At 28.8% G+C, this 57,671-nt stretch carries 53 protein-coding genes and 2 pseudogenes (2 of these 55 only partly in view); 3 read left to right on the top strand and 52 right to left on the bottom strand.

Going from position 1 to position 57,671, the window contains the following annotated elements:
- Window positions 1–2,184 carry the 5' portion of an ABC transporter permease gene (locus AAHM92_RS01330; RefSeq protein WP_500222718.1) on the bottom strand. It extends 1,926 nt beyond the left edge of the window, so only the first 2,184 of its 4,110 coding nucleotides appear in the window; it begins with the start codon at window positions 2,182–2,184; the stop codon falls past the left edge of the window.
- A 149-nt stretch (window positions 2,185–2,333) separates the two neighbouring features.
- On the bottom strand, window positions 2,334–3,041 hold the full coding sequence (locus AAHM92_RS01325; protein WP_500222716.1) for a hypothetical protein: 708 nt from the start codon (window positions 3,039–3,041) through the stop codon (window positions 2,334–2,336).
- Window positions 3,042–3,408: 367 nt separating this feature from the next.
- Here AAHM92_RS01325 and AAHM92_RS01320 point away from each other — a divergent pair, with 367 nt between their 5' ends.
- Window positions 3,409–4,794 carry a uracil-xanthine permease family protein gene (locus AAHM92_RS01320; RefSeq protein WP_500222714.1) on the top strand — a complete coding sequence of 462 codons (1,386 nt, stop codon included), beginning with the start codon at window positions 3,409–3,411 and terminating at the stop codon, window positions 4,792–4,794.
- A gap of 72 nt (window positions 4,795–4,866) precedes the next feature.
- Here the strand turns inward: AAHM92_RS01320 and AAHM92_RS01315 are convergent, their stop codons facing one another.
- The 20 genes and pseudogenes from AAHM92_RS01315 to AAHM92_RS01220 all read right to left on the bottom strand — a co-directional run bounded on the left by AAHM92_RS01315 (window position 4,867) and on the right by AAHM92_RS01220 (window position 23,891).
- The gene (locus AAHM92_RS01315; RefSeq protein ID WP_023789039.1) at window positions 4,867–5,388 is read right to left on the bottom strand and encodes a ferritin-like domain-containing protein; all 522 of its coding nucleotides are present in this window, start codon (window positions 5,386–5,388) and stop codon (window positions 4,867–4,869) included.
- Between the two features lie 56 nt (window positions 5,389–5,444).
- On the bottom strand, window positions 5,445–6,221 hold the full coding sequence (locus AAHM92_RS01310; RefSeq protein WP_500222712.1) for a M20/M25/M40 family metallo-hydrolase: 777 nt from the start codon (window positions 6,219–6,221) through the stop codon (window positions 5,445–5,447).
- Between the two features lie 5 nt (window positions 6,222–6,226).
- Window positions 6,227–6,793 carry a M20/M25/M40 family metallo-hydrolase gene (locus AAHM92_RS01305; protein WP_500222711.1) on the bottom strand — a complete coding sequence of 189 codons (567 nt, stop codon included), beginning with the start codon at window positions 6,791–6,793 and terminating at the stop codon, window positions 6,227–6,229.
- Between the two features lie 50 nt (window positions 6,794–6,843).
- A pseudogene (locus AAHM92_RS01300) lies at window positions 6,844–7,008 on the bottom strand (DnaJ domain-containing protein); the annotation flags it as partial.
- Between the two features lie 699 nt (window positions 7,009–7,707).
- Window positions 7,708–7,998 (bottom strand): 50S ribosomal protein L27, encoded by a 291-nt coding sequence (gene rpmA / locus AAHM92_RS01295; protein ID WP_023789036.1) that lies wholly within the window; start codon window positions 7,996–7,998, stop codon window positions 7,708–7,710.
- Between the two features lies 1 nt (window position 7,999).
- Complete coding sequence (locus AAHM92_RS01290; protein ID WP_500222708.1) at window positions 8,000–8,311, bottom strand: ribosomal-processing cysteine protease Prp; 312 nt, start codon at window positions 8,309–8,311, stop codon at window positions 8,000–8,002.
- 259 nt (window positions 8,312–8,570) lie between these two features.
- Window positions 8,571–8,867, bottom strand: a pseudogene (gene rplU / locus AAHM92_RS01285) (50S ribosomal protein L21); the annotation flags it as partial.
- Window positions 8,868–9,015: 148 nt separating this feature from the next.
- Window positions 9,016–11,178 carry a heavy metal translocating P-type ATPase gene (locus AAHM92_RS01280; RefSeq protein WP_500222706.1) on the bottom strand — a complete coding sequence of 721 codons (2,163 nt, stop codon included), beginning with the start codon at window positions 11,176–11,178 and terminating at the stop codon, window positions 9,016–9,018.
- Between the two features lie 3 nt (window positions 11,179–11,181).
- Window positions 11,182–11,382, bottom strand: coding sequence for a cation transporter (locus AAHM92_RS01275; protein ID WP_500222704.1), 201 nt, complete (start codon window positions 11,380–11,382; stop codon window positions 11,182–11,184).
- Window positions 11,383–11,391: 9 nt separating this feature from the next.
- Entirely contained in the window at window positions 11,392–11,664 is a 273-nt protein-coding gene (locus AAHM92_RS01270) for a metal-sensitive transcriptional regulator (RefSeq protein ID WP_500222702.1), read from the bottom strand.
- A gap of 69 nt (window positions 11,665–11,733) precedes the next feature.
- The gene (locus tag AAHM92_RS01265) at window positions 11,734–12,021 is read right to left on the bottom strand and encodes a hypothetical protein (protein ID WP_023789030.1); all 288 of its coding nucleotides are present in this window, start codon (window positions 12,019–12,021) and stop codon (window positions 11,734–11,736) included.
- Between the two features lie 43 nt (window positions 12,022–12,064).
- Window positions 12,065–12,958: a 16S rRNA (cytidine(1402)-2'-O)-methyltransferase gene (gene rsmI / locus AAHM92_RS01260; RefSeq protein ID WP_500222701.1), complete on the bottom strand. Its 894-nt coding sequence runs from the start codon at window positions 12,956–12,958 to the stop codon at window positions 12,065–12,067.
- 36 nt (window positions 12,959–12,994) lie between these two features.
- The gene (gene greA / locus AAHM92_RS01255; protein ID WP_023789028.1) at window positions 12,995–13,468 is read right to left on the bottom strand and encodes a transcription elongation factor GreA; all 474 of its coding nucleotides are present in this window, start codon (window positions 13,466–13,468) and stop codon (window positions 12,995–12,997) included.
- Between the two features lie 37 nt (window positions 13,469–13,505).
- Window positions 13,506–14,981 carry an MATE family efflux transporter gene (locus AAHM92_RS01250; RefSeq protein WP_500222700.1) on the bottom strand — a complete coding sequence of 492 codons (1,476 nt, stop codon included), beginning with the start codon at window positions 14,979–14,981 and terminating at the stop codon, window positions 13,506–13,508.
- Window positions 14,971–16,749: an excinuclease ABC subunit UvrC gene (gene uvrC / locus AAHM92_RS01245; protein ID WP_500222698.1), complete on the bottom strand. Its 1,779-nt coding sequence runs from the start codon at window positions 16,747–16,749 to the stop codon at window positions 14,971–14,973. Before uvrC ends, AAHM92_RS01250 begins: the two co-directional genes overlap by 11 nt.
- Before the next feature lie 63 nt (window positions 16,750–16,812).
- Window positions 16,813–19,770: a DNA translocase FtsK gene (locus AAHM92_RS01240; protein WP_500222697.1), complete on the bottom strand. Its 2,958-nt coding sequence runs from the start codon at window positions 19,768–19,770 to the stop codon at window positions 16,813–16,815.
- A gap of 169 nt (window positions 19,771–19,939) precedes the next feature.
- A complete protein-coding gene (locus AAHM92_RS01235) occupies window positions 19,940–20,434 on the bottom strand; it encodes a hypothetical protein (RefSeq protein ID WP_500222696.1) in 495 nt (164 codons plus the stop codon).
- An 88-nt stretch (window positions 20,435–20,522) separates the two neighbouring features.
- Complete coding sequence (locus tag AAHM92_RS01230; protein ID WP_500222695.1) at window positions 20,523–22,298, bottom strand: ribonuclease J; 1,776 nt, start codon at window positions 22,296–22,298, stop codon at window positions 20,523–20,525.
- A 512-nt stretch (window positions 22,299–22,810) separates the two neighbouring features.
- Window positions 22,811–23,563, bottom strand: coding sequence for a hypothetical protein (locus AAHM92_RS01225; RefSeq protein ID WP_500222693.1), 753 nt, complete (start codon window positions 23,561–23,563; stop codon window positions 22,811–22,813).
- A 49-nt stretch (window positions 23,564–23,612) separates the two neighbouring features.
- The gene (locus AAHM92_RS01220; protein ID WP_500222692.1) at window positions 23,613–23,891 is read right to left on the bottom strand and encodes a hypothetical protein; all 279 of its coding nucleotides are present in this window, start codon (window positions 23,889–23,891) and stop codon (window positions 23,613–23,615) included.
- Window positions 23,892–24,159: 268 nt separating this feature from the next.
- Between AAHM92_RS01220 and AAHM92_RS01215 the strand changes: the two genes are divergently transcribed.
- Window positions 24,160–24,459 (top strand): rhodanese-like domain-containing protein, encoded by a 300-nt coding sequence (locus AAHM92_RS01215; RefSeq protein ID WP_023789020.1) that lies wholly within the window; start codon window positions 24,160–24,162, stop codon window positions 24,457–24,459.
- Window positions 24,460–24,503: 44 nt separating this feature from the next.
- Here AAHM92_RS01215 and AAHM92_RS01210 read toward each other — a convergent pair whose 3' ends face one another.
- Window positions 24,504–24,866 carry a hypothetical protein gene (locus AAHM92_RS01210; protein WP_500222690.1) on the bottom strand — a complete coding sequence of 121 codons (363 nt, stop codon included), beginning with the start codon at window positions 24,864–24,866 and terminating at the stop codon, window positions 24,504–24,506.
- Window positions 24,866–25,669: an NAD(+)/NADH kinase gene (locus AAHM92_RS01205; protein ID WP_023789018.1), complete on the bottom strand. Its 804-nt coding sequence runs from the start codon at window positions 25,667–25,669 to the stop codon at window positions 24,866–24,868. Before AAHM92_RS01205 ends, AAHM92_RS01210 begins: the two co-directional genes overlap by 1 nt.
- A 92-nt stretch (window positions 25,670–25,761) precedes the next feature.
- Here AAHM92_RS01205 and trpS point away from each other — a divergent pair, with 92 nt between their 5' ends.
- The gene (gene trpS, locus AAHM92_RS01200; protein WP_500222688.1) at window positions 25,762–26,775 is read left to right on the top strand and encodes a tryptophan--tRNA ligase; all 1,014 of its coding nucleotides are present in this window, start codon (window positions 25,762–25,764) and stop codon (window positions 26,773–26,775) included.
- Between the two features lie 316 nt (window positions 26,776–27,091).
- Here the strand turns inward: trpS and AAHM92_RS01195 are convergent, their stop codons facing one another.
- The 28 genes from AAHM92_RS01195 to AAHM92_RS01060 all read right to left on the bottom strand — a co-directional run.
- Window positions 27,092–27,346: a hypothetical protein gene (locus AAHM92_RS01195; RefSeq protein ID WP_500222687.1), complete on the bottom strand. Its 255-nt coding sequence runs from the start codon at window positions 27,344–27,346 to the stop codon at window positions 27,092–27,094.
- Window positions 27,347–27,393: 47 nt separating this feature from the next.
- Window positions 27,394–27,738 (bottom strand): hypothetical protein, encoded by a 345-nt coding sequence (locus AAHM92_RS01190; protein ID WP_500222686.1) that lies wholly within the window; start codon window positions 27,736–27,738, stop codon window positions 27,394–27,396.
- A 54-nt stretch (window positions 27,739–27,792) separates the two neighbouring features.
- Window positions 27,793–28,158, bottom strand: coding sequence for a 50S ribosomal protein L20 (rplT, locus tag AAHM92_RS01185; protein ID WP_023789013.1), 366 nt, complete (start codon window positions 28,156–28,158; stop codon window positions 27,793–27,795).
- Between the two features lie 17 nt (window positions 28,159–28,175).
- Window positions 28,176–28,370 carry a 50S ribosomal protein L35 gene (gene rpmI / locus AAHM92_RS01180; protein WP_023789012.1) on the bottom strand — a complete coding sequence of 65 codons (195 nt, stop codon included), beginning with the start codon at window positions 28,368–28,370 and terminating at the stop codon, window positions 28,176–28,178.
- A 19-nt stretch (window positions 28,371–28,389) separates the two neighbouring features.
- A complete protein-coding gene (gene infC, locus AAHM92_RS01175; RefSeq protein ID WP_023789011.1) occupies window positions 28,390–28,920 on the bottom strand; it encodes a translation initiation factor IF-3 in 531 nt (176 codons plus the stop codon).
- Window positions 28,921–29,336: 416 nt separating this feature from the next.
- Entirely contained in the window at window positions 29,337–30,998 is a 1,662-nt protein-coding gene (gene argS / locus AAHM92_RS01170; RefSeq protein WP_500222684.1) for an arginine--tRNA ligase, read from the bottom strand.
- A 160-nt stretch (window positions 30,999–31,158) separates the two neighbouring features.
- On the bottom strand, window positions 31,159–32,088 hold the full coding sequence (arcC, locus tag AAHM92_RS01165) for a carbamate kinase (protein WP_500222682.1): 930 nt from the start codon (window positions 32,086–32,088) through the stop codon (window positions 31,159–31,161).
- A gap of 10 nt (window positions 32,089–32,098) precedes the next feature.
- Complete coding sequence (locus AAHM92_RS01160) at window positions 32,099–33,592, bottom strand: YfcC family protein (RefSeq protein ID WP_500222681.1); 1,494 nt, start codon at window positions 33,590–33,592, stop codon at window positions 32,099–32,101.
- Between the two features lie 44 nt (window positions 33,593–33,636).
- Window positions 33,637–34,632: an ornithine carbamoyltransferase gene (argF, locus tag AAHM92_RS01155; RefSeq protein ID WP_500223103.1), complete on the bottom strand. Its 996-nt coding sequence runs from the start codon at window positions 34,630–34,632 to the stop codon at window positions 33,637–33,639.
- 10 nt (window positions 34,633–34,642) lie between these two features.
- The gene (locus tag AAHM92_RS01150; RefSeq protein WP_500222679.1) at window positions 34,643–35,821 is read right to left on the bottom strand and encodes an arginine deiminase; all 1,179 of its coding nucleotides are present in this window, start codon (window positions 35,819–35,821) and stop codon (window positions 34,643–34,645) included.
- Window positions 35,822–35,951: 130 nt separating this feature from the next.
- Window positions 35,952–36,449, bottom strand: a complete 498-nt coding sequence (locus AAHM92_RS01145) for a phage minor capsid protein (protein ID WP_500222678.1) — start codon at window positions 36,447–36,449, stop codon at window positions 35,952–35,954.
- Window positions 36,450–36,628: 179 nt separating this feature from the next.
- Complete coding sequence (locus tag AAHM92_RS01140; protein ID WP_500222677.1) at window positions 36,629–36,838, bottom strand: hypothetical protein; 210 nt, start codon at window positions 36,836–36,838, stop codon at window positions 36,629–36,631.
- Between the two features lie 49 nt (window positions 36,839–36,887).
- A complete protein-coding gene (locus AAHM92_RS01135; RefSeq protein ID WP_500222675.1) occupies window positions 36,888–38,666 on the bottom strand; it encodes a PTS transporter subunit EIIC in 1,779 nt (592 codons plus the stop codon).
- Between the two features lie 104 nt (window positions 38,667–38,770).
- Entirely contained in the window at window positions 38,771–39,040 is a 270-nt protein-coding gene (locus AAHM92_RS01130) for a hypothetical protein (RefSeq protein WP_500222674.1), read from the bottom strand.
- A complete protein-coding gene (locus tag AAHM92_RS01125) occupies window positions 39,040–40,146 on the bottom strand; it encodes a DUF871 domain-containing protein (RefSeq protein ID WP_500222673.1) in 1,107 nt (368 codons plus the stop codon). Before AAHM92_RS01125 ends, AAHM92_RS01130 begins: the two co-directional genes overlap by 1 nt.
- 65 nt (window positions 40,147–40,211) lie before the next feature.
- On the bottom strand, window positions 40,212–40,511 hold the full coding sequence (locus AAHM92_RS01120) for a PTS sugar transporter subunit IIB (RefSeq protein WP_500222671.1): 300 nt from the start codon (window positions 40,509–40,511) through the stop codon (window positions 40,212–40,214).
- A 22-nt stretch (window positions 40,512–40,533) separates the two neighbouring features.
- Window positions 40,534–42,723, bottom strand: coding sequence for a PTS sugar transporter subunit IIC (locus AAHM92_RS01115; protein WP_500222670.1), 2,190 nt, complete (start codon window positions 42,721–42,723; stop codon window positions 40,534–40,536).
- 24 nt (window positions 42,724–42,747) lie between these two features.
- A complete protein-coding gene (locus AAHM92_RS01110) occupies window positions 42,748–43,647 on the bottom strand; it encodes a hypothetical protein (RefSeq protein ID WP_500222669.1) in 900 nt (299 codons plus the stop codon).
- 220 nt (window positions 43,648–43,867) lie between these two features.
- On the bottom strand, window positions 43,868–45,439 hold the full coding sequence (locus AAHM92_RS01105; RefSeq protein WP_500222668.1) for a YfcC family protein: 1,572 nt from the start codon (window positions 45,437–45,439) through the stop codon (window positions 43,868–43,870).
- Window positions 45,440–45,805: 366 nt separating this feature from the next.
- Complete coding sequence (locus tag AAHM92_RS01100) at window positions 45,806–46,855, bottom strand: formate/nitrite transporter family protein (protein ID WP_500222666.1); 1,050 nt, start codon at window positions 46,853–46,855, stop codon at window positions 45,806–45,808.
- On the bottom strand, window positions 46,848–48,797 hold the full coding sequence (gene thrS, locus AAHM92_RS01095) for a threonine--tRNA ligase (protein ID WP_023788981.1): 1,950 nt from the start codon (window positions 48,795–48,797) through the stop codon (window positions 46,848–46,850). The genes AAHM92_RS01100 and thrS overlap by 8 nt, the downstream gene beginning before the upstream one ends.
- 932 nt (window positions 48,798–49,729) lie before the next feature.
- Window positions 49,730–50,278, bottom strand: coding sequence for a nucleoside 2-deoxyribosyltransferase (locus tag AAHM92_RS01090; protein WP_023788976.1), 549 nt, complete (start codon window positions 50,276–50,278; stop codon window positions 49,730–49,732).
- A 1,313-nt stretch (window positions 50,279–51,591) separates the two neighbouring features.
- Window positions 51,592–51,768: a hypothetical protein gene (locus tag AAHM92_RS01085; RefSeq protein ID WP_023788975.1), complete on the bottom strand. Its 177-nt coding sequence runs from the start codon at window positions 51,766–51,768 to the stop codon at window positions 51,592–51,594.
- A 162-nt stretch (window positions 51,769–51,930) separates the two neighbouring features.
- Window positions 51,931–53,436, bottom strand: a complete 1,506-nt coding sequence (glpK, locus tag AAHM92_RS01080) for a glycerol kinase GlpK (RefSeq protein WP_500222665.1) — start codon at window positions 53,434–53,436, stop codon at window positions 51,931–51,933.
- Between the two features lie 30 nt (window positions 53,437–53,466).
- Complete coding sequence (glpO, locus tag AAHM92_RS01075) at window positions 53,467–54,621, bottom strand: type 2 glycerol-3-phosphate oxidase (protein ID WP_500222663.1); 1,155 nt, start codon at window positions 54,619–54,621, stop codon at window positions 53,467–53,469.
- Between the two features lie 25 nt (window positions 54,622–54,646).
- Window positions 54,647–55,384 carry an MIP/aquaporin family protein gene (locus tag AAHM92_RS01070; RefSeq protein WP_023788972.1) on the bottom strand — a complete coding sequence of 246 codons (738 nt, stop codon included), beginning with the start codon at window positions 55,382–55,384 and terminating at the stop codon, window positions 54,647–54,649.
- Window positions 55,385–55,538: 154 nt separating this feature from the next.
- Window positions 55,539–56,975 carry a pyruvate kinase gene (gene pyk / locus AAHM92_RS01065; RefSeq protein WP_500222661.1) on the bottom strand — a complete coding sequence of 479 codons (1,437 nt, stop codon included), beginning with the start codon at window positions 56,973–56,975 and terminating at the stop codon, window positions 55,539–55,541.
- A 126-nt stretch (window positions 56,976–57,101) separates the two neighbouring features.
- On the bottom strand, window positions 57,102–57,671 hold the 3' portion of the coding sequence (locus AAHM92_RS01060; RefSeq protein ID WP_500222660.1) for a PTS transporter subunit EIIC. Its footprint extends 1,368 nt past the window's final position; the window shows 570 of its 1,938 coding nt (coding positions 1,369–1,938); its start codon lies off the right edge, out of view; the stop codon is at window positions 57,102–57,104.

The following is a 57,671-nucleotide window of genomic DNA, read 5'->3' as shown; positions in this document are numbered from 1 at the left end:
TGGATTTTTAATGAACTCAAATAATTGTTTCTTTTCTGTAAAATTGTCTAACCCAAAATAAGAGTAGTCATTTCAAACACCTGATATCACACTTGTATAAGCTGTATTTTTGTTCACTCCACTTGGAACCTCTAATTTTAAATTTTGATTTGTTAAAAACTTTTTATTTAAGTTTTTATAAAGTAAATCTGTTAGAGTTCCAACATCTTCTTTTGGACTGTAAACATCTGCACTAATTGTATTATTTAAGTACATATTGTATAACTTTTCAGAATCATCGGTTGGTAAAACACTATCACTACCGGGATTATAAGTTTTGTAAAATGATGTTGGTATATTATAGCTTGGTGAATAGTACTCAACCTTATTGTCATATTTATTATCAATATATGAAGATTTTAAATAATTATTAAGTATGCTTGGAGAAACCACACCAATAGTTACTAAAAACGAAGCAATAAGCATTACTGAAATAATTGAAACAAATTTTGAAATAGATGAAGAAAGAATAGCACCTTTAAATCTTGAGTCAAACTTTTTAGATTTTGTTAAGAATTTCTTCAATTTAATTTTAAATTTATTAGTTGTAGATATATTTTCATAATTAATCATTTGCAAAGTTGAGTATTTACTCAATATTATTCAGTAAGTTAACAGCGTAATTGACAATAGTAAGAAAAATAATCCAAATACCAAGGCTGCAAGACCCACTATTGAGGGGTCAATACCAGCAAACTGTATGGTAAAGTAATTAGAAAAAATATTTTTTACTAATACTTGAAATGGTAGACCAATAAAATATCCTAAAATTCCACCAATTAGAGATATGAAGAAAGGATATAAACAGTTTGATATAATTAAACTTCTTGGTGTGTAACCTAGTGAAATTAAAACTCCATTTTGACTGAATGATTTTTCAATTTCATTTTTTAACATAATTACTAAAATTACAATACCAATTAAGATTATAGCTGCAGCTGTTGTGTACATTACTAAACTAAAATACTTTAAAATCTCTCCGAACATAGATGTTCTTCAATGCATAGAGTAATCTTTATCGTTTATACTGTAAACGATTTTATTTGAGTTTTGTAAAGAACTACTAAAATATGAGTCTAGTCCAACGGATTTAGATTCTACTCGATCTGTCAAATAAGAGTTCAAAATTTTAGATAAATCATTAACACTGGTTTCCTGATTATTAAATTTAATTGAGTAATAAGTTTCTTTATCTTGTTTTGAGACTACCTTAATTGTTTCTTTTGATTGCAATTCAGTACTTGAGTAATTTATTTTGAAATTGTTAATATCAGGGATTACTTCACTTAACTTTTTAATTACCCTCTCGTTAAAAATATTAACAGCATAACTTTTGTTTCATCCAAAGGCTTTTGGATTAACGTATGCTAACCCTTCATTTTTAGCATTCGGTAGTGGAGATGTGTTATCAATTATTGGTGTTGCAAAGTCTGCGCTTGAACCAAATCCCACTACTTGAAATCAATTCATATTAAAATAATCAGAGTTTTTAATTCATTCATTAATATCTTGATTTTTGTAGTCATCAGTATTGACTTTTTTAGTTTTACTATCTTTAACTAAAATTGATGAACCAAATGAGTCCTCGTCGAATCTAACTATATCATTTATTTTTATGTTGTTAGATTGAGCAAAAGATTCAGATAAATATACTCATCTAGTAGTAAGGTCATATAAAGATTTTTCATAACTTTTTCAAGTATCTAATTTCATACCTTCTGTTACTACAAATTTATCAACACTTCTAGCTGTATCTAATCCTATTATTTTTAAAGTTTTTTCGTTATTAAGAGTGATTTTTCTAGATTCCACTCTATCAAAATCAAAACTTAATCCTCTTTTCTCTAAGCTATTTTTCAAGTATGAAAAAATAGCTTCATTTCTTACTTCTTCATTTGCAATTTCTCTAAAAGCATCATCTTCTGTATACTTGTATCCAATATTATCTAAATCCACAATTGCATCATGTAAATTGCTCTTTAACGAAAACTGAGCGTTACTGTTTTTCAATCTATTTACAGTTGAATTTGTTGAAGTGAAAACAAAAACAGATAAAAATATTAATAAAATAACCATTATTAGTTGCAATTGATTTTTTATTAAATTTTTAAATGTGTTTTTGAAAAAAAGTTTTTGTCTTTTCATACATACCTCTTATCTATAATTAAAATATACACAAAAGATGCTATTACCTAAAGAAAGTTCTCACTCGTTTTTTAGGTTCGTGCAGTGTATATTTGTTTTTTTTCTAGTTGAGTTTAGAAAAATAGCAGTTTTTAATTAAACTACTTAAATTATATTTGGTGTGTATTTCTTGGTGGATCTATATTCTTTTTATATTTATTTAAAAACAATGACTTCATTTCTTTTATTTTAATCATTATGTCCTTATTTTTGTTAACCATATATGTAGAAATTATATGGTCAAAGTCTTTTTCGTAAACTGATCAATTAAAATAAAGCATTGAAAAAAACATTGTTTCAATGTTCAATGTTGAAAAGTTATATACAAATTCTATATTATGATTTAGAATTTGTAATCTTTTTATTATATTTATATAAGATACAAAAAGACAAAAAACAATTATGTTCATAATTATAATAAGTGATAGTAATGAAATATAAAAGTATAAAAATCTTATTTCAGTAGTAACAATAATATTTGCGAAATTATCATATAGTGAAATAATTATAAAAGGAGCAATCAAAAATGTTAATTGTATCAAATCTAATATTAACTCTTTTTTAAACTTTAATTCTTTTCATTGAGATGGCTCATAAATCTTTAACTCTATCTTTGATAATAGCTTTATAAATTCGAATATAATTAAAAACAAAATTATAACCAAAAAAAGTGTTTGTAGTAACAAGCTCACATTTCTATTTAGGTATTTTAAATAAACTAATCCGCTAGAGTCCCCAGTAGTAATTAAAACTAAATGCAATATTACTAGACTAATAAATACTCTAAAAAGTACATTTTTCTTTTTTAAATTGTTCATAGTGTTAATCACTTCCTTGTATTTTATTTATTAAATATATTTATATAAAATAGGTAAACTTTTACTCTAAGTTATTCTAATTTTATAACATAATCGTTATATATATCAAGAAAGTTATCTTTTAGAAGTCATAAAAGTTTATTAGTTTATTTTTTTGAAAAAAAAGTGAAATTCTTTTACTATTGTGTATAATAACTTTTAAGAAAAGTTTCGAGGTTATTATGTTTTTAAAGAAATTTGTTGTTTATAAAGGAATCAAATCTAATAAATCAAAGAGATCTTTTCAAATTGTATTTTATTTTTAAATATTGCCAGTCATTTATATATGACTGGTTTTTTTATGAATAAATAGATGTAGGAGGAAAAAATGGAGAATAAAACAGATGATTTAATACTTCAACCCCATCAAAAACCAAAAAACATTGGACAATGGTTAGTATTAAGTTTACAACATGTATTCGCAATGTTTGGCGCTACAGTATTAGTACCAATTATTATAAACGGGTTAGCAAATGAAACAGTTATCAATATATCTATGGCCCTTTTTTGTTCAGGGTTTGGTACATTAATTTATATTGCATTAACGATGGCTAAAGTACCTATTTATTTAGGGAGTAGTTTAGCATATATGACGGTTATCGGATTAGGATGAAAGGATTGGCATAATGCAGTTTTTATCGCTGTATTTGCAGTTGGACTAGTATATATATTAGTTGGTTTCATCATTCATTGAACGGGCATTAAATGAATTAAGAAAGCCTTCTCACCAGTGGTTATTGGTCCTATTATTTGTATAATTGGGCTTAGTGCAGTCAAAAGTGCATTAAGTGATATTGGTTTTATATGAGATTCAACTAAGCAATATCCACAATGATTATCAATTTTGATAGGAATTATAGTATTTTTAACAGCAGCGATGTTCATGTTAAAAGCAAAATCATTTTTAAGAGTTATACCTATATTGATTGCTTTAGTCATAGGTTATGTATTTACAGTGATATTACACTATTCATTATCAGGTTATGGTTATAAATTATTAGATACTGATTTAATAACTAATGTGTCTTCTTGAGAATGGTATCCAAGCTTTAAAGGCATTTGAAATGTGGACGGTTCGAAGATAGGACCTGCATTAGTTGCTATTGTACCTATCTCATTAGTAACTATGGTAGAACACCTTGGTGATCATATAAACATTGGTAATATGACAAATAAAAACTACATTGAAAATCCTGGTATTAGTAAAACATTGATGGCTGATGGAGTAGCAATGGGATTATCTGGATTGATTGGTGGACCACCGAATGCAACGTATGCTGAGAATACGAGTGTTGTTGGTATAACAAGGGTCGCTAGTGTATGGGTTACAGGTCTTGCAGCTTGTATGGCAATAAGCATGAGTTTCATAGCACCAATAAATCAAATAATAATTATGATTCCAAAGCCAGTGCTTGGGGGGATAAGCTTAATGCTCTTTGGAATGATAAGTTCAAATGGTATAAAAATTATGATAGATGAAAAAGTAGATTTCAAAAATGCCAAAAATATAATCATTTCATCAGTAGTTCTTGCTACGGGTATCGGAATGAGTATTACTGGTTCTACCATAAAGATTGCAAGTTCTTTTGAAATAACCGGCTTATTCTTGGCAACATTTTTAGGATTAATGTTAAACCTTTTCCTACCAGACCAAGATAATTTAGGTTTCAAAAGTTTGTTCAAAAGAAAAGACAAAAATAAAAAAATAACATAAAACTTTCAACAAGAAAGTTATGTTATTTGATTATTATATCTATACTGTAAGTACTTTGATACTTGCAGTTTTTTAATTATGCGGCGCAAAAGGATCGACAACAGACAATGTATCTGGGTTTTCTCTTTTTTTCATTTGTTTATCAACAGAATAATGATTACCATTAGACATTTTCAATCAGTCGATTATATCTGAAATTTCAGAAATCTCTTCACAGAAATCAATTGAGAATCACTCGTAAAATTTCACAGATGTGTAATCTTTTTCTGATTTAGCATTTTCTGTGTAATCATCAGTCATGTGCGAGAACATTTCTCGCATTGACTTATAATAATTTAAAATATCAATTATGTTATCAAATTCTTTAACCTCAACATTTATCGAAGAAACTTTGAACTTTTCTCCTCTATCTAGTAGATAATTCATAATTCTTCTTTGGTGAAGAAATTCATCTTGCGCTTGAACTTGAAAGAAATGTGTAAATCCAGGGTAACCCAATTTATCACAAGAGTTACTCAAGTTATAACAAGTCAATTGCATTTTCGCATGTTCATTTATATAATTTTGTAAATTTTCAGTAATTGATTTATTCATATTTTTTTTCCTCCTTTGTGTTAATGATATAACAAAAAAAAGGAAAATCTATTCCTTTAAAATTTTGTTAACTTAGCAATTGATTTTGCATATATTTCCATCATTTTTTTTAAGTCATCTATCTTAACATATTCATTGTAAGCGTGCATTGTTGATTCCTCTAAATCAAACTCTGCTCCAAAAGCTATCATATTTGGCATTGACTTTGCAAAAGTTCCTCCACCGATAGCTATTGGTTTTGATTCTAAATCACCAGTAACTTCTTGATAAACCGACATAATTTTTTTAACTACGTCACTTTCCTTAGAAAAATAAACACTGTTTTCAACAGCAACCACTTTTAAGTCTATATTTAGTGGTTTTAAAAAATCTCTTAATTTTTCATTTACATCTCTATGCGGATTACGTGTACACGGCACCCTAAAGTTAATTGTAAATCTAAAATCTTCTTTTGTAACTTCTATGATTCCATTACATACAGTAAGTGAACCTGTTTCATCTGAGATATCTCCAAATAGTTTTTCCATATTATAGTCTAAATGAAAATAGTCACTTACAAATTGTGCTAATGGATGCTTCAATCCTACTTCATTAATTGCTTTTAAAAGTCAAGATGAAGCTGCCACTCCTTTATGCGGTAGACTACCATGTGATGATACTCCTTTTACAAAAAGCTTATTTTCATCTATATAAGTTTCGATGCTATTTTGTTTTAAATAATTGTTAATTTCCTCTAATTTAGGTCCTTTATATGTTACTAAGTCATTTATCGCATTATAAACTTCTCCACCACTTATCTCAAAGTCTGAACTAAACTTTCCTAATAAATCCACATCGCTTATCCATTTTCCGCATAAACCACTGGAAAATGTCCATCAGGAACATAACCTAAATCACAAAGTTTTTCATTTTTTACATATGCTTCCATACATTCTCAATTAGTTTCTTCACTTGTACCAAATATAAATCGTACGGTGTAGTCTGGTTTAAATCCATTATCGATTAAATACTTAAAGGCAAAAATATTTACCATTGTTGGTCCTTTGTCATCAAATGAACCTCTACCATACAATTTACCATCTTTTTCAATTGGTTCGAATGGAGGAGTATTTCATTCTGAAATATTACCAGCTGGGACTACGTCCAAATGACAAATAATACCGAATAATTTGTCAGAGTCTCCATAATCTGCATAACCATATCTATAATCGGGAGCTATAAATGTTTTAAATCCAAATTCTTTACATAAATTTATACAATGTTCCAGAACGTTACGTATATCTTGGTCTACTGGGCTTCCTTTTTCTAAATTTTTACGATAAGATGGCATAGCAACCACTTTTTTTATTTCATCCAATGCTTTTGGGAAATAATTATCTAATAAGTCTTTTTTATCCACTTTCATTTTTAATACCTCCTTTTTTATTATATGCTTGTTATTTAAATATTGCGGTGTTTTTTGATTATGTCGTATGCATTGTTGATTTGAGCCATAAGTTCTTTAGCTTCGATCGTTTTATTTTTATCTGGGTGATACTTTCTTGCTAAGCTACGATATGCCTTTTTTATAGATTCGTTTGATGTTTCTTTCGTTACACCCAATAATTTGTAACACCTTAAAAGATTTTCTTCATCTACTCTATTTTTATTATCATAAGTCTCATTTCAACTATTACTTTGATGGTTAATTTTTTCTATTATTGGTACTTCATCAATGATTATTTTTGTTAATTTATCCAATTCATTAGAGAAGGTTTGAAAACTTTTATCAACTATATTTTTGAAAAAATCATCAATAAATTTGACTGAGCTTAAGTGAGTTGTATCCATTATTCTTTTTATAAATGTATTATTGAAAATTTGAAAGCTTTGTTCACTGAATTTACGATATAACTTTATCACCGGTAAATTTTTATTTTTAGTTTCTTTTGAAATTTGTTCTAAATATTCGAACAATTCTCTTTCTTTTGAAGCTCAAAAAATATAAAAACTGTTTTGAGTTTTTGATAAAAACTCAACTAAGTTATTATCATTTATGTTCTTTCTAGTTTCTAAAAAGTCACTTTTAAATGGGAAAATATTAAAATTTTCATAAAAGTTGTGGTTATTTAAAAAAATTTTTTTATCTGTGTCGTTTGAAAACTTCATTTTGAAATTTGCAAGTTCCTTCTCGACCTTTTTTAAGTTATTATTCTTGATTAAATAAATAAAAACAAATAAACCTAAAGCACAGAAGGCTAATAATAGTGTGATAGAAATTGTAATCAATGTGTTCATTTTAACCTCTTTTAAAAAAAGACTCCTTTGTAGAGTCTTTTTTTATTTTATTTCTTGTGGAACTACTACAGCACGTGTTTTGTTTTTCCCAAATCTTTGATATTTAACTATACCTGAGACTAGAGCGAATAAAGTATCATCCCCGCCTCTACCAACGTTATTTCCTGGATGGATCTTAGTTCCTCTTTGTCTAAATATAATTGAGCCAGCATTTGCAAATTGCCCATCAGCTTTTTTAGCTCCTAAACGTTTTGATTCTGAATCTCTTCCGTTTCTTGTTGATCCTACTCCCTTTTTAGAAGCAAAATATTGTAAACCTAATAAAAAACGCATTTTAAAGCACCTCCTTTATCTTTATATTTTTTGGATATTGAATTTGAATCGTTTCTAATTGTATTTTTAAAAAATCTACAAACTCTTGTAATAATTTATCGCTCTCTAGGATGATGATAGAAATTTTATTTTCTTCTACTATTATCTCGACATTTTTACCACATTTTTTATCAAACGCATTCAAACTTCCATTAACTATTGCTGTTATACCAGCACAAACTAAATCTTTTCCGTATTTATCTGAGTTAGCATGACCACTAATGATTATTTTAAAGAAGCTATTATTTTCTTTATAAAACTCAGCAACTATCATACTATTCCTCGTTTTTAGTTTTTGTTTCAGCAGATTTTGTTTTTGTTGTTGAAGTTGCTGCTTTAGGTGTTGATGTTTTTGTTGTTGAAGCTGCTGCTTTAGGTGTTGATGTTTTTGTTGTTGAAGCTGCTACTTTAGTTGTTGATGTTTTTGTTGTTGCAGCTGTTTTAGCTGTTGAAGCTACGGCCTTAGTTGATGATGCTTTTTCAGTTGTATTAGTACTTGGTTTTGCTTCAACAGATTTTGAAACTTTACCCCCAACAGATATATCATCAATTTTAACTTTTGTAAATGGTTGTCTATGACCATAAACTTTGTTAACATTTTTCTTTGGGTGATATCTTACAACTCTAAGTTTTTTACCTTTTCCTTGTTTAACTATAGTACCCATTACAATAACATCTTTTACTAATGGTGTTCCTATTGCAGTATCTGTAGCCAACACTTCGTTAAAAGTAATTTTTTGTCCTTCCTCTACCGAAACCTTTTCAATGTAGATTTCGTCACCGGGTTGAACCTTTATTTGTTTACCACCTGTTTTAATAATTGCGAACATATATATTCCTCCAGTCTAGACTCGCCTTGTATGTGAGTTTTACCTTCTTATAACATACAAAAGAGCGGTTGAAACTAGCAACCTAAATTATTTTATACTTTTTTTAAATGAATTACTAACTTTTCTTTAAATTTAATAACAACTATTTTTACGAGAGTTTTTTTGTATTAAAATAAAGTGAATTTATAACCACCGACAAAGAAGATAACATCATAGTAGCAGCTGCTATTTGAGGCAATAAAAGACCAAAAGCAGCAAGAGGTAGACTTAAAATATTATAAATAAAAGCTCAAAATAAGTTGGTTTTTATTTTAAAGTGTGTTTTTTTAGCTATTTTGATTGCCTTAATTATTAGTAAAATGTCTTCACTTGTTATTATGATATCACTAACTTCTAAAGCAATGTCTAGCGAACTGGATAGAGTAATACCTATATCAGCTTTTTTTAATGCTAAAGCATCATTCACTCCATCTCCAACCATTACTACAGTGTTTTTTTCTTGTTTTAAACTCTCTATAATCTTTTCTTTTTCAAGAACTGTTTTTTTACTGTGAAATTCTTTAATATTAGTCATATTTGCAATATATTCAACCGGTTTTGCATCATCTCCTGATAATAAAATTGTTTTTATTTTAAGTTTGTTAAGTTTTTCAATTAACGTACTTGAGTTTTCTCTTAGAGTATCACTTAATTCTAAATATCCACAATATACTTCATCAATAACTAAATTCAATATCGAGAAGTATTTATTATCTGACTTATTATAAGGTTTTTCTTTATCTAATAGTCAATTGTTTGATCCTACTTTTATTTTATGTTCATTGACTATTCCACTTAAACCCTTTGATGTATGGGTTGTAAAATTTTCTACAGGAAAAGTCTTGTAATTAGGTAGCTCATTTATTAATGCTTTAGCAATAGGATGTGAAGATTTCATTTCTAGGGATTTTAATAAGCTCAACATATAGTCTTTATCAAAAGTGTCATTTTTGATATTAATTGAGTTGATTTTAATATTTCCATGAGTTAAAGTACCTGTTTTGTCAAATACAAAAACATTTGCTTTTGCCAATTTTTCAATAACATCGCCGTTTTTGAACAAAATATTATTTTGTGCTGCTTTACTAGATCCGACTATAATAGCTATTGGCGATGCAAGTCCAAGTGCACAAGGACAAGCAATAATCAAAGTGGTAATTGCATTTAAAATGGCTCTCTCTGAAACATATTTATCATATAGAACTCAGCCAAGAAACGTTACAATGGCTAACATTATCAAGAAAGGTACGAAATATGCCGTAATTTTATCAACAAGCTTTTGGATAGCAATGTCATTAGATTGAGCATTCTTTAATAAATCTACTATTCTATTTATCATAAAATCTTCTTGTTTTTTTTCAAATAGTATTTCAATATAGCCCTCTACCAAAGTGGTGCCAGCAAAAATATTATAATTATTTGCTATATGAATGGGTTTAGATTCACCAGTTATAATAGAATTATCGGCTCACCCTTCGCCATTGATTACTTTTCCATCAATTGGAACTAACATACCATTTTTTACAATAACTATATCATTTAATATTAAATCACTTAAAGAACATTCAATTATTTCATTATCCTTTTTTTTCAAAACTTTTTGTGGGACCAACTTTGAAATCAAATCCATAGAGCTTTTTGCTTTATTCTTAGCAAGACTTTCTAATAATTTTCCCAGTAAAATTAATGTAATTATTGTTCCAGCAGTTTCGAAGAATAAATGATCTCCATGAATATATGTTCAATTATTTTTAATTGATTTATATATGCTCAATGCAATCGCTAAAGTTGTGCTTAATACTACTAAAATATTCATATTTAGTTTTTTATTGATAATCGAATAATATGATGAAATAAAGAATGTATAACCAATAAAAAACTCTATTATTATAATTGTAATAAGCTGATAAATTGGATTATTTAATATAGCAGTTAAAGTACTCTCATACTTAAATAAACCTAAAAACATTCCTAATAATAAAGGAAAGGTTAAAGTGGCAGCCAAAATGAATCTTATCAAATAGGACTTTGCTTCCCTATCTCATAGTTTTGTTTCAAAACTTCCAGTTTTTTCTTCAGCTTTATAACCTAGTTTTTTAACTAAATCTATTATGTGCTCGCTATTGATTTCCTCATCACACTCAACGATTAAAGATTTAAGTGGTAATGATACTTTTACTTTTTTAATGCCTTGACTTTTAGAAAGAGAGTTATTGATTGTTTTTGCACAATTAGTACAACTCATACCTTCGAGGGAGAATTCTCTTTTCATAAATTACATATAACCTATCTTCTTTAAAATTAGTTTTATATCACTTGAGCTTATTTTAGACTCATCATAATTAATGGTAGCTACTTTTGTTTCTGGAACGACATGGGTAATAACAAAGTCTTTCTCTTTTTTTACTAATTTTTTTATTTTCTTTACACAACCCTCACATTTTATATTTGTTAATGTAACTTGAATTTCTTTCATATATTCCTCTTATCTTGAAATCTTATCAATTAAATTTTTTATTTCCTCAATATATTTTTCATTATTTTTATCACTTTTTACACAACCATCAATGTGATCTGTGATTAATTTTTTTGAAACAGAGTGTAAAGAGGCTCTAACAGCATTAACTTGGTTGATTATATCAATGCAGTACTTATCCTTTTCAATTTGATTAATAAGACCTGTTACTTGTCCGTTAATAATTTTTAATTGTTTAATTAAATCTGACTTTAATTTTTCTTCTCTATTAGTCTTTGCCATATCTCTCTCCTATACCCCTAGGGGTGTAATTATATTAACATATTTTAAAAAAAGGTCCAAGACCTTTTTTTAAAATAGTGGAAGGGTGTGGTCGACAACTTGATTTTTGTGTTCCAAACTCAGCTTATTCGAAGATGTATTATCCAATTTTATTGTATTTTTTCCAATTTTCATATCTAACTTATCATAGTCATTCGCATGATTAAATAAAAATACTGTTGAAACAATATCGGAATACATATCTTCAACGAACGAGGTTACTGAACTGATTATTGAAGCGATTCCTCCAAATAAAGATCCAGATACTCCAGCACCACCTCTAATTTGATGTTTTTCATGAATAGTTAATTCTCTCATATTTACCTCCAAATATATTTTCGTAAAGATATAAGAATAATTACTATTTTTTATGAAAATCATTATACAAATCTGTTTTATTTAGTTTATATTTTTTTGATACTGACTTAATAGCTTCTTTTTTTGATATTCCTTGTTCAACTAATTTTATTATTTCACCTCGAAAGTCAGTTTCTTTTGAAGTAATTGAGCTTAATGAGGCATTTTTGTCAATGACAATTACAAATTCTCCTTTACATATGAAATCATTTGAGTTCATATAATTGGATACTTCATCAATGGTACCTAAAATAACTTCTTCATTAAGCTTAGTTATTTCTCTTACAACAGCGATTTTAGTGTCACCGTTCAGTATTTGGTTTAAAAAATTAATTGTTGAAATTATACGGTGTACAGACTCATATATTGTAATCACCGCTTTATAATTCTTGTCATTTAAAAAAGTTATTAAGTCAACTATTTTACTTTCTTGCGCCTTACTTTTTTTATCTAAAAAACCTAAAAAAATATTTTCATAAAAGTTAAAACTTGACATTATCGCGGCATGAATATAAGCAGGACCTACATTAACAGCTGTGACATTAAAGTTTAAAGTTTCATCAATTTTAAGAGCATTAATTATTTGGGTTCCAGGATCAGAAATACCTGGTACCCCTGCATCACTTATAATTGCAATATTTTTTTGCAAAATTAAGTCATTTTTAATTTCTTCTAGTTTTTCATGTTCGTTAAATTTATGAAGTGCTTTTAAAGGTTTGATTATCTTTAAACTTTTTAGTAATTTTTGACTATCTCTTGTGTCCTCACAATAAATGATGTCTACTTTTTTAAGTACTTCTATCGATCTCTGAGAAATGTCACTTAAATTTCCTATTGGGGTACCTACCATAAATAACGTTGGTCAACTATTCTTATATGTTTTTTGAATACTTAACATATTATTCTCCCATTTAAAAAAACCTAATGTATAGGTTTAAGAAATTTCTTCAATTGTTATTTTGTATGGTTCTTTTAATTCACGGATTTCCATTGTATCTCCAACTGATCTACCGATCATCGCTTTAGCTAATGGAGATTCATTTGAAATTTTATGTTCAAAAGGATCTGCCTCAATCGCACCTACGATTTTAACAGTTGATATTTTTTTTGTTTTTGTATTCATAAAAGTTACTTTGCTTCCAATTTTAACTTCAAATGTTTTTTTATCTGAACTTTCAATGATTTTAGCCTTTGAAAGCATAGCTTCAACTTCTTTAATACGAGCTTCAACTTCTGCTTGTCTATTTCTTGCCGCATCATAATCTGCATTTTCAGAAAGATCTCCTTGAGCACGTGCTTCAACTAGTTCTTCGATTACTTGTGGTCTTACTACATTAATCAAATGAGTTAATTCTTCTTTAAGTTCCTTAAGACCTTCCTCAGTTAATATAATATCTTTATCTGTCATATTAGTCCCCTTTGTTAACTATGATATTATACATTTTTTAATCAATAATATGTATATAATTTTGTCATTTTCCTTTTAATCATCTTATTATGTAAATTATAGACCTTGTTAGAGGGTCTATAATTATTCCTAAATAAACAAATATTAATCCAAATCCACCAACAGCATTAAAAGCATAGACGATGGTAAATGGTATAGCAACCATACCAATACCCATAGTTATAAATGATATTATTATTGGATATCATAAATCACCAGCACTTCACAAAGCTCTTAATAAAGTCATATTTACAGTATCAACTAAAAGTTTTACAGAGAATATTAAAAGTAATGTAATTCCTCAAGGTCAAATATATTCGGTTGGTGTATTTAGTAGTTTCAACATCGGCCACGATAGACAAATCATCACAATATTAGATATTATTGTGGCATAAATAGCTGCCTTTCAACAATTTATACCAGTTTCATAAGCTCCTTGTCGATCATTTGCACCAATTTTTCTAGCTACAAACACTGATGTAACCGTTCCCATAGCTTGTATAAAAGCGGCAGAATATTGTCCGATATTATTCGCGTCACGATGCAACACTAATCATGAAAACTCGTTACTGATTGGTGCATTTGTTGATAGTTTAGCTATTGCGATTCCTGTCGCAAAGTTACATAAATTTCAAACACCCATTTCGATTGTTATTGGTAAACCAGTTTTAATAGTTTCAATTGAGTATTTTCAGCTTAATTGTTTTTTCTTATTAATTTTAAAATCTATAAACTTAAAATTCATAAACATCATATATATAGCTTGAAAAATCCCAGTTACAGTTAATGAAAGCGCACTATAAACGGGGTTGACATTAGTAGCATATAGAATCACCATTACTACTATCAAATCAATTACATTTGCTAGTATCGCACCAATAGTAACGTGTAAGCTTTTCTTCATAGATTGAAGGCCAGCTACAAATACTTGGGTTACTGATAACAACACTAAATTTATGTTCAAAAAGCGATAATATTTTGATACAAAGTTTAATTCGCTTTTTTCATATGTGTTAGCACCTATTATAGGAGTGTCTTTTGCTTCCATTAATTTTACAATTTGCTCTGCAAATGATTCAATAAAAACAAAAATTATTGAAGTTATCATTAAATTTACTATTAGTCCAGATACCACTACTCTAGAAACTTCATCTTTTCTGCCTTGACCAATCAAATTACCTGCTACTACGATTGTTCCTGTCGAGATCAAACTTGGAATGAACTGTAACGTATTATAACTTAACACTGCTTTTGAAACAGCTTCAGAGTAAACACCACCATCATATCAATTTATAGCTATTAAATTTATTTGGGCAATGATTATATTGAATAATAATTGCACAAAGATAGGAATTGCCATCTTTGTTATATCTTTTAAGTCTTCAACTTTTCAAAAAGGTACTTTTATTTTTTCAAAAACAATAACATCATTCTTAGATGTCTTAAGTTTTGATTTTTCTTTATTATTTTTCATTTGCTTCTTCCTTACCTAAATATTCAAATAAGTTTTTTGTTGTTTGTTTATTTTTTATAATCGCTAATAATTCATCAAAACTAGCAGCCTTAATATTTTTTAAAGTCAGAAAACTTTCGTAAAGCTTTTTAGCAGTTGTTGGACCTAGACCTTTTACATTAGTAACCAAATCATCCTTCAATAGGTTATTGGATTGTCTTTTTCTAAATCCGGAGATTGCAAAATTATGCACTCTCATTTGAAAACTTTCTAACATTTTAAATAATTGTGTATTTTTTTCAAGATAAATTTTCTGATTATCGTGGTTGAAAATATATTCTGTTTTATGGTGGTCATTTTTAACAAGACCAATTATAGGTATGTTGATACCAAGTTTATTAAGTGTTTCTCTTGCTGCGTTTACTTGAATAATACCCCCATCCATGATTATTAAGTCTGCTCACTTACCATGATCATCTTTATCCTTAGAGTATCTACGTTCTATCATATTTTGCATTCTGTGATAATCGTCGGGGTGTTCAATATCAATATTGTATTTTCTAAAATCATTCTTACTTGGAACACCTTGTTTGAAAACAACCATTGCACCAGTTACGAACTCATCTAGAATATTTGCTACGTCGTACATTTCTATATGAGATGGGAATTTGGGTAAGTTTAAAGTGTTTTGCAATTCTGTTAACAATTCTTCTTTTGTTAAAACATTTTGATCACTGTAATTAATTTTTTGATATAGAAACTCTTGAGCATTCTTTTTAGCTAGATCTAAAAGTTTTTTAGATATAGTGTCATTTTCATCAAGCACCTTGTTTCCAAATAATTGTTTAAGATCATCCAACTCTATTTCAGAAGGTAGAATAATGTAGTCTGATAATATATTTTTTGCATAAATTTGCATCACAAAACTTTTCATCATTTCGAAAATGTTTTGGCCTTCGTATTTGAATATATCTTGGTCCTTAAGGGCTAATTTTCCGCCGCGATAAAATAAAACTGTAAAGCAAATATAATTATCGTACTCAAAATAATTGAATACATCTCTATTAAGATTGTCATTTAAATCAACACTTTGTTGTATAAGTGTAAATTCCATATGTCTTATTATTTCTTTGATTCTCTGAGCCTCTTCAAACTGAAGGTTTTCTGAAGCTAAAAACATTTTTTGTTGTAATTTCTCTTTGACATCAGTTGACTTTCCGTCAAAGAAATCTTGAACTAGTCTAATTTGTTTATCATAGTAATCTTTATTTACTTCTTTAAAGCAAGCACCACTGCATTGGTTTATATGATAATGTATACAAGGTTTATTTAAATTACCTTTACATCTACGCAATGGATAAATTCTTTCTAATGTTCTCATGATATTTCTAGCACTTGTCCCATCTGGTAATGGACCAAAAGAGATCTTGTTTTTTCTATCATAATTACGTGTATACAAATACATCGGGTCTTTTTCATTTGTTATTGCAATATAAGGATAACTTTTATCATCATTTAATACAATATTAAATCTTGGCTTATATTTTTTTATTAGATTTTGTTCTAAAAGAAGAGACTCCTTCTCATTATCTGTTATTATAGTTTCAAGTTTAAAAATCTCACGAACTAGCTTAGTTGTCTTAAAATTATGTGCCTTATTAAAATAAGAGTTCACTCTTTTTTTTAAGTTTTTAGCTTTTCCGACATAAATGACTTTATCGTCTTTATTGAAGTATAGATAACAACCTGGTTTTTCTGGAATTGTCTTTAATTGTGATGCAAGTTTCATATTGTTACCTCTTTCAATATTATATTTTATACCATTAAAAAAACACATTGCTAATGTGTTTTTTTATAATTCTTCATTTTTTACATAAACTTCTCGTGATTTTGAACCGTTTTGAGGGCCAATTACACCATATTCTTCAAGTTCATCAATTATTTTGGCAGCTCTATTATATCCTATAGAGAATTTCCTTTGCAATAAACTAGTTGAAGCTTTTTGTTCTCTAACAACATAAGACCTTATTTCATCAAACATTGGATCTCTTTGAGAAGAGGAACCACCACCATATTCGTTATATTCGTTTTCTTCAATCATAAACTCTTCATCAAATATTTGAGGTTGTTGATTTGAACAATGATAAACTAATTTCTCTATTTCTTCATCGCTAATAAATGAACCTTGTGCCCTTATTAAAGATGAACTTCCTGGTGGCACATAAAGTAAATCACCTCTCCCAATCAGTTTTTCTGCTCCACCAGAATCTAGTATTGTTCTAGAGTCGATTGAACTAGCAACAGAGAAAGCAATTCTGGCTGGAATATTTGATTTTATTACCCCTGTCAAGACATCTGTTGATGGTCTTTGAGTAGCTACAATTAAATGTATACCTGCTGCTCTTGCCATTTGAGTAAGTCTCATGATAGAGTCCTCAACATCTTTTTTGTTAGCTGTCATCATTAAATCAGCCAACTCATCGATAATGATTACATAGTACGGTAATCTTCTTGAAGGTGCTGACATTTTAGAATTATAACCTTCAATGTTCTTGACACTATTACTTGTGAATAGAGCATATCTTCTTTCCATTTCATTTATTACTTTTTTTAAGGCACTATTTGCGAGATTCATATCACTTATAACTGGTGCCAATAAATGAGGTATTGAAGAATAAATTGATAATTCTACTTTTTTAGGGTCTATCATTAGAAACCTTACTTCGTGTGGTTTAGATCTCATTAATATAGAAGAAATAATACCATTTATCATAACTGATTTACCACTACCTGTTGAACCAGCAACTAATAAGTGAGGCATTTTATCAAGCTCTCCAAATAACATTTCTCCACTTACGTTTTTTCCAATTGCAAAAAGTAACTTTGAATTCATATTTTTCAAAGGAACATTTTCAATTACGCTTCTAAATGGGACAATGGCTGCTTTATCGTTCGGTACCTCGATACCAACTGCTGCCTTACCTTGAATTGGAGCTTCAATTCTAACATTTTGATTAGCTAATGCTAATTTTAGGTCATTTTCTAAGCTTGTAATACTGTTTACTTTTGTACCTACTCCTGGTAAAACCTCAAACTTCGTAACACTTGGACCAATATTCATATTGTTAACAGTTGCTTTTACACCAAACTGTGCGAATGTATCATTAATAGCCTTGGCTTTTAGTTTAGCTTTCTCTCTAATTTCAAGCAACTCATTTTGAGTGTTTGTATCTGGATTTAATAATTCTGTTTTTGGTAAACTATAACCAGCATTTACGAATATTTCTTTATCAACCGCTTTGTTTGAATTTATTTCAATTGTTTGATTATTATTTGATCTGTTAACAAAACTATTACCAGGGTTAATAATTGACTTAGTAAAAATATCTTCCATAGGAGAAGTATAGTCATCAATACTGTATAGCGAGTTATTTTTTTTCTCTTTTTCCTCGATACTACTATTTATAAAGTCTTCTAGTGAAATTTGACTAGGTCCTTCTTTATTAACTGGTTTTTTAACTAATTCTTTTATTATTTCTTTTGTATGACCGTTAGCACCGTGTGGGGTAATTGAAGTCTCTTTGCTAAACTTTTGTCTAGCTTCCTCAGTTGACACGTTACCATATTTTGACTCTAATGGTATTGTGTAATCAAAATTTTCTTTTGGTTTACGTCTTGGTAAAAATTGCTTCTCAAAATCAAAATCATTAGTAACTTGAGTTGGAGCCTTTTGACTATTTATATCACTCTCAACGTTATCATGATTTTCAGTGACAACTTTTCTATACCCTTTAACCCCGCGTGCATAAATTGGTTCATCTCTTTTCATATACTTGTGATCATCAAAGTTAATAGGATTATTAATTTTAGGCACTTCTATATCCAGATTTGAACTGTAAAACTTTTCGTCTGGTTGTTGATAAATTTCTGAAGTCATTTCTTTTCTAAAACTTGGTAATTCAATCGTTATATCAGAGTCCTTAATAGAAGAAATTATATCAACATCATTCAGATTGATTTCTTCATCAATACTTATAATATTAAAAATACCTTTTTTAGTTTTAACTCTTGCCTTTGAATTATTATTCTTTCCCCTTAATGAAAGAATTCTTAACCTTTTAAACACTCTTTTATGCTTAGGTTTAAAGAAATAAAAAGGATTTCCTGTAAAAATTCACATCATATTAAGAAAGAAGAAGAAAGTTGCCACTATTAAAGAACCATATATTGTTGTATATGAAAAAATTCCTGCCAAAGTTGCTCCTATTAATCCACCCCCAGCTCAAGTGGTAAAATAACTTGTTGGACTTGACCAAAGTAAACTACCTTCTGCATTGCCAAAAAATGAGTGTAGCTTTCAAGTTGCTAAATATGATTTGATAGAGTCTTGAAGAATACTTTTGCTTCAATAATGTTCAATAACTAGGCCAGGATTATTTATGTGGTAAGCGCATATAAATAAAACTGAGGTAAATATTCAACAAAACATTATTCAAGTAAGGAATATCATTGCCAAAAATCTTTTTTTTGGCTTAAACTTTATACCAAAATACACGGCAAAAACCACTATGAAAAATAGCAAGTATAAAAAATACTTAAACCAACCAAATGGCAAAGTAAAAATTATATCATCTAATAATTGACCAACTATTGTTATCCTACCTAGTGACATTATATTCAAAAAAAATAAGATTAAAGCTGTTAGAATCCACCCAATAGAGTCAGACCTTCTTTGTTTTTTATGAACAGTGAATGCTTTAGTTCTATCATTATCATTTGGTAAGCCCGGAAAACCATTATAATTATTCATAAAAACTCCTTTGTTTATTTGCCCTTATATTTATCATTTTAATATAATTTAGTCTCTATTTTTAATATAAATGAAAATAGAATATATTTAAAAAATTCTAACATAATTAAAGGATAAGTTATAAGTTTTCAAGTAAAAAAAGAATAAAGTTATCAAAAGATAACTTTATTTAATATACGTTTTTTTTATAAACTCAGTTTTTAGTGTGTTCTCGAACCTCAAAAGCAGCTTCTTTGCTTATGATATCTCTTTCGTGACTTACTCTCTCTACAATAATCTTTATTGTCTCGACCTTGTCATCATCAGAGTCTTGTGGCATTCAATTTTCTATTTTATTCTCCGTACAAATATCTTTTGCTCCTGGAATTAGCGATATTTTATACATAGCATCCAGAAATACTAAGGTTTTGTAGACATTATCCGAATTGATTAACGGATTACCTTCTTTTGGTGGATTATTCTTAGAACTTTCGTCATCCAATCATTCCTTGAAAGCCTCAATTTCTTTATTTAAAGAAATAATCAACTCCGTTTTTTCTTTTTCAGTGAGTTTACTGTAATCTTCTTTCCAAAATTCATCAGTTTTTTTACCACAAGATACCACAAGAGATGAACTTGTTACTGAGGCTCCGAACACACCTAACACTAATCTTAATTTTTTCATCATCTTATTCCCCTTTAACACTTATATTATAAGCTTAGTTAAAGTAAAATTCTTTTTAAAACACTAAAAAAATATTATAGTGAAATTATTAGTCAGTACTATCATTTGAGTTACCGGCGATTGTTTTATTTGTATTAACAACCCTCGTGTTAAAACTGGTTGCTCTTCTTCTCGGTTCATAGAAAGAACCTGTATTGATTTCGTTAACTATTACTAAAACAATTGGTTGCTTCCCAGTGTCTTGTTTTAAAGTTGAGCGGGTACGAGATATTATTTCCTTTTTAATTAAGGACATATCGTATGAGTTTGGGTTTATTTTCATAGCCTCTCGATGTTTATCAAATATATCAATAATTTGTTTTTGTAGAAGTTTGAATATAGGGTTGTCATCTTGTATATAAATAACACCCCTCATTTGAATATCTATTAAAGAGACTAATTCTTTAGTTTTGTCATCCAAATTAGCCCCGATGATAACTGCTCCATCAGTTGCTAATTGTTTTCTTTCGTTTAAAACAACAGCACCAATATCCCCGACTCCAATACCATCAACGTAAACATCGCTAGTTTTAACTACTTCTGAACTAATTATTAATTTTCCATTTTTGTTAATTTTAAGTACTTGTCCATTGTTTATAAGTTGGATATTTTCAGGTTTAATACCAGCTTCTTGTGCCGCTTTTTCAGCACATAAAAAGTCTTTGTACAAACCTTTTATAGGAATAAAACTTTTTGGGTTCATTATCCTTGTCATAAGTTTGATATCCTCGTAACTTGCTCTCATAGATCAAATATTTTTATCACTTAAGGCAATCAATTTTGCATTAGTTCTTGCTAATTCATCTAATATCTCTGCATGTCTTTTTTCAACACCAGCTGCTGGTGGAGTTGCTAATATTATTACATCTTTTTCAGAAAACTCAATAATGTCGTCGTTTCCTGCAGCTATTTTCGCCATTCTTGAATATAATAAGTCACCGGCTCCTGTTAAAATAAGGATACCATCTTCAGATTTAGCATATTCTTCTAAAGAAATTATGTCATTTTTAGAAATTCCCAATGAATCTTGAATGATTTTTGATTCAACAACTTTCACTAAAGTTTTGCCATATATGGCCATTTTTCTTCCTTGCTCTTTTGCCTGTCTTATAATTTCAAAAAGTTTAAATACATCCTCTTCAAATATCCCTAAAACTATTCTGTGTTTCATATCCTTCATCGGAGTTGTAATGTATTTTTCAATTCTATGATTAGGAACAGTATATCCAATTCTTGAAGCAAATTCTGAATCACTTATGAAAGCTAGGACTCCTTTTTCTGAAATCTTAGATAAGTGGTTCATATCAGTAGAGAATCAAGATTGTTCATTACCATCCATTATGTAATCCCCAGCATAAACAATTGTTCCATCCTCTGTATGTAATGCGAAACAAAAAGACTCAGGGAAGCTTGCAGTGGCTCTAAAAACTTCGATACTGTTCTTACCAAACTTTATTATTTCTTTATCTTTGATTATTTTGAAGTTATTTTCTCTATTTTTGATTCTGTATTTAAGATTACGATATTTTAATATTGTTGTTGTTAGCTCATTGCAATAAACAGGAACATCAATATCTCTTAAAATATAACTTATTGATCCTGCATTATTACTACTTGGGTTTGATAAAAATATTCCCTTAATTCTTTTTGAGTTAGCCTTTAGATAATCAAAACTTGGTATTACAACATCAATACCTAATATACTTCTTTCTGGGAATTTGATACCTGCATCGAAAACGAATAAATCATCATCAACACTAACTATGAAAATATTTTTTCCTCTTTCGTCTTGACCACCAAGTGCCAAGAATTTTATTTCTGCCATAAATTTTCTCCTTACTTGCAAATTATAAAATTTGATTTTTTTATTATAGATAATGTAATCATTCTATAAAAGTTCATGATTACAAACAGATAATTCAACTCTCTAATTATAGGTTATATTTACTTTTTTGTGAATATTTTTAAAATTTCTCTATTATTAGTAGTTCTTTATGCCAAATAATATTTTAAATCGTTAAATTAATTTTATAATATTTTAAAGAGAAATCCTACATATTTTTGCACATTTCTTAGTCAAGAAAAGTTCATTCATAAGAAATAAAAAAAACATCTTTATTTAAGATGTATGATATTGAATCTTTACAAATTCGGTAAAATTTGTTCAAACTCACTAAGAAGTATTTAAAAAATAATTTTATAACACTTTCTAGATTACTTCAAAAAAGTGGTAAATGTAAGTTGCATCATAAATAATTATTAAAACCAAAAAAACTATGTGGATTTTTCATATGTACGTATTTATTTAGTATTTGATTGCTAAATACTACAATATTTTTATTGTTTTTCAAATACATTTATATAGACCAACCCATTCTTATTTTTTATTGCTTGCGATGATTTGTTATTCAACAATTTGTAATCAGATGATTTATTATTTAATATAAAAAGTCCTGCTATAAAATTAAATATATTTCCAAAAATCATACTGCACAACCCTAGAGTGGTACTTTCATCATATACATAGATAAGTTTCTTAGTTTTCAATGTCATAGGTATCAATCAGGCTAAGGGTAATATTAAAAACGAGTTAATTATTGTTCCCGCTAACATTAATTTGTATGCGGTGTTAATTTTCTCATTGTATGTATTATATTTTTCTTTATATTTATTGGTAAAGATCACATACCCTTTATGTTTTATTGCTTTAATAATAAACAAAATTGAAAAAGTAACCATAATAAAAACTACGATTAATAGAAACAAATTGATCATAAACGCGGCTTTAAAAATAGAATTAAATATAATTAAATATAAATATAAAAAGAATCAAATAATATTTATAGCAATAAGTAATTTAGACCCAATCAATACGTTATTTTGTTTATTTACAAAACTGATCAAAACAAGACATGAAATAGAAAAAAATATCATGAAGAATGAACACAAAATATAAATTAGCGGTATTAAAATAAAACCTTTATTTAATAATTCATTTGTGAATAATAAGGCCATCGAAAAGCTTACTATACTCATAGCAATACTAAGAACAGATGCACTTATGCCAAAACTTCAATAATATTTTTTCATTTATTTCTTATCTCAACTAGATTCTAATTTTTTGTAACTTAATTCAAACCTAGTTAACATTTTGCTCAACACTTGTATTATCAATTTCGTCATAACTTTCTTGTTTGTTAACAAGTAGTAGTATACCCGATACGAACCCAAATGTTCCAGTAAATAGTAAACAACAAATTCCTAAAACAAGTGAATCTGAATATTCGTTTACCCTTTTTTTAACAGCTAATGTCATTGGAATCATTCATGCCAAAGTAATAATAAGAAATGACGATAATACTGTACTCACAATCATCAATATGTAGGCAATTTTTGCTAATTTACTTTCTTTATTCATTTTATATCTCCTTTTATATGTTTATCAACTTATTTATTATATCAATTCACGAAGAATAGTACTATAAGTTTTTTAGTTATGCTAAAAGAAATAAGTGGAAGAATCAATTGATATTCATATTAGCTTTTATTTGTTCAATTGAAACAGATTTAGTAGAGAAAAGCTTCATTTTTAAGTTAATTTTGAGTATATAAACATTAAGCAGTGATGCTATACATATTGTTCATTTATTGAATTATAATAATAAGTAGTAACTAAGGAGTTAAGTATGGGAATAAATGTGACTGATTACAATGAAATAAAAGACCAAGTTCTAACAATAGATGTAAGAACTGTTTTGGAAGTGAAAACACTCGCTAAATTAGATTGAGCCGTTAATTATGAGATGAATTATTTACATAGTAATTATGAAGAAATCTTAAAAAATCACGAGAATAAGAAAATTATAACTGTTTGTAATGCTGGTAACAGAAGCTCTCAAGCAGCACAATTTTTAAGAGAAAAAGGGTATGACGCCGATTACCTTGATGGTGGTATCTATAGGTATATGAAAATTTTTAAAAAATAAAATAACTTCGTTATTAGATAGTGATCTAATAACGAAGTTATATATTAAATTTGATTTGACAAGTCCTTTTTTAATCTTCTATAAAAATTACTAAGATCAAAGCCTTTTATATATAAGGATACTTTATCATCTTCAATGCTAACTTTTAATCCTAACTTTTTAAGACTCTTAAGATTAACTAGGGAAGTACTTACCAGTTTTATTTTGTTATTATCATCAATTTCTTCAATATTTTCTATTCCACCCAGATATTTTATTATGTTTGGATAAGTGAATGCTGTTTCAATATTTATTAATTTATTTTTTTTGAATTTGATGTTAATTCTTTTAGCAATTGATAAATAAGTAAATAGCATTAAGGCTAATATAATAAAAGTAAATGTTATCAGAATTGTTGTAAGATCCATTAAATCACTTTTTCCTTATCTTTAATAAATATATCTCTTAGAACTTTGATTTCACTTTGTTCTTTTTCACATTGGTGGCTAATTACACTTACTTTGATATCACTTACTTTAATTGAGATTTGTTTGTCGATTAACTTTATGACTTGAGTATCGCAAATCAAAAGTTCATTGATACTCTCTAATTTCAAATTAAGCTTATAACTGTTGTTTAATATTATTGGAGAATTGAGTGTTCTGAATTTATTGGTGCTTATAGGGACAAGTTCTTGTAATTGATATAACATTTGATTTTTAGGTAAAATTACAGCTCCACCCGTTGATTTTATATACCCTGTACTTCCATTTGAAGTAGATATTACAAGACCTGTTCCATGAAAGGTTTCCAAATAATCGTTATTGATAAAAATATCTATATAAAGTGCTGTTCGCTCATTTAATATTTTTATCTCATTCGTTGCATAGAAACGATTCTGACCGTTTTTGATTTCTAAAACTTCATATTCATAAATACTATAAGTTTCTTCCTCAATCATTTCCAGTATTTGTTCAAAGTCATCCACTCTATTTTTGTTGGTATAAAAACCAATACCCCCTAATTTAAAGGGTATAAACTTTGTTTTCTGTAATTGATTTTGATATTTGGCAACAGCTTTCAAAAAGGTACCATCACCCCCTATTACAAAAACGAAATTAGGGTTTGATTCTTCTAATACTCAACCTTTAAGGTATAACTTTTCGATAAGTTCCTTACTTAGTTTTATAGTAGAATCATAATCATTTTTAACAACATTGAATTTGAACATAAATACCGCCCTTTCCATTAATTTTACTTATTTATTTTATAAAAATAAATAAATTGTATAATTAGTTATGTAAAACTTTAAGGAGTATTAAAATGAATAAAAAAAGAATGATATCTGGTATAACCACAACCGGTCAAATGACATTAGGAAATTATATTGGTGCTATGAAGAATTTTGTAGATCTTCAAGAAGAGTTTGAAATGTTTGTATTTGTTGCTAATTTACATGGTATTACTACACCGATTGACAAAGCGTCATTAAGAAATAATATTAAAAGTATGGTGGCTCTTTATTTTGCTTGCGGTATGGACCCTGAAAAATCAACAATATTTTTGCAAAGTGATGTCCTTGAACACACTCAATTAGGTTGAATATTGACTTGTAATACAACATTAGGAGAACTACAAAGAATGACACAATTCAAGGATAAAGCTTCTAAGGTCAAATCAGATAATGGTACAGAGTTTGTTCCAACAGGTTTGTTGACATATCCAACATTGATGGCTGCTGATATATTGCTTTATGATGCAGAACTAGTTCCAGTTGGTAAAGATCAAAAACAGCATATTGAGTTAACAAGAAACATTGCCGAAAGAATGAATAACAAGTTTGGAGAAATGTTTACATTGCCTGGTGAATATACGCCAAAAATAGGTTCCAAAATAATGGATTTACAAGATCCAACTAAAAAAATGTCTAAATCTAGCACAAACCCTAAAAGTTATATTGCTTTGTTAGATGATTTGGAAGTTGTTAAAAACAAGATTAAATCAGCTGTGACTGACTCTGAGAATATCATCCGTTATGACCCAGAAAATAAACCCGGAGTAAGTAATCTTTTGACAATATATTCATCTTTAACAAATAAAGATATTGAAGAAACAGAAAACTATTTTAAAGGCAAAGATTATGGTGTATTGAAAGACGAAGTTACTTCTGTTGTTGTTGATTTACTTAAAAATATACAAGACAGGTACAAACAATTGATTAACTCTAAAGAAGTGGAAGAATGACTGGAGCAAGGTGCTCAAAAAGCAACTTCAATTGCAAGTAGAAAAATGAATAAGGTGTTAAACCTTGTTGGTTTAAGTTATAAAAGAAAATAAATAGTATTTCTTTGAATATAATAATTTTATGATAATGTGCATAATAAAAAAACTATCGAAATCTCGATAGTTTTTTGATTGAAATAATTTATTTTGATTAAGTATTTATTTTAATTTCAACTTCTTAATAAAAACTTTTATATTCTTAATATTAGTTTCAAAAAATACAAGTACTTAATTTATCGTAATAAAAATATCTATATTTTAGTTTGTGTCAAGTTTTATGACATCATATAACAAGTTGTATTTTCTTAAGTTTTTTAGGAATTTTAAATTAAATTAGTAATCGATTTTCAAAATAACACTTGCGAATTTTTTATCTCCAAATGTATATCAACGTATCTGCTGTCTCACCACATCCACAGATTCCACAATTTTCTGATGTTTCTTTAAATTCGCAATAAGCGTTTAAAAGTTCTATACGTCCATTTTCTAATGAACTTGAAGTTAGTTCACCTTTTTTTACTGCTAATAAAATAGTTTTACCACTATCAAGGGCATTTAAAATAGGTAAAAAATCTCCTTTATCAACTGATGTGATTTTAACTACATTATTCAAATCTTTAGCCATAACTTACTCTCCTCTTAACTATAATATTATAAAATAGTTGAAAATGATTAACTCTCATATTCTTCTTCGTTGAACTTTCATAACAAATAATTAACTTTCTTTAATATTTTCGAACAATTTCGTTTAGGACGATAATCTCTACAAAATGGATGAATTGCAATAAAGTTTTTTTGTTCTAGCGACATCTTTTTAAGGTCAACAAGTTCAATGATTCATCCGAAGTATCCGTATTCAGTATTGTTGAAGTTCTCTTTAATCATATGAAATTTACATATAAAACATAATCTCATTTCGTTCTCATCTTTATTTATTAATTTCGGTGCGTTATTTCAAGCACTCTCAATATCTTCTTTAGTGAATTCAATTGTGTGATCTTCCTTTAAGGTGGCCATAATTTACCTCTTTTCTATAAAATAAAAAGCCTTGTAAAAAGGCTTTTAAAACAACTATTTTTTTTCGTTTAAAGCTTTTTTTGAAGCGTCAACAATAAGTTCAAACTGTTTTGGTTCGTGAATAGCTAATTCTGATAACATTTTTCTATTCATGTCGATACCTGCCAATTTTAGTCCATTAATGAATTTTGAGTAACTTAATCCTAATGGTCTAACAGCAGCATTAATACGTATAATTCATAATTTTCTGAAATCACGTTTTCTTAGTTTACGTCCAACGAACGCATAATGCATTGAACGAACTACTTGTTCGTGTGCTTTCTTATAATTTGCTTTTTTTGTACCATAGTAACCTTTAGCTCTTTTGATTCAACGTTTTCTTCTAGCTCTAGTTACTTTTCCAAATTTAATTCTTGCCATATTTTCTTACCTACCTTTTAGTTTTGTAATAGTCCTTTTAGACGTTTCATGTCTCCTGCTGAAACAAATTGAGCTTTTTTAAGATGTCTTTTTTGTTTTGTTGTTTTATTTTGTGCTAAGTGAGATCTATAAGCTTGACCTCTTTTAAGCTTTCCACTTGCTGTTTTCTTTACTCTTTTAGCCAAAGAGCTTTTTGTTTTCATTTTAGGCATAACTATTTCCCTCCTATATTTAACCTTTTTTAGGCACTACATACATATCTAAGAAACGAATATTTAGTTTCGGCTCTCTTTCGATTTTTGCGATGTCTTCTATTTTTGAAAAAAATTTCTTTAGGGTTTCTTTACCAAAATCTTGGTATGCGATTTCTCTTCCCTTAAATTTGAGTGAGATTTTTACTCTGTCACCAGCTAGTAAAAATTCTCTTGCTTTTCTGGCCTTGGTGTCAATATCATGATCACCTATACCAACTGTTAATCTAATTTCTTTATTTTCGACTTTAACTTGATTTTTTTTATTTTCTCTAGTTTTTCTTTTTTGTTCATATTTGAATTTACCGTAATCTAATATTTTAGCAATTGCTGTTACATTATCTTGATTACCAACTTGAAGTAGATCAAGTCCTTTTTCTTCAGCGATTTTCAAAGCCTCAAACTTATTAATAGGTCCAACCCTTGAACCATCTTCATTTATAATAAGAATTTGTTTCGCTCTAATTTCACGATTTACAAATTCTGTTTTCACATTTCTATTGTCTGCCATTCTTCCTCCAAAAAAAAGTGTGCCTTAAAAGATTAGGAGCACACTATAAATTATTTATTTCTTCACTTAAAATAATAAATAAGTTTTACCGCTTCCTGAAAGTGACGGTGAGCTGCGTGCTTCTTCTTTTAAACCAAAATAATTATAATACATTTTTAGATATATAATTAAAATATTTATATTAAATTTAAAAAAATTTGTAGATTATAAAAAAAATTACAAATCTTTATAGATTATCTTTAAGTTGAAATACAGCAATAAATCATTTTTTTAGTGAATAAAGTGTAAGAATAGTATATTAATTAGTCATATAAAATTTACTGTGCTAATTTAAACAATAGAACAATAAAAAATACAAGATTGACAATTAAATCTTGTATTTTTTATTTTAAATAGTTATTACAGGTTTTTTTAAACTACATTTCTTTGATAACTTCTATACCAATTAAATTAAATGCATTGCTCAAGACTTGTAAAATACATTTTATTAAAAATACTTTTTGCTTAGATAGAGCAAGATTATTCTCATCAAAAATCTTAGTATCTCCATAATATGAGTGGAATTTTTTTGATAAATTTTGAATAAACTCACATATTATATTGGGTAATCTTGAAGATGCAGAGTATTCGACAATTCTATTGAAAGAATCCATTAAAATTATCAACTGTTTTTCTTTATCATTTATTTCAAGTTCAGTGTCTAATTCATTGATATCCAGACCCATATCAGCTGCCTTAGTAATTATTTTGTTACATCTTGCTGTTGCATACTGTGCATAATATACAGGGTTAGTAGCATTTTTTTGAACAGCAACATCTAGGTCAAAATCCATATGACTTGAAGGTGTTTTAGAAAGCAACATATATCTTACTGCATCTTTACCAACCATTTCAATCAGATCTATTAGCCAAACCGCTGTCCCTTTTCTTTTAGACATTTTGTATTCCTGACCATTTTTCATCAATCTAACCATTTGGATCATATCGATGCTTAATATGTCTTTTTTGTTTCCTAAAAGTGATAGACCAGCATTCATTCTTGAAATATAACCATGATGGTCACCACCCCAAAAGTTAACGTACTTATCAGCACCTGATCTTTCTATTCTTACTTGATGACATGCAAGATCAGGTGTTATATATGTGTAGTCACCATTAGATTTGACTAAAACTCTATCTTTATCATCGCCATACTCAGTGGTTTTTAATCATAAAGCGCCGTCAAGTTCATAAGTCTTTCCTTTTTCTTTGTATATACTTAGAACATGTTCAATTCCATTACTTGAGTACATTTCAGCTTCACTAGTATACAATTGAATTTCTACGCCAAACTGAATAAGTTGTTTTTTAATTTCACGCATAAAAATTTCAATCGATTCTTTTTTAAATAACTCATGTGTTTCAGGATCAGAAATCTTATTATCCTTGAAAGTTAAATCTTTAAATTTATCTCCGTGTTTTTCTAAAAAAGCTTTTGCTACTTCTATATACATATCCCCACCATACATCTCTTCTGGTTTTTCAATATTTTGTCCTAACAACAATTTATAGTGGTAAAACAATGTTACTGCAGACACATTTATTTGATTCCCTGCATCATTTGTATAGTATTCTGTTTCAACATCATAACCAGCAAATCTTAATATTCGTGCAACTGAGTCTCCTATTGCACCATTTCTTGCATGACCAACATGTAAATATCCTGTCGGGTTTGCAGAAACTAATTCTAAGTTGTACTTGAAATTTTTTCTTTTAGAAGAACCAAAAGCTTCTTTTTCTTTATTTATGGCATTTAAAACCTTAAATGTAATTTTTTCATTAATAGTCATATTGATAAATCCTGGGCCAGCAACTTCAACTTTATCAAATATTTTATTTTTAGATAATTCAGTGGTAATTTTATTAGCTAATTCTATTGGGTTTGAGTTGTTTAACTTTGAGTTAATCATTGCAAAATTAGATGAAAAATCTCCGTTACTTCCTTCTCTTGGTCTTTCAATTAAAACTTCTCCCTCAAGATTATTATTACTTATGATATCTTTGAAAATACTTTCAATTTCTTTTACAATAATGCTCATAGTTTATCTTCCCTTCTCAGTATATATTTTTACATTAAATTCACTTTGGATACACAGTAAATTATACCTTATTAAATTGCCTGTTTTATTGACTTAATTAAATATAATTTATCTTTAATCTTAAATAGTAATAAAAATAGACACGCTTGTGTCTATTTTTTTATATAGTGAATGTTGTTCCACTAGTTCCTTCGATAACTTGGTCCGCCTTTTCAAGTGACCCAATAATAGCATCTTTTTTTGTTCTTTCAACAAAAGATAATGCTGCCTCAACTTTTGGTAGCATACTACCAGCAGCGAAGTGTTTTTGTTCAACTAAGTCTTTTGCTATCGCCAACGGTGTCTTGAATAATACTTCTTGGTCTTCTTTTCCAAAATTAATCATCACATTCTCAACAGCTGTTAGAATAATTAACTTATCAGCATCTATTATTTCAGCTATTTTGGCAGCCGCAAAGTCTTTATCAATAACAGCAGGAATACCTAGATATCGATCATCTTGCTCAATTACAGGTATCCCACCACCTCCAGCAGCAATGGTGATAATATTATTATCTAAAAAATTGGATATACAAGTTTTTTCCAATATGTCAATTGGTTTTGGTGACGGTACAACCCTACGTCATCCTCTACCAGCATCTTCTTTCATTGTCCATTTGTTTTCAACTTGTAAATGTGCGGCTTCGCTTTCTGAGTAAAAATTTCCTATTGGTTTACTTGGGTAGTCAAATGCAACATCTTTTTTATCGACTACTGTCTGGGTTATTATTGTTGCAACTTCTCCTTTTAACTTTCTAATTTTCAATTCATTTACGATTGCGTTCTGTAGATGATAACCAATATAACCTTGACTCATACTACCACATTCTGGAAAATCAACCATAGGAGATGAATCCAAAACTTTATGAGCAGAATCAAAGGCTAAATTTATCATTCCAACCTGTGGACCATTACCATGAACTATCACTATTTTGTTTCCTTTTTCATACATATTTACTATATTTTTTGCTGTAAGTTTCACTATTTCTTTTTGTTCTTGTGGGCTATTGCCTAAGGCGTTACCACCGACTGCTACAACTATTTTTTGCATAATTACCCCTTTAGAATATTGTTCCGGCAGGAAGCAATGACCCCAAACCTAACATTATTATTGATAAACCAGCTGTTAGTGCAATATATATTCAAGAACCTTTTAAGAACTTACCATAATCTATTCTAGCTATACCAAGAGACCCCATAACAACTCCGGAAGTCGGAGTAAATAGATTAAGAACCCCACTAGCAAATGAAAATGCTAGAATTGATCCAGAACCTGCCCCAACACTTGTTGCTAAAGGACCTCATATTGGAAAGATTGCTGCTGCAAATCCGGAAGTTGACGGAATTAAGAATGAAAGTGGCAGGAAAATTAAGAAGGAAACAATAACAAATCCTGATTTATTCATTCCACCCATACCATCACTTAAAGTTTTAATTATGAAACCATTCATTTGAGTAGCTTCTAAAATTACACCAACACCAGCAGCAGTTGCTATGATCAAACAAACACCTAAAAGGTCTTTTGTTCCGTCAATGTATCTTTCTACAAAGTCTTTTTCACCTCTTCAATTTAGCAATCCTATAAATAATGCCGCAATTAAGAAGAAAGTTGCAACCTCAACTAAATAACCCGAACCAAATCCAGGTATTAATGCAGTTAATCAAGGAATATGTTTATTCATTCAATCCCCCGCACCTTTAGCATCAGCACCTTTTATAAGACTGTCCCATCCTACAAGATAAAGGACCATAAGTATAAATGTTATAGCAAATACAACCAAGGAAAGGATTCTTTTTCAGTTAAATGGAACTTCTTCTTGTTTTTCTCCTAGGAAAAAAACTTTGTCCCCTTCATAAGTTGAAAAAGTCACTGACTTTTGTGGATTTTTTTTAACTCTGCTAGCATATCACATTACATAACCAACACCAACAGCTGTAAATATTATTCAAGAGATTCAACGAAATGCCATACCGTCTCCTGATTTTAAATTACCTGATGATTCTGCCAATGCAATAACAAATGGATTAACTGTAGAAGCTAAAACTCCTGTTCCAGCTCCAAAAAGTACTATCATTAATCCCGTAAATTTATCAAATCCAGTTGATAACATTAAAGGTATTAGTATCATATAAAATCCTAAAGACTCTTCTGCCATTCCATAAGTAGACCCACAAAAACTAAAGAAAGTCATTAGTATTGGAATCAACCAAATTGAGTTTTTACTAAACTTTTTAGCTAAACTTTGTGTGAATGCATCTAATGCTTTTGACTCCATTAAGACAAGAATAAACCCACCTAATGCTAATATGAATATTATTACTTCGGCTTTGTTTACAAAACCTTTCATCACTGAATAAAAGACATCTAAAACCCCAACTGCTACCAGTTTAGTTTTTTCAACATCTCCATTTTCAAGTACCTTATCATATGAAAGTCCGGCACCCCCTAATATTCAAGAAAGAACTACTATAAACAATATTATAAAAAATAATATAGTAAATGCAGTGGGCATCCTGAACTTTCGTTTTCTTTTTTTGGTATTAATTTCGTCCATATTTAACCTCTTAATAAACCCTTAATTTTTTGAGGGTTTATTATCTATAAGCCAATCATAGCTACCATTATGGCTTTAATAGAATGAATTCTATTCTCTGCCTCTTCGAAAACTAATGATCTTTTTGATTCAAATACTTCATTTGTTACTTCCATCTCGGTAAGACCAAACTTATCAAAAACTTTTTGACCAATTTCTGTGTTCAGATCGTGAAATGCAGGAAGACAATGTAAGAATATAGCATCTTTATTTATATTTTTAAACATCTCGCTTTTAACTTGATATGGGCTCAACAATTTAATTCTCTCTTCCCAAACTTCATCGGGTTCACCCATAGAGACTCACACATCAGTATAAACAACATCTGCTTTATCGACAGCTTTCATTGGGTCAGCTTCAAACTCGATTTTAGCACCTGTCTCTACACATATCTCTTGACAACGTTTAACAAGCTCTTTGTTTGGTCACAATTCCTTAGGTGCCGCTGCAACAAAGTGCATACCCATTTTAGCGCAACCAATCATTAATGAGTTAGCTACATTATTTCTTGCATCCCCGCAAAAAACAAGTTTTTTACCTTTTAAAGTACCAAATTTTTCAATGATAGTCATAAAATCAGCTAAAATTTGTGTTGGATGATACTTATCTGTTAAACCATTGAAAACAGGTACACCAGAATAATCTCTCAGTGCTTCTACATCACTGTTTTTAAACCCTCTAAATTCAATGGCATCATACATTCTTCCTAACACTCTAGCTGTATCTTGAATTGACTCCTTTTTACCCATTTGTGAACCAGCACTACCTAAATAAGTTACATGAGCTCCTTGGTCCAATGCAGCAACTTCGAATGCACACCTAGTTCTCGTACTATCTTTTTGAAATAGTAAGACCACATTTTTTCCTGTTAACTTAGGTATTTCATTTCCAGCGTATTTCGCCCTTTTTAAATCTCTTGCAAGATCCAAAAGGTATTCAATCTCTCTTGGAGAAAAATCTAAAAGTGTTATTAAACTCTTTCCTTTTAAATTAAGCATTATATATCCTTCCTTATTTATCTCTATGAAGTGGCATTGTCATACATCTTGGCCCACCTCTACCACGAGAAAGTTCGCTACTTGGTATTAAAATAACTTCTACTCCTGCTTTTTCGAGTAGATTTATTGTTACCCAGTTTCTGTCGTAAGCAATTACCTTTCCTGGTGCAATTGTTAGAACATTTGTACCATCGTTTCATTGTTCTCTATCAGCTGCAACCGGGTTATCACCACCACATTTAATTAAAATTGGTGGTTTACCGATAAGTTCCTCAAGAACCTCAATAAGAGATTTTGAGACGCTTTTTGTTCCACATTCAGTAACTTCATAAATTTTGAAAGCTCCTGGGTCATCAAAAATGATTGGGTGAACAATAAATTTGTCATAATCAACATTTGTAAAAACAGTGTCAAGATGCATAAAACTTCTTGATTTTGGTAGTTCTAAAACTAATATTTTTTTATATGATCCTTCTTTAAATAATTTTTTAGAAAGTAATTCAATTGCTTCCATTGAAGTTCTTTGGGAAACACCAATGATCAATGATTCTTCATTTAAAACAAGGACGTCTCCACCTTCTATACTAAACTCATTTTGTCTTTCGTAAAATAAAGGAACTTTATCGGCATAATCTTTGTGATTTTTAAACACAAATTGCGGAAATATTGTTTCTCTATTCCTTGTTTCGCTTCACATTCTGTTCAAAACAACACCATTACCAACAGATGCAAATGGGTCCCTTTGAAATAGTACGTTTGGTAGTGGGTCGGAAATAAATGGATAATCGCTTTTATCTGTTGGTTCTAAATCAATTTTTAGAGTACCTGCAATCATCTCGTTAACCATATCTATATTGCTCATTTGGCATATATAGTTTTTATATTTATCAATTCATTTACCCTCAATCTTAGCTTCTTTTATGAAAGTGTCGATGAACTCGTCCTTAAGTTTGGGATTTTGGTCTAAAGCTTCAGCCACTAAGTTTTCAATATATAGAACTTGAATCTTATTAGCTTTCATTTTAGCGACAAACTCGTCATGCTCTTTTTGAGCAACTTTTAAGAATGGTGTGTCATCAAACAATAATCTTTCTAAGGTGTTCGGTGTTAAGTTTTCTAACTCCTTACCTGGTCTATGTACTAAGACTGTGTTAAGTTTTTTTATTTCGGAAAATACTTGAATTTTACTCATATTCCTTCAACTCCTGTCATTGATATGGTTAACTATCTCCCTTCCCATAAACATAATAAACCTAAAATATAAAAAAAATACTAATATTTGTATTTTAATTAGAAATTATTCTAAACATAAAAAAAATAACTTACTCTTGGAAGTTATTTGTGAATTTTTCTATGTCCTTGATAGAGGGATTTAATCGTTTTTTGTTAACTATCAAACTGTTTGCCTGGCAATACTTAAGATAATTATTTTCCGCTTCTAAAAGTTGAGACTCTCTTTTTTCTGTATTTTTATCATTATCTATTTTATATTTTATATTTCTAATTTCGTTTTCTAATTTATACATATGTAAAATTATCTTATGATAATGATCTTGTTCTTCTGTAGTGTACTTTTTCTTAGGAATAATAGTATCTCCTGGAAAATAATTGATATCTTTGTGTTTACATCCAACATGATGATATCCCTTAGAGATTGCTTCACTCATAGTAATATATTTTTTATCATACTTTTCAAGAGAAAGTACTTGATTTTCAAATGGTTGACAAAGTTTACAACAATCCTTTACTTCTGCAACATATATCAAGGATTTCAGTCTAAGCGCTTCTTTTTTTCCAAACCAATTATAAATTCCAAACATAGGTTTATAGTTATCATTTTTATACTTTATTTTTTTATCCTTTGGTTTATTTATTAAATGATTTTTTTGTTTATTCTTTTTACTTAGTTTCTTTCATGGAATAACAAAATATAGTATTACAACACATAATATTATAATGAGAATTACTCATCATTTCAGACTAGATAAATTAAACATATTTAAACATTATCCTCATTAAGTTTTTCATAATACTCCTTGGAATCTATCAGCGAGATTCTTTGTTTATTATTACAAATTGTACATAATCCCTCACGTTGTTCTTCCTTATCAAAATCTAAAGGTATTTCAAAAATAAACTTTGAAAAATCTCAACAGCTTTTACAAAATGTAAAAATATAATTAATATCATCATCAAATATAAATGCCATAAATACTCCTTATAAAAAATAAAATGATTTAATCATTTTATTTAAAACTTTATTTACCAAGTTGTTTTTTAATAGAATTAGCAACATGTTCAACATCTGGACCAATTACAATTTGAGCACCCTCTGCACCCAATCTTTTTGTTCCAAAGGCTCCTGCTAATTTGACCATTTTATCATCTATTAATGAATTATCTTTCAAAATAAGTCTTAGTCTTGTTGCACAATTATCGATACTTACAAAGTTATCTTCACCAACAGCTTTTATAATTTTTGCTGCCATCAAATCATATTTGTTAGTAATCTTAGAATTATTAGATAATTCTTTGTCAAGTAAGTCGTTAGAATTGATTGAGGCATCATCTTTTATTTCTCGTCCAGGTGTTGCCAAATTCATTTTAGTTATTGTTATATAGAAAACTAAATAATATGTTAAACCAGCACCAACTGATAATACCAAGATTCATAGGGGATTGCTCAACACTAGACTATCGTGATATTTTGCAATACCTCAAGATTGTGCAAAAGAGATCAGATAATCTATAAAACCAGCACTAAATCCGAATCCTATTTGTATGTGCATTCCCGTAGTTATTGCAACAAACACACCTGTCATTAAAGCATGTAATAACAATAATAATGGTGATATAAATACGAATGAGAACTCAAGTGGTTCAGTTATTCCTGATAAAAAGGAAACTGCTGCTACCCCACCAAGAAATCCTGCCACTTCTTTTCTATTTTCTTTTCTTGCAGACATTATCATTGCTAAAGCAGCACAAGGCATTCCACCCATCATAATTGGGAAGAAACCAGACTGGAATAATCCTGAATTTGACATTCCGTTGGCAAATGCATTAATATCTCCGTTTACAAAAGTAGGATCTCCTATCACATTTCCATTAATTGGACCTACTTTAAAGTCACCAACAGGTAGTTGGAACCAGAAGAAAGTATTTAGTATTTGGTGTAAACCAAAAGGTAGTAGTAAACGATTTAATACTCCATAAATTGCAGTTCCAGGTACAGCAACAATTGGATTATTAGGATTAGCTACCAACCCACCAAATGACACTAAACCATATTGTATTCAAGGTCAAATGATTGAAAATAATAATGCAACTGGTATAGCAGCAACTAATGCAACCATCGGTACAAATCTACGACCTCCAAAAAATGATAAAGCTGTGGGTAGTTTAATATCTTTAAACTTGTTGTAGAAAAATGCAGACATACAACCAGAAACAATACCTCCTAATACACCTATATCAAGAATGTATTTACCCCCACTTATATTTTCAACCGATGCCTCAGTACCTTCTTTGTACAAAGGAACATAAAATAATCTTGACCACAAGTCTCCTTTATTGTCCTCGAAAGTAAATACACCTTTATAAAACATCTCAGGCAAAGTATGCTCAGCTGTTAATGCAGCCAGTGACATATAAAAGATTAATGCCACTAGTGCAACTTCTCCACGATGATCTTTAGCTAATCCAAATGCAGTTCCGATTGCAAATAGAAGAGGCAAATTCTCAAATGGTACCGCACCTGGTTTTTGTATTAGTGTTGATATTCAATATCCCACTTTATTTGTGATTAATACACTACCATTATCTAATATCTCAGACGTGTATTGTAAACCCAATGCACCAAAACGATTTAATATTGCCGCAAATGGTAGAACTGCAATTGGGAATTGCAATGCTTTACCGAGTTCTTGCAACATTGTTAAAAAGTTATTCCACGACCCCGAACCACCTGACGAACTTTTTGTTTTCTTTGCAAGTCTTTTTTCTTTTTTGCTCGCGAATATTTGTTGTTCAGCCATATAGCTCTCCTTTTCTATGACTATTATTGTCTATATTATAATAATATATTTTTTTGAATATTTCTCGTTTTTTTCTTGCTTTTTTTGGAATATTTTCTATACTATTATCCTATAAATTCTCCAATTGCTATCCCCAATGTAACTAATGAACCAACATATCCAACTAACATAACAATAACTATTCCATAATATTGTCAAAACCTAAAAAAGGATTGTTTACTAGTTAAGGTTTTAAATGTATCTTTTTCTTCTTTTTTTCTTCTTTTGAATCAGACAAAGAAAAAAGTTGCTAGTAATCCAAGTACTAGCAAACCAATTCCAATAGCTAAAATAATTCATGCTTGATTAGTAGTTAATTTTGCTAATATTATCATTATAATTCCTCACTCGAAAATCTAAAATGGCTTCAAGGTTTGATAAAGTCAAATAACCTAAATTCCGATTCTTTGATCCTTCCTATATAATTATATTTATTTTCAGTGTCTTCTAAGTTATCCTTGAGTATTATGTGAAGTTCACCTTTATATTTTTTATCATTGTTGTTTACAATTACAACATCACCGTATGTGTACAACTTATTGAGATTATTTGGTTCAATTGACGAGTCTTTATATTTTACTCTGCTAAAAGTTGATCTTATAAAGTATTCATTAATATCTCCTCTTCGAAAGTGTTCAAAGTTTAGAACTCCTTTTTCAACTTCTGATATATTTGTTAGTATTTTTAAATCAAAAGTAATTTCGTAACGTTCAAGTGAACTTAATTCTTTTAGTTCTTTTTCAGATGCATAAGCATTACCAATCAATACAGTATCAATCTGATTGCTATAAAATAAAATTTTGGCTTGTTCCTTTATACTTAGGTCTCTTTGTTCTTCTAAGGTTGGTAATTCTTTACAATCAAAAGCAGTTGTCATCTTACCAAAATGACTACCAACAAAAGCAGCTGTTTCTAAACCATGTTTTAAAAATTTCTTATTCGCTTTTTTAAAGAACTCAAAAGGAAGTCCTGTAAATTTCATAGGATAAAAATTATGGCAACCACTTATCCTACTTTTAACTGGTTGAAAATCTAAAACATTATCTATCAAATGATCGTTATTTGACATATTTAGTTGTATATCGATATGTTCATTGTTATGTGTTACTGTTGCAATTTCAAACGGTAGACTAGGAGAATCTAATCTCAAACAGTCAATTCCATAATGTTTGCACTTTCCTAAATTATCCATTTGTAAATTGAGAAGTCTCATTGATTTATATTCAACATCTAATATTGTATAAAAGCCAAGTGACTTAGCATATTTTAAACTTCTCAAAACTTTTTGGGCTTTATTATTAAATTCCTCGTCATTAGCAAAGTGAAGGACACTTGTAAATAATACTTCAAAACCATACTCTTTTGCTCTTTCTAAATATTGTTTATCTTCTTCAAAAGATGATTGTTCAGGATAAATTGATATACCTAACCTTCTTTTCATATGTAACCTCTTTCATAAACTAATTTTAACAAGAAAAAAATCTCTTTATTCAAGAGATTTTATAATTATTTTCCAATTGTATTTATAATTAAGTTTATTATTTTTTCTCCACTTCCAATAGAGTAAGTTTCTGCATCTATAACAAAAACTGGTGAGGTTAATATTTTTTTTAAAGCTTCTTTTTCATAACTAACCTGTGGACCTAATAGTATCAAATCATAATTTTCTCCAATAATTTTAGCTTCATCAACCGAAGTTGCTTTAATATCGATTTTATAATCACTATCATAAGCAGCATCTTCGACCTTTTTTAAAAGAATCGAAGTACTCATTCCAGCTGTGCAAGCTAATAAAACTTTTTTCATATTATGTACTCCTATTTCCTATTTATGAATATTCCCTATTTTTTCTATCTGGTATTATTACTTTTCGAGATTCAAGTGAACCAAATTTATTTAAAACTGATTTTTTTTCAACAAGGTTAGCTAAGATAACAAATGGAGAGTATACTCCAAACAATACTCCTATATTAATAAAAGCTACAACAGCACCTCATAAGTCTTTGGTTGTTAACAAGCCACCTAAAACTGGTGGTGTTGTTCACGGAACAATTACCGAAGAATAATTCATAATACCTGTCACAGTAGATATATATGCAATTAAACCAGCTAATAATGGCGCCAAAATGAATGGTATAAATAAAACAGGATTTAAAACGACTGGTAAACCAAATAACAGAGGTTCGTTCACACAAAATATCGATGGCACAAGCGTTACTTTAGCCATAAAACGATAATCCACTCTTTTTGAAAAAATAAAAATTGCTAATATAAGACCGAAAGTTCCACCGGTTCCACCAATATGAATAAAATTATTCATGAATGGGTTTGTAAAAACATAAGAAGGAATACCTCCAGAGGCAACGGCATTCTGATTTTCACTTATACCTGCTAATTGGATTGGTTCAATTATTGGTGATAAAACTCCACCAGCATGTATCCCTAAGAATCACAACACTTGTCATAAAAGAACGATAACTATCATACCTCCAAGACCAGATACTGCATGGACTAATGGTTTTTGTATCAAAATTACAATCAATTCATTTATTGTCGAAAATGATATTGGGGGTTTACCTTGAATTACATAAACAGGTCCAACAAAGATACCCACTTGAGTAATTACAAATGCTGTAAAACCAAATGTCATCATTGTAAAAGCATACGGAATCAATACGTTAAATGACTTAGAAACACCCTCGGGAACAGATTTTGGCATTTTTATTTTTAATTTCTTATTCTTTGATATCTTTCCAAAAATGATAGTTGACAAAATAGAAACCACTATAGAAGTGAACATACCAGTAGTACCGAAACTAGATAAATCTTTAACAAATAATGGATTCATTGCTAGAAATGATCCCATACCAACAACAGCACTAGATCATTGATTAACCTTATAAAATGGCGCAAGATGATAGGCAATTGAACCTGCTAACATAAACGCAAAGAATGCATAGGTACCATTTCAAATATTGTTACCAATATCTTGTAAATTTTTCAAAACTTGAAGTTGGTCTATCGATAATGAAAATAGACTAAATAAACCACCATTAGATGCGCTTAGCAAAATGTTATTAATCAATATAAATAAAGCACCTATTATAACTAAGGGCATTAAAGAAAAAAAACCATTTCTAAGTGCTACAAGTATCTTTCAATTTGAGATTTTTCCAGAAAATAATGTAGTCTTATCAACAAAAGTTTTAAATGTAATAGCCCCAGTTTTTCCTTTGTTGTATCTCAATTCTAATTTGATATTGTTAATTTTTGATTTTTGGAATAAAGTTTTATTTCGAAGAACTATTTTAAGAGTATTAATTTTTACGGTTAGGTCATATAGACTTTCTTCGGCCTCACTTTTAAAATTCGAGACTCTTTTTGAAGCGAACTTACGGATCTTTCATCAACTTAATTTTAATTCCGGATTATTTGCTTTGAACTCATCTATTAAGTTTTTATATTGTTCTTTAAACTCAAGTTTGAACTTTAAAATATTATCTTTTGAGCTTTTCTTGCTTTCACGAAGAGATTCTAACAATTCTTTTTCATTAACCTCTCGTTCAGCTTTGGTTTCGTTTCAGTATTCTTTCAATAAACGTTTACTCGCTTTAAGTTTCAATTTCATCTCTTTATTTTTATCTTTTAAAGACTTATTTGCGGATGTAATAGAGTTTATTTCATTTGTTAATGTGTTTGAACGATTTATAATTTTCTCTTGGTACTCTTTGATTAATTTGGCTTTTTTTATCTCGTAATCTAAAAACATTTTTTTGATATTTTGTTTTTGATATTTTGCATTTAATAATTGCACATTAAACTCATCTTGTATCTCTTTCAGTTTATCTTTTTTTATTTTTGTGAATCTGCTTTTGATACTTCTTAAGTCATGTTTTTTATCTAAAATGAGGTCATTAGTCTCTCTAAGCTCGACTTTGTTTTTTTTAATATTCTTTTCAAGTTTGTTTATCGTTCCATAAACATAGCTAACCTTGGGATATTTGACATATCGATCCATTATTTAATATCTCCCTTCTATTAATTAATCATGGTATCAATCTTTTTTAATTGCCTCGATATCATAAAAATAAAGAGAATTAGTTGAATATACATTAAATCTTTCTAAGTACTTGATACTTTTATTACATTTACATTTAATGCAATCAAGAGAATTACGATCTATATCGTATTTTTTTAATAAATCATTCATATCCAAATTACCTACATTTATATAGTTATAAAGGTTTTCGTCGAACTTGATTTGTGTATTGCTTGCACCCATAGATTTGACTACTTTTAAATAAATAACTTTAAAAAACGGCACAAACTGTCCTACTTTTATTACTTTTATCAAATTATCAATTTCATATAGTTCTGAATTTGTAAAATCATAGGATTGGAAATCCTCTTTATTTTTATTCATTACGCTTTCATAACAACTTGAAATGATATTTAAATTTTTTCTAAGAACCGCAAATGCAGCGGTTAAAAGTTGAAATGATGGTTCTAAAATAAAATCTTCTAAATAAGTTAAAAAATTAACTTCTGATTCATAGTTCATAACTTTAGATACACCATATGACGAATAATCCATTAACAAATAAGTAACTCATTTAGAAAACCTAGAATTTCCATCACCGTCTGTTTTATTTAAGAAAGCATTTCAAAATACTCTGTATTCTTTGAATAAAATTAAAGATTTACGAACAATATTTAAAATTTCATTTGAAGTAAAATAGGTATCCTTAGATAAATCAAATTTATTTTCAAAATTATATTCTATCTTGTATTCGTTTTTTTTAGTTATATTTTCTCTATCGAACTCCAATATATCTTTAATTTTGGAAGAATAAGTTTCAGTGCAGGAAACTGAATTGGCAGAAGAAATAATAATCGGGGTTGATAAAAATAATGTTGAAAATATAATATATAACTTCTTCATAATTAACCTCTTTTTATAATAATATAACAAATAATATTAATTATTCAAGAAACAAGTTGTAAAGTAAGAATCAGTGTTAGATTAATTTCTAAATTCACTCATTATTACTTATTTTATAATTATTACCAATTTATATTTATATATATAAATATAAAAATAAAAATATAAATTTATTAATTATTTCTTATTTTTTGGAAAATAAAAAAAACTTTTACAAGTTTTAAAAAAATACGGTTTCGTTAATATAATTGAATGATGTTCCTATCAAAAGCAAGATAAATAATAAGATAAATAAAATTGCATAGAATTTAAGATTACCTTTGACAAGAGACGCATAGTCCATTCTACCCACTTGTGCCGCACCAACAACGATTCCTGAAGCAGGAGAAATCATATTACAAAATCCATTTGCGAATGCAAATGCAGTTATGCTACCACTCACCATAGAAACACCTGTTCCTGTAGTAACTTTAGAAGCTAATTTCCCTCAATTTGGGAAAATAGCTGTTGCGAATGCCGTTGTGGAAGGTATTGCCAATGATATAGGCAGAAATAATAAGAATGTTATGATTATAAATACAAAGGGATTAATATTCCCACCTACTAAATTAATACCATCGCTCAATAGATTACTCATATAAGATTTTTTAAGTAAGACTGTTATAGCTCCTGCTACTCCAATAATAAAAGCTACACCAACCATATCCTTTACACCATTCAATAAATCTTTTACCATTGTTTCTTCATCTTCTCATATTAGAAAAGAGATAATTAAAGATGATATTAAGAAAAAAGCTGCTACATGTTCCATATCTCCAACTCCAAGACCTGGTACAAAACTAGCTAAAAATGGCATGTTATTATTTATTCAATCTCCAAAGTCTTTTAAAGGTCCGGTATCTTTTGGATAACCTAGAATTTTATCCCAAGCAAATAAATAAGATATCATTATGAAAAAAGTTAGTAAAAATATGATATTTATTCATATTCTTTTTTTTGTTAATTTTACTGGTTCTGTTTGCTCGCTCAAATAGAACACTTTGTCTTCTTCCAAAGTTGAAAATGTATATGACTTAGTTGGGTCCTTATGAACTTTGTTAGCATAAATCATAATATATGAGCAAGTAAAAGCTGTAACAATAACAAAAGCTAATAATCTAAAAATTAAACCATCCGTTTGCGAAACTATTTCTGGTCCATTTCCGTTAGAAGCATCAACAGCTGCAAAAATCAGGAATGGATCAAATGTTGCAAGCATTGGTCCAATACCTCCACCAAGTAATACTGTATTTATAGCTGTAAATTTATCAAATCCCGCAGCAAGCATCAAAGGAATAATTACCATGTGAAACCCAATCGCTTCCTCTGCTAATCCATAAGTTGAACCCAAGAAACTTAAAAAAGTAACAATAATAGGTATCGCTCATATTATTTTATTCTTAAATTTTCAAGCTATAGTTTGTGTTAATGCATCTAATGATTTAGACTTCATAACGACATAGATAAAAGCTCCAATTGAAAATATAAAAACAATGATACTAATTTTATCTTTGAAACCTTCGAATATAGAAACAAAAAGATCTACAATACCAATTGCAGCTATTCTTACCTTTTGGCTAGGTTCACTAGAGTTTTCTACTGTTGTTGTAACCCCACTATAATGTAATATTCAAGATATAAGCATAAGTGCTACTAAAACCATAAAAATTATAGTGAATGATGTAGGCATTTTAATTTTCTTTTTTTGTTTTCTTTTCTCCGTAAATGGTAAAGAGTCTTTTTTATTAGACATATTTTGGCTCTCGCATTCTATAATTATTGAATATTGATATATTAATTTAATATTATTTTAATTTAACACATATAAGTAAATTTGTTAACTGTACTCCTATATAAAACTCTCGTGTTTATATAAACTTATCATTTTGAACTCAAATGCATTAATTCTTTTTTTATTATATATTAAATATATTTTGAATAATTACTTTCTTAAAATTAAGTAGTATTAATGAGAATTTATAAATTATTGAATTAAATATGTTCACAAAATATCTTAAAAAAATATTACAAAAGAATATAGAAACTTTATTCCTTTCACGTCTATTAAAAATATTTTGAAATATTAATCATAATTTATTAATAAAAAAACTAGTTAAAACTAGTTGATTGAATGTTTGTTGTTTTTGTTATTTGATAATTTATTTTTCAATAATGTGATTCTTTCTTTTTTAAACAATAAGTTTGTATATTTTTTATTAACTAAACTTAGAATACCCGGTATTACAAATGAACCCCCAACCCAATTTCCAAATAAAGTGGGGATCAAACTTACAAAAAGAAATAAAATTATTTCTGTTCCATGAGAGTTTTCTGGATTGAAAATATTGCGTGCAATTATTATCCAAAAGAAAAAAGTGTTGGCCGGACCATGTTGATATCCAGAAATAACAAAAAAGAAAATTGGAAATATCATAAGTAAGAATACTGCAGCGTGATTTTTAGTTGAGTTAGTTAATTGTAATGTTGAAGAAACCATTATGTTACAAAGGATTGCTCCACCAAATGAGTAAAGGACACTTAAGAAAATCATCTTACTTGTGTAATTATTTGAGTTCGATTTTACAAATGAGCTCAATTCGTATAACTTATTTATACCACTTTCATAAGCAGCATCCATAAAGGATACAGAACTACTATTCGACCCGATTTTTAGGAGCAGACCTCCACCAATTAAGAAAACAATAACGAAAATCAATGTACCCAGTAGGTTTCCTATTAGTACTCCAAAAATACCATTTAAATATTCTTTTGTTGTTACCGCCTTCTTTAGTCATGGTATTGTAGATACAACGTGTGATGTAAATAAACCACCGCCTAAGAACGTTATCAAAATTATGCACCCTGGAAAAATAAGTCCCATTAATATATTTCCTAGACCAGACTCTTTTAAAAATTGAGGTAAAGAATTACTTGCAACAATACATGCTGTATAACCAAAACCAAGAATAATACCGCTCAAGATTCCCAACAAGACTTGTTTGTAAAACGTTACACGGATTTTATTAATTGAAGATATAAAGCCGTTTAATAACCCATTAAGCATAAAACTCTCTGTTTCATCTAAAAGACTATAATCGAGTTTTTTCAACTCTTCTATTTCAGCTCTTATCTTTTTTTCTTTTGTATCCATATTTTCCTTACTAACCATATGTCTTATCTTTGATTTTTGAATTTAATAAATTAATGAACTCTTCTAATTGTATAGTTATTTGTTCACTACTACTATATTCACGGTATGTAACTGTATTATCTTTTTCTTCATTATCACCTAACACTAATTGGTATGGTATTTTTTTAATTTGTGCATCTCTTATTTTATAACTTAATCTTTCATCTCTGTTGTCTATGTGCGTTCTAATTAAATTGTTTTTCAGTTTATCTCTAACCTTTTCTGCATAATTTGAATTTTTTGTTGCCAATACAGGTATTATTTCTACTTGAACAGGTGAACATCACAATGGTAATACTCCCATTGTTTGCTCTAATAATACCGAAATAAATCTTTCATAAGTTCCTATTAAACCCCTATGAATCATTATAGGTCTTAATAAGTCACCCTTGAACCCAACATAAGACAAGTCAAACTTTTGAGGTAATAAAAAGTCTAATTGAATAGTTGATACAGTTATTTCATGACCAAGAGCCGTTCTAGCTTGAATATCAAGTTTAGGACCATAAAAGGCCGCTTCACCTATCATCTTTTTATAATCTAACTTTAATTCCTTTAGAACATCTTCTAATTGAGATTCAGCTTCATTTCACATTTTGTCATCATTAAAATACTTTTCTTTATCTTTTGGATCTCTTAAAGATAAAGATAAGTAATCAACTTTTATATCAAAAGTTGCCAACACTTCTTGAATCAAATTAAAACATCTTACGAACTCATCTTTAACTTGATCTGGACGAGCAAATATATGTGAATCAGTTAACTCCATTGCTCTTACTCTTTCCAATCCAGTTAAACTTCCAGATGATTCATATCGATGTTGTAAAGCATGTTCGGCAAATCTTAAAGGTAAGTCACGATAACTTCTTTGTTTATAATTGTAGACACTAATATGATGTGGACAACTCATTGGTTTCAAAACCATTTCTTCTTTAGGTAACTGCATTGGTGCAAACATATCATTTCGATAATGATCTCAATGACCTGATTTTTTATACAAATCACTAGTACCAATCACAGGTGTTTCAATTTGAATAAAATCATATTCAAATTCTTTTTCCATTAAGAATTTTTTAATCTCCTGTTTTAAAACTGTTCCATTTGGAAGTCAAATTGGTAGTCCTTGTCCAATTATAGGATCCAAATTGTATATTTCTAAATTTTTAGCAATATATTTGTGGTCTCTGGTTTTGATTTCTTCCAAAGCATTAATTTTTCTATTAAATTCTGTTTCATTAACGGCAGTAACTCCGTGAATTTTATATATCATTTGATTATTAGAATTACCTTGAAAGTAAGAACCAGTTAAATTAGTCAAACTTACTTTAAATAATTGACCTACGTTTGTAAGAGTTGCAAATCTTGATAAAAATGGAACATTGTAAAGTTCACCAATTGCAAAATCGATATATTTCTTTTTGTCTTCTTCGATTGTAGCTTGAATGTAGTCTTCCTTCACACCCATGTTTCTCAAAATATTAATGTATTCATCTTTAGTATATTTTCCAAATATTATTTCAGGTGAATCTTTTATTATTTCATTTACTTTGTCTTCTACTCTTTTCAGGTCTTCTAATTTAAGTCCTTCTTGGTAATCAAAGAATGCATAGAATTCATACTCAGAAGACTTTTCATCTTGTGGGACCGCACTACCTTTTGGGAAGCAAAACTTCAGAGCTAGACTTGTTGCTAGTTTTGCTGTGTAGTTTACTACTTGTTCAAATAGTTCGTGTCTCTCAGTTATTATTTCTAGCTTACAATCTCTTTTTATTTTTGCTTGTGCTGGAACAACTTCTTTGTCATTAATTAGTGCTCCTAGACATTTCTTTCCTAAACTAATAGCTATGTCATTAGCAATTTCTAAAACTGTTTTTGGTTCACTGTAACTCTTTACTTGTCCGTCCAATAATGTAATTTTCATTAGTTACTCCTTTTTAAAAATATTTTTTTTATTTAGAACTTAAGAAACCTAAATAAAATCTCTACACAAGAATTATACATCAAAAATACTTTATTAAGGAATTAAGTTATCTCCACCCGATATTAGTTAAAAATTAACTTTCTGAAAGGTTAATTATATTTAAAAAAACTTAATAATAAAAAAGATTTTTCCAATTTTCAAGGATAATAATAGTGTAGTTAATAATTACTCTTATAAGTTCACATAGTGGGTGGGCAATTCTACACCCGAGCGATCAATACTATTAATTTGCTAAATAAAATTTTAACTAGTTGCTTTTTTGTTCTAGTATTAGATAAAATTTGTATCAGCTTGGGTACGTTTGTCGCTTTAGGTCTTTGTATAATTTTCCATAAGTTTTTTGCATTTAAATATATTCCTTGCGAATAAATAACTAGAATAATATTTTATTAAAATTTTTTTGATACCTACATTCAAATCGTCATTTCTATAATAGTTGTAATTTTATACCTTTTTAAGATAATTATAACGTAACTAATTTCTTATCTCTAGTTGTTAATTTTGAAGCACACAGTTATAATCAATATATGGTTTCAAATATGTGTTTAGAATAGTTTTTTGTTGATCTCATCTTTATGAATATCTTTTATACTAGTTTCTTTGATATTTTTCTATAATAGATGGTTTTAGTATTTTTTTTGTGAACACAATTTTTAATTATAGATACCAAACGCATAATTATTTATTAACAATTGATATAAGTTTATTGTTTTACGGTTTTTCTATTTATTGAAAAATAGATTACAGTACTCAAATTTAGAATATTATCATTTTTTTGAGTTTATCACCATTTAAAAAATTATTTAAAACAAAAAACCCACACTTCATAAGAGTGTGAGGTCATACTTTTTATAATTTATGTAGGTTTTTTATTAGTTATTTTTTTTGTAAATATCTTTTATATCAAATCTATCCCTAAAGTTTTTAGTGTCATTATCACATATAGCTTTAATTGCTTCCCTAGCCTTTTCATGAGACTCGCAAACTATCATTTGAGGTACATCTCCCTTATTAAGTTTTTCATAATGAAATGCACCACTAAACATTTCATTTATGCCAAATCCTGGAAATTCACCCTCGAGTATTCCTTGTTTCACTCTAAAATCAGAAACTATTGGTAAAAGGTACTTATTTGGGTTGTTTATTGCTTGTTCTACCATTAAACCAAATTCCATATGAGTACCAGAATCCCAACCATCTATTTCAAAGATTACAAATTTAGAATCAGTAAGACCATTATAATCTTGTTCAAAAATAAATGTATTCGTTGGTCTTTCTACTTGATTTGAATCGAAATCAACAGGATTATGAATTTCAAAACTAGGAAACATTTCTCTTAATTTCTTCCCCTCCATCTTTCTTTGATTTCATTGAGCTTCAGTAAACATACTGCCAGCATTGTATATTACATTATCTTTCATTTTTATCTCCATTTCTCTATATAAATAATAACTAATAAAATAAAAAAATTCCTTATATAAGAAATTTTTTTATTTTAAAATTATTGATTATAGTTATACTATAGCAAAAAAGTATTATTTAATTTATGTGTCTTTGATTAAATTTATATTTTATATTGATGAAAGTAGAACTTATAGGTCACAGAACTACTTAAACATTGTATTTAAATTTATAAAATATATTTTACTTTTTTGATGAAGTTAGCAATTATGTTTACTCATTATATTTTTTTTATTATGATAGGTTTTCAAGTATTACGAAAGCAATAATGATGAATAAAGTACATAGCATCAATATGTTATATCCTTATTGCATATACTCAACATTCTTTCTAATATTAGAAAAAACATGTTTTTTAAATAAAATTTCTGTTAAACACGGAAATTTAATAAATTTAGATGTTTTATGTAAAGATATACGATCTATTATGAAATTTATTGGAGCCATTAGCAGAAGGAAATATTCCGTTAATTATATGACTATTTAAAAGAAGAGAAAATTTGAACAATTATCGATAATTATAGAAAGTATAAAAATTTATCAAATAAATATTCATGTTTAACAAGAAAAGTTGATTAATAGTATCTAAACATTATCTAAAAATATGTTGTTTGTTTATTTATAAAAAATAATAGTTTTTTAATTTATTAATATTAGTAATTGATAATCACCAGCACCATAGTATTTTAGAAATACTTTAGATAATTAAATTATGAAATATTGAAATTAATGCAAATAACATTTAAGCTAAATTAATCGATTATGATAATATAGCAATTATTTGAAGAGTTTCTTAGTTAACGAAATAACATGATAGAAACTTAATGTAACTATCATTCAGTTACAAGTTTATTTTGTTCACAATTCATTAAAATATGTTCAAAACTTATAGAAAGCTATCAAATAGGTTTCTTGGTGCAAGAATATTTTACGAAAACTATCAATTAATATTTTGTTTTTTTAAACTTGTTTTAAATAAGAACAAATAAGCGATAAACAATTTAATTGATATGTTTATTTTATTAATTGTGAAATAAAAAGTCTTGAGAGCATAATTAAACGTTTATTTAACCAGCCTTTGTAACTTGATAATTTATTAATAAAAATACACCTACTGAATTAGAGAGATAAACATTGGTAACTCAACTCATATAGTACTTTTTATTTCAATTTATTTATAACACAAAAAGTGTGAATTTAGAGATTTTTTTAAAACCTTAAAATATTTTTAAAAAAATAAAAAAATGTTGATTAACAACATTTTTTTAGTAAACTATTTGTTTAGAATTGCTTCTAATTTTTCATCTATTGACTTCAATAGTTCCATTAATGGTTTTTCAAAATTTTCAATTCTACCATTACTTGGGCCGTTACTTCCGCCACCAGATCTACCATTATTATTAAATCTTGGACGGTCATTGCTTCTTCTATTATCACGATCAAATCCCATACATATTACCTCCTGCCATTTATACATCTTTTTAAACGGTAATATCTACGTAACATTCTCAACTTAAAAAGGTATTTATTTAAATACTTTATAAGTATATAGGAAAATAGATAAAGTTATAGTTTTTTTTATTTTTTATTTATCCCAAAAATGGACTAAGAATTATTTTGTATCCTTAAGTCAGTTTCTTGTTCTTGAAACCGCCTCTTTCCATCCCCTTAGATATTTATCCTTGTTGAAGTTAGTATCAGCATTAATCTTGGTATCTGTTGCTCAAATACTTTTTATTTCCTCAATACTAGTTCAAAAACCAACAGCTAATCCAGATAAGAAAGCCGCACCCATGGCTGTTGTCTCTATGTTTTTGGGTCTAATTATGGTTGTTTCACTAATATTTGATTGAAATTTTATTAAATAATTATTTTTAGCGGCCCCACCATCAACTTTTACATTTTTAATTTCTAACCCTGAGTCTTCAGCCATAGCATCAAAAACATCGTTGGTTTGAAAAGCAATTGATTCTAAACCTGCTTTTATAATATGTTCTTTAGTTACACCTCTATCGAGTCCAAAAATAGCACCCCTTGAATATGGATCTCAATATGGTGAACCTAGACCTGAGAAACTTGGTACAAAATAAACTTGTCTATCGTCATTCACTTGCTCTGCGTATCATTCGCTCAATTGGGTTTTATAAATAATTCTTAGTTCATCTCTTAATCATTGTAGTGTTGCTCCAGCCATCATTACAGACCCCTCAAGTCCATAAACGAAGTTTTTCCCGATATTATATGCGATAGTTGTTAAAAGACCGTTTTTTGACTGAACTTTACTAGTACCAGTATTCATTAAAATGAAAGCACCGGTTCCATATGTAGCTTTTATCTCACCTGGTTCTAAACAAATTTGCCCAAATAGTGCAGATTGTTGATCTCCAATAGAAGAGCTAATTGGTATTTTACAATCAGACATTTTTGAGAGTAGGCCAAAAAATGTATAACCATAAACTTCGCTATTGCTTTTAATTGTTGGTAGCATTGATTTTGGAATTTGAAATAATTTTAATAAATCATCGTCTCAATCATGAGTATTGATGTTATATAACATTGTTCTTGAAGCATTAGTGTGGTCTGTTACAAATGCTTCTCCTCCAGTTAATCTCCATATCAATCATGTATTAACATTACCAAAATAAAGTTTTCCGTTTTTTGCTTTCTCTTTTGCTCCCTTAACATTATCTAAAATTCATTTCACTTTACTAGCTGAGAAATAAGCATCCACCACTAAACCTGTTTTTTCCTTAATAAATTCTTTATGTGTTTTTTCTAAATCAATACAAAAGGCATCGGTTCTTCGATCCTGTCAAATAATTGCATTATAAATAGGATTTCCAGTCTCTTTGTCTCATACTATAACTGTTTCTCTTTGGTTAGTGATTCCAATCGCTTTTATTTGTTCTGGACTTATATCGCTTGCATTTAAGGCTCCTATTAGTGTTGTACGTTGAGTATTTCAAATCTCAACAGGGTCTTGTTCAACTCATCCCTCGTTTGGATAAAACTGAGACAATTCTTTCTGATTTGAGGAAACTATTTCCCCTTTTTTATTGACAACAAGTGTTCTTGCACTTGTTGTCCCCTCGTCTAGTGTTACAATATAATCTTCCATTTCGTGCATTCCTTCCTAATTATTTTATCTTTATTTATAAAATATGTTTTTCTCATTTGGTTGATAATTAGGGTTTATTTCCATTTTTAGAAGTGGTTTCAAGAGATTTATTACATAGTCAGCAATTGACGGAGCACAAGATATTCCAGGGCTCTTAATACCTGCGATATTAATAAAGTTTTTATCCTTTGATGCGTAATTGATATAAAAATCATCTGTCTTTAAATAGATAGGTCGTGATCCAGAAAAGCGAAGACTAGTTAACTTAATATCTAAATTAGGTAATATTTGTTTACCGATTTTTATTATTTCTTGTTCCTTCTCTGGTGTTATCACTCTTGTCTCCTCTTTTGAAACATTTTCTTCAGCTGTTGGTCCAACTAGTATTTTTCCCTTCAGTGTAGGGGCTACGAGAACACCTTTACCGTGGATTGTTGGAACCATAAATAAAACATTATTCACATTATTATTCACAGACTTCTCTAAAACCAAATATTCGCCCCTTCTTGTATTTAAAGTAAAATCATCAAATCCTGCCATCTTAGAGATTACATCCGCATAGTGTCCAGCACAATTAATGACCCTTTTTGCAGAAACAGTTTCCTCATTAAATGAAACTTCAAAACGATCTTCACTTTTAGAAATATGAGTAACTTTACTGTTAAATTTAACTTTAACTCCATTTCTAATGGCGTTTTTTAATAAAACTCCTGTTAGTTCAACTGGATCAATTACCACTGAACTATTACATAATAAAGCTTTTTTCACATCTTTATTTATATTTGGCTCCATTTCTAAGATTTTATTTTGATTAATGATTTGCATTTCTTTTGAGTTTAAACCATTATCTATCCCTCTGTTATACAAAATATTCAAATGTTCTACCTCATTATCATTGAAAGCTAATACTAAGGAATTTATATTCTTGTGACTAAAATCCAACTCTCTAAATCAGTCATTATACCTTTCCTTACCGAGTATATTCAAAGATGCATTTAGTTTTCCTGTTTTAGCATCGAAACCACCATGTATTAAACCAGAATTTCCTTCTGATGTCTCCATTGCATAACTGGGATTTGACTCAAGGACAATAATATTTAATTTATATTTCGATAATTCTCTTGCTACTGAGGCACCTATTATTCCAGCGCCTATGATACAAATATCATATTCGAACTTTTCCATATGTAATCCAATCTAACGTGATTTTTTAAATCAAAAATGCTGCTCCAACTACTAACCCACTTGCCAACGGTGCTATTACAGGTATTCAAGAATAACTTCAATCTGAGCTCGCTTTGTTTTTAATAGGTAATAGTTGGTGAACTATTCTTGGTACTATGTCTCTTACAGGGTTTATGGCATACCCAGTTGTTCCCCCTAAAGATAATCCAATACCAAATACAGTTAATCCAACAAACAATGGACCCATTCATCCAGCATTAGAATAAAATTTTTTAATGGATAATATAGCAACAATAAGAACAACGGTTCCTACAAACTCTGCAAAAAAGTTAAGTGCTACGTTGCGATAAGTTGGTGCTGTACAGTGCATTCCTAGTACATTAGCACCTTCCCCACTTGCTGCTGTGTGTAAAATATGTTTAATATAAAATATATCAATAATTACTTGCCCTAATATTGCTCCAATTAATTGACCAATTAGAAATATTGGTAGTAAACAAAAATCCCCAACATTTTCCTTTCATCCATTAGTCAAAACAGCAATCGTTACAGCTGGATTTAAATGTGCTGCTCCACCAAGAGCTGATGAAATTGTTGCAGCTAATGCAACAGCTAATGCTCAACCCGTTGTTATAGCTATAAATCCACCTTTGTTACCTTTAGTATCCCTTAAAATAACATTGGCTACTACTCCATTGCCCAATAAAATTAAGAAACAAGTTCCTAATAATTCTGTTCCAAAATGTGTAAATCAATTCTCCATAAAAATTCCTTTCCATACTTGCCAAAGTGCCAAGCAAAATTAAAGTATCAAATAATACTAAAATAGCAATCTATTAGACAAATACTGGTAAAAAAATTTTCCAAGAATAATAAAAAAACTCTTTTTTTAAAAGAGTTTTTTATAGGTTTTTATATTATAAGACTGAGATTTCTTTAATGTTTTCATTTCTAACGAAAAGAATTTTTTCCCCAGATTTTGCACCTCAAGATTTTGCAATCTCAGACACTGCTTTTTCATCATTTAGGAAATCATCGAAGTTTTCTACTTTACTCATAAATATTGAGTGTCATACTCCGAATGATGTTCATAATTTTTCATCATCTGTTACACCCAAAATTGTAACATTTGGTCTGAATTTAGAGATAGTTTTTAGTAACTCACCTGTTCTTGATGCTACAACTGCGTACTCATATTTACCATCCATAGTAGTATTAGCTAATTGGTTTGCAATATCAGCACGTTTACCACTTGTAGTATTTCTAGCATTTTCTAATTGTTTTTCATAATATAATTTTGTATAAAATTCAATTTCTGCGCGTTTATTAATAGTAGACATAGTTTCAGTTGTTATGAATGGATAATCACCATTAGCTGATTCACCACTTAACATTGTTGCATCTGAACCTAATTCGGTTGCATAATAAACATCTGTTACTTCTGCTCTTGTTGGTTGAGGATTATCAGTCATAGATTCTAACATTTGTGTTGCAACTATTACTAGTTTACCTTTTTCACGACATTTTCTGATTATTCTTTTTTCTTGGAATGGAACTTCATAATAAGGAATTTCTAAACCTAGATCACCACGAGCGATCATTATTCCATCACTTGCATCAATAATTGAATCAATATTATCAATTCCAATTTGTGATTCTATTTTTGAAATAATTTGAATATGCTCTGCGTTATTTTCTTTTAAAATATTTCTGATTTCTTTTACATTATCAGCAGTATTAACGAATGAGGCTGCAATATAATCTATATTATTTTCAATACCAAATTTGATATCGTTATAGTCTTTTTCAGCCAAGAAAGGAAGAGTGAAATCAACACCCGGAAGGTTAACACGTTTGTTTGTTTTTACAACGTGATTATTAAATGCTTTACACATCACTAATCCAGGTTTTACATCTGTAACGTGCATAGTAAGTTTCCCGTCGTCTACTAAAACAACATCTCCCACTTTAACATCTTGTGACATATCATAAGACATTTGTAACTCAGTAGGTCCACATTCCCTTGTTTTAAAGTCTTCTGGGTTTGTATAAACAGTTACTTCTGTTCCTGCTTTAATTTCTTGTTTTCCATCTTTCATTTTACCAACACGGATTTCAGGTCCTTTTGTATCTAATAGAATTGAGATTGGAAGTTTATGTTCTTTTCTTAACTCCTTAACTCATTCAAATCTTTCACCATGTTCTGAAAAATCAGCATGTGAGAAGTTTAAACGTATTGTAGTCATACCTTTATAGTAAAGTTCTTTAATTGCCTCTTTAGTATGAACTGATGGTCCAACTGTAGTAATAACTTTTGTGCGCTTCATTTTGTCTTTTAAGTTATAAATTTTCATATATTATTATTCTCCTTTTGTCTAACAAAACCATTATATCACTTAGTGTTATATAGTAGTAGTTTGTTATTGATTATTTTGTTAGCTTATAAAAAAACACAACATATGTTGTGCTTAAAGTCCTTTTTATTTTCCTGTTAAATCGTGAATAATATCTGCTACATGTTCAACATCGGTGCCAATTATCACTTGTAGATTAGAGTTGCCGAGCCTTTTAACACCATAACATCCAGCTTCTTTAAAAAGCTTATCGTCAATGTTGGTCTTATTATCAATAACTTCAAATCGAAGTCTTGTTGCACAATTATCCACTTTTTTTATGTTATCTATACCTATAATATCAACTATTTTTTTAGCCATATTACTGTATTTATCCGACTTAGTTTCTTTGCTAATCGGTTTTTGATTAATAACTTCTCCATTATTTGAACTGTTTTCACGACCAGGTGTCATAATGTTCATTTTTTTGATTATAAATGAGAAAGTAAAGAAGTATGTTGGGAAAGCCAATCCAGCTAACGCAAACATCCATAACGGGTTAGAGATAACACCATAAAATGCCCCGTTTACATTTCCTTCGTATTTACTCATTCCTCATGAGTTTGCAAAGGAGATTACATAATCGATAAATCCACCAGAGAAACCAAATCCGATATGCATATGCATTGCTATTGCTATTGCAGCAAATATTGAAGT

It is taken from the genome of Spiroplasma endosymbiont of Melanargia galathea, from assembly GCF_964031075.1.
GTDB classification, from domain to species: Bacteria; Bacillota_I; Bacilli_A; order Mycoplasmatales; family Mycoplasmataceae; genus Spiroplasma_A; species Spiroplasma_A apis.
The sequence above is the reverse complement of the archived record's forward strand: the minus strand, read 5'-3'. Positions and strand labels throughout refer to the sequence as shown.